Below are 55,702 nucleotides of genomic sequence, written 5' to 3' on the forward strand. Positions count from 1 at the left end.
CGCTTCAGGCGCACAGCCACCTGAAGGCGCTGGCAGGTCTCTCGTTCGGTCATGTCGTCCATCGCTGTTGGTGATTGAGGGGAGGGGTGAGTGGAGGCCCGCGGGTAGACGCGCGGCCGGTCAGGCCAGGGCGTCGACACCCGTCCGGGCGACCAGGGCGTCCTCGTCGGGCTTCACGCCGGAGACGCCAACCGCGCCCACGACCTGGCCGTCGACGAGCAGCGGGATGCCGCCGGTGAGCGTGCCGGCGAGCACCGGGGCGGACAGGAAGGCGGTGCGGCCGCCGTTGATCATGTCCTCGTACTGCTTCGAGTCGCGCCGTCCGAGTGCCGCGGTGCGCGCCTTCTCGACCGCGATGTAGGCGCCGATCGGCGCGCAGTCGTCCATGCGCTCGAGGGCAAGCGGGTGGCCGCCGTCATCGACGACGGCAATGGTGACGGCCCAGCCACGGTCCTGCGCAATGGCGCGGGCGGCGGCGAGGATACGGGCGACGTCGTGCTGGCAAAGTACGGTTTTGGTCTTCAAGCGGGTTCTCCTGGTGAGACGGTGGCACGGCCGCGGTGGGCGCGTGCGTGGGGGGCTGGCGCGGCGCGGTTGCGGGCTCAGGCGATCGATTCGTCCACGATTTCGATCCAGTGACTGACTGGCGTGCGGCCGGCACCGTCGAGGTGGGTCTGGCAGCCGATGTTGGCGGTAACGATGAGGTCGGGCTTGCCGCTCTCGAGGGCGTCGAGCTTGTTGTCGCGCAAGCGGCGCGACAGCTCGGGCTGCGTGATCGAGTAGGTGCCGGCCGAGCCGCAGCACAGGTGGCTGTCGGGTACCGCGGTGAGGCTGAAGCCGAGGCGGCCGAGCACGCTCTCCACCGTGCCGCCGAGCTTCTGCGCGTGCTGCAGCGTGCACGGGCAATGGAAGGCGAGGCGCTTGTCGGCACGCACGCCGAGCGACTCCAGGGGTTCCTGGCCCAGCACCTCGACCAGGTCCTTGGCGAGCTCGCTGATGCGTGCGGCTTTTGCCGCATAGGCCGGGTCGTCGCGCAGCACGAAGCCGTACTCCTTGACGAAGGCGCCGCAGCCGCTGGCGGTCTGCACGATGGCTTCGGCGCCGGCCTCCACCGCCGGCCACCAGGCGTCGATGTTGCGGCGCGCGCGCGCCAGGCCGGCGTCCTGGGCGTTGAGGTGGAAGTCGACCGCGCCGCAGCAGCCGGCCTCGCTGGCCGGCACCACGCTGATGTTGAGGCGGTCGAGCACGCGCGCGGTGGCGGCGTTGGTGTTGGGCGACAGGCCGGGCTGGGCGCAGCCTTCGAGCATCAGCACCGTGCGCGCATGGCGCGGTGCGGGGCGTGGCTTGGCGCTCTTGATGCGCCGCGGCAGCTTGCTGGCGAGGCCGGCTGGCAGCAGCGGACGCACCGCTTCGCCGGCCTGCACCAGGGTCTTGAACAGAGTCGGGCGGGGCACGACGGTACGCAGCAGCTTGCGCTGGATCACCTCGCCGAGCGGGCGCGGCGCCCAGGCCTCGATCGCGGCGCGGCCGAGGTCGAGCAGCTTGTGGTACTGCACGCCCGAGGGACAGGTGGTCTCGCAGTTGCGGCAGGTGAGGCAGCGGTCGAGGTGCAGGCGGGTGCTGGCGCTGACTTCGCCGCCCTCGAACATCTGCTTCATCAGGTAGATGCGGCCGCGCGGGCCATCCAGTTCATCGCCGAGCAACTGGTAGGTGGGGCAGGTGGCGTTGCAGAAGCCGCAGTGCACGCAGGTTCGCAGCACGCTTTCGGCGATGTCGGCACCGGGCAGGGCGCGGGCCCTTTCGCTCAGATTGGTTTGCATGAGTCGGTCTGTCCTGGCTGGGAGGGGGCTCGGAGCCTGCGGGCTCAGAGCCCGGCGTACATGCGCCCGGGGTTGAAGAGGCCTTGCGGGTCGAGTTGGGCCTTGAGCTGGCGGTGATAACGCAGCAGCACCTCGGGCAGCGGGTGCAGCGGACTGTCGGTGACGTCGGGCGTGAAGCAGCTGGCGTGACCGCCGGCCGCGCTGGCAGCGGCACGGATGGCGTCGGCGTCGGCCTCGGTCTTGAGCCAGCGCTGGGCGCCGCCCCAGTCGATGAGCTGGCTGCCGGTGGGCAGGGCGGGCCGGCTGTCGTTGGCGACCGAAATCCGCCACAGCGGGCGCGGGTCCTGGAAGAAGGCGAGTTCGTGTTCGCGCTGGGCCTGCCAGAACGCGGGCGAGACCGCCTCGCCGCCGAGGCGCTCGCGCGCGGCGGCGACCGAGCCTTCACCCCCCTCCAGGCGCAGCATCAGCGCCTCGCCGTCATGGCAGGCGGCGGTGATCGGCAGCGGTTGCTGACCCCACTCGGCGAAGCGCTCGAGTGCGGTGTCGGTGTCCATCTCCAGGCGCAGGCTGACGCTGTTGCGCGGCTTGGGCAGGACCTTGAACGAGACCTCGGTGATCAGGCCGAGGCTGCCGAGGCTGCCGACCATCAGGCGCGACACGTCGTAACCGGCGACGTTCTTCATGACCTCGCCACCGAAGCGCAGATGCTTCGCGCCGCCGCTGATGACGCGGCAGCCGAGCACGAAGTCGCGCACCGATCCCACCCAGGGCCGACGCGGCCCGGACAGTCCGGTGGCCACCATGCCGCCGACGGTGGCGCCAGCGCCAAAGTGGGGCGGTTCGCAGGGCAGCATCTGGCCGGCGGCGTCGAGCGCGGCCTCGACCTCGACGAGCGGCGTGCCGGCGCGCGCGGTGATCACGAGCTCGGTCGGGTCGTAGCTGACGATGCCGCGATGGCCGCGGGTGTCGAGCAGGCCGCCATCGACCGGGCGGCCGTAGAAGGCCTTGGTGTTGCCGCCCTGGATGCGCAGCGGCGCCTTGTCGGCGAGGGCGCGTTCGACGTGGGCGATGAGCGCTGCACTCAGGTCGGCACCGGGGGTCTTGGCAGAGGGGGCATTGATGGCGTTTGCGGGCATCAGAAACGCTCCAGTTCGGGGAAGGGCAGCTTGCCGTGGTGGACGTGCATGGCACCGAACTCGGCGCAGCGGTGCAGGGTGGGAATGTTCTTGCCCGGGTTGAGCAGGCCGTGGGCGTCGAAAGCCGCCTTCACCGCGTGGAAGAAGTTGATCTCGTCGGTGTTGAACTGCACGCACATCTGGTTGATCTTCTCGCGCCCGACGCCATGCTCGCCGGTGATCGTGCCGCCGACGGCGACGCACAGCTCGAGGATCTTGCCGCCCAGCTCCTCGGCGCGTTGCAGCGCGCCGGGCTGGTTGGCATCGAACAGGATCAGCGGGTGCATGTTGCCGTCGCCGGCATGGAAGACGTTGGCGACGAGCAGGCCGTAGCGCTCGGCCAGCTCGGCCGTGCCCTTGAGCACGGTCGGCAGGTGGCGGCGCGGGATGGTGCCGTCCATGCAGTAGTAGTCGGGCGACATGCGGCCGACGGCGGGAAAGGCGTTCTTGCGCCCGGCCCAGAAGCGGGCGCGCTCGGCTTCGTCGCGGGCGAGGCTGACCTCGGTGGCGCCGGCACGGTCGAGCACCGCGCGCACGCGCTCGATGTCCTCGGCCACGTCGGACTCGACGCCGTCGAGTTCGCACAGCAGGATCGCCTCGGCCTCGACCGGGTAGCCGGCGTGGATGAAGTCCTCGGCGGCCTGGATCGCGAGCTTGTCCATCATCTCCAGTCCGCCGGGCACGATGCCGGCGGCGATGATGTCGCCCACCGCGCGGCCGGCCTTGTCGACCGAGTCGAAGCTCGCCATCAACACGCGGGCGACGCGGGGTTTGGGCAGCAACTTCACCGTGACCTCGGTGACGATGCCGAGCAGGCCCTCGGAGCCGGTGATCAGCGCCAGCAGGTCGAAGCCGGGCGCATCGAGGGCATCGGCGCCCAGCGTCATGCGCTCGCCCTCGATGGTCAGGATCTCGACCTTGAGCAGGTTATGCACCGTGAGGCCGTACTTGAGGCAATGCACGCCGCCGGCATTCTCGGCGACGTTGCCGCCGATGGAGCAGGCGATCTGTGAGGACGGGTCGGGTGCGTAGTAGAGCTCGTAGGGCGCGGCGGCCTGCGAGATGGCGAGGTTGCGCACGCCCGGCTGGACGCGCGCGTAGCGGCCCTTGGGGTTGATCTCGAGGATGCGGTTGAAGCGTGCCATGACCAGCAGCACGCCTTGTTCCAGCGGCAGTGCACCGCCCGACAGACCGGTGCCGGCGCCACGCGCCACCACCGGCACCTTGCGCGCGTGGCACAGGCGCAGCACGGCCTGCACCTGCTCGATGCGCTCGGGCAGCACCACCAGCAGGGGCGTGCTGCGGTAGGCCGCGAGGCCGTCGCACTCGTAGGGGCGCAGGTCTTCCTGACTGTGGAGGATGGCGAGATCCGGGATCGCGGCCCGCATTTCGGCATAGAAATGCGCGCGGTCGACCTGAGTCAGCGCGCCGTCGATGCGTTCGTCGTAGAGGATGTTCATCGCGGTTCTCCGCTCCCGGACTCGGGTATGGCTGGGGGCTCGTTGGGCTTCAGGGGCAGGCGCAAGGGGGCCTGCCGGTTGAATGCTAGAAGTCCCGCGCGTTACCGACCAGTGGTTTTTTACTGGTCTGACCAGTTTTTTTGATCAGGTCTAACCCTTATAGCCCATAGAGCGCAATATAATCAAAGCCGTACATGAGCTCATCGATTCAATTCGTGCCCCTATTTCCTACTGGTCCGACCACCGTGGCAGAACAACTTCAGTCCGCATCAGGAGTGCCCGAGCGGCGTCAGATCGCCGACGTCGTCGCCGAGCGCATCGAGCGGCTCATCACCGATGGGGTGCTCAAGGTCGGGCAGGCGCTGCCTTCCGAGCGCCGCTTGTGCGAGAAGCTGGGCTGCTCGCGCTCGGCCTTGCGCGAGGGTCTGCGCGTGCTGCGCGGACTGGGTGTGATCGAAACGCGCCATGGCAAGGGCTCCTTCGTCGCCCGCCTGTCCGCCGAGCGCGACACCAGCCCGCTGCTGCACCTGTTCAGCTCGCAGCCGCGCACCCTCTACGACCTGCTCGAGGTGCGCGCCCTGCTCGAGAGCGAGGCGGCCCGCCTCGCGGCGCTGCGCGGTACCGTGGCCGACTTCGTGATGATCCGCCGCCGCTACGAGGACCTGGCCGCCCGCAGCGGTGTTGGGGCGGAGGCCTCGCCGGAAGAGCATGCCCGCGTCGATCACGCGTTTCACCGCGCGATCAGCGAGGCTTCGCACAACTCGGTGCTGGTGCACACGCTGCAGTCGCTGTCAGACCTGATGCTGAACAGCGTGTTCGCCTCGGTGAACAACCTCTACCACCGCCCCGCGCACAAGAACGTGATCGATCGCCAGCACCAGCGCCTCTACCAGGCGGTGGTCGAGCGCCAGCCGGAGCGTGCGGGCCTGATCGCGCGCGAGCACATCAACAGCGTGCGCGAGAGCTTTGTCGAGATCGAGCAGGAGGAGCAGCGTCTGGTGCGGGCGACGATGCGACTCGAAGGCTGGAACTAGCGGAGGACCGCGGGCGCACCCCGGGCCTTACCGAGGAGCCCGCCGCGGGGCGCGACGCGCAGCCCTCGCACAAGCGGCTAGAATGCAGGTCCGTTTCCTTTGACGCCTCTATACGGCGAGGACGATGGACGAGACCGACGCACCGTCTGTTGCGCTGCAGGACCTGATCGACTGGCTCGGGCGCGAGCCGGTCGACGATCCGGCCGTCGACCTGGCGGCCCTCAAGGCCCGCCTGCCGGTGCTGGCCGGGCACGAGCTGCCGGTCGACAAGCGCGAGGCGGTGCTGCAGGCGGCCGCCGCACGCGTGTCGGACATCACCGGGCGCCTGCGGCCGCAGTTGCTGGCGGCGCATCTGCCCTTGCCGCTGTCGCTGTACGAGACCACCGAACAGGCCTGCAGCGCGCTGCTCGATGTGGCTGGGGCCTACGCCGATCTCGTCGACATCAGCCTGCGCCACTGGCCGCGGCGCAGCGGCGACCTGGCGGCGCTCAGTGCCCAGGGCCTGGCGCTGGTCGGCGAGGTTTTTGCGCTGGCCGGCCTGGCCGCAGCCAATACGCCGTTTGGCGCCTGGCGGCTCGCGCATCGCCTGGCGCAGGCGAGCGGGGCCGCCTTCGGTGATGCCGGGGGTGCGGCGCGCATCGCCTATCTGCGCATCCTCGCCGTGGCGGTGTCGCAGCCCGATGGCCTGACCGCGCGTGAGCTGGCCTGGCTGTTCGACTTTCTCGACAAGCGCATCCTCGAGGCCGCCACGCTGGCATCCGGGGCGCCCTCCGAGGGGGGCGCCGCGTGGTGGATCGACCCGGCGGCGGATGCGGCCCCGGTGGCGCTCTCCAGGAGTCCGGTGCCTGCCGAACTCCAGGGTGAGGGCAGGGTGTGGGCGTTCAACCCGCGCACCATGGCGCAGAAACTGAGCGAGTGCATCGATTGGGTGACCGCACACATGACTGCAGCCGAGCTGGCAGGCATGCAGTGCGAGATCGAGCCGCTGGCGGCCGACGAGGGCGGCTTTCCGCCCGGCCTGGCGCCGCTGGAGACGCTCGCCCTGCTGCGACGCCTGCGCATGCACTGGATGGCGACGCCGGTGCGCGAGCAGCCGCGACGCCAGCACCAGTACATGGTCCAGGTTTGCGTGGGGCTGAAGTCGGTGTGGGAGCTCGGCTGCGGACGCCGGGAGCAGGGGCAGGTGCTGGAGTGGGTGGTGCTCAACGAGAGCCCGGGCGGCTACGCGATCATGAGCGTGGCCGGCGTCGCAGGCGAGGTCGAGGCCGGCATTGCGATTGCGCTGCGGCGCGACCCCGAGCAGCCCTGGTCGGTGTGCGTCGTGCGCTGGGTGCGCAGCGAGAACCCGGGCCAGGTCGAGCTCGGCCTGCAGCTTATCGGCTCGTCCTTCCAGTCGGTGCGGGTCGGCTTTCGCGGTGCGAGCAGCCCGCATCCTTCGCCGGCGCTGGCGCTGCCAGTCATGGAGCCCGTGCGCCGCCACCCCGCCATGCTCGCCCTGTCCGGCACCTATGCCTCGCGCCGCTTCGTCTTCGTGCGTGATCTGGGCCACGTCTATGTCGCTCAGGCCCGCGCCCTCGGGCTGGACATGCAGACGCCGAGCATCGAGCTGTTCCAGTACGAGATCGACCCTTATCCGATCTGAGCGGGCGACCCACCGGTGGCGGGGAACCCTGCGGCCGGGTGCCGGACGAAGGGTATAATCCGCGGCCCCGTATCGGATCGCCCTGCTCATGCCCGAAATCCTCGTCCTCTATTACAGCCATCGCGGTTCGGTGCGCGCACTCGCCGAAGAGATCGTCACCGGCATCCATCAAGTGCCAGGGGCGGTCGCGCGCGTGCGCACGGTGCCGCGGGTGTCCACCGTGTGCGAGGCGGTCGAGGACGACATCCCGGCCGACGGGCCGCCCTATGTCGAGGTGCAGGATCTGGAGCAGTGCGCCGGCCTGGCGCTCGGCAGCCCGACCCGCTTCGGCAACATGGCGGCACCGATGAAGTACTTCGTCGATGGGCTCGGCGCGGCGTGGGCGAACGGCGTGCTGGCGGGCAAGCCGGCCTGCGTATTCACGTCGAGCGGCAGCCAGCATGGCGGCCAGGAGAGCACGCTGCTGAGCATGATGCTGCCCTTGCTGCACCACGGCATGCTGCTGATGGGCATTCCCTACACCGAGCCGGCGCTCCACCAGACCCGCAGTGGCGGCACGCCCTACGGGGCGAGCCACGTCGCCGGGGCGGACGGCCTGGCGGTGCTGACGGCGGACGAGGTCGTCCTCGCCCGCGCCCAGGGGCGCCGGCTCGCCGAGCTGGCACTGCGACTGGGAGCGCGCGCATGAACCCGCAGATCTTCGTGCGCGTATCGAGTGTGGCGCTGCTCAGCCTGATCGTGCTGTGCGTGCTGTGGGAGGGCTGGCTGGCGCCGCTGCGACCGGGCGGCTCGTGGATGATCCTGAAGGCGCTGCCGCTGCTGCCGGCCGTGTTCGGCATCCTGCGCGGCAAGCGCTACACCTCGCAGTGGGTGTCGATGCTGTCGCTGCTGTATTTCACCGAAGGCGTGCTGCGTGCCGCCGATCCCGGGCTGATGGGCGTGTTTGCGATCCTCGAGGCTGCGCTGGCGGTGGTCCTGTTCCTGAGCACCATGTTTCACGCCCGCTACAGCGCGCCTTCGCGCCAGAGCTGAGCGCGCACCGCAAGAAAAGCAAGGGCCCGTCGCTGACGGGCCCTTGTGCTTCATGGCGTGCAGCCGTTGGCGCCGATCCCGTCAGGGGCCGACCTGGGGGTTGAGGCGTGCGGCACCGGCATGCAGCTTGTTGAGGGCGTTCAGGTAGGCCTTCGCCGAGGCGACGATGATGTCGGTGTCGGCACCCTGGCCGTCCATGACGCGGCCGGCCTTCGACAGTCGCACCGTGACCTCGCCCTGGGCGTCGGTGCCGGTGGTGATCGCATTGACCGAGTACAGCAGCAGTTCGCTGCCACTGGCGACGATCGACTCGATGGCCTTGAAGGCGGCATCGACCGGGCCAGAGCCCTCGGCTTCGGAGCGCTTCTCGCGGCCGCCGACCGACAGCGTGATCGCCGCCAGCGGCGTCTCGCCGGTCTCGGAGTGGAAGCGGCTCGCCAGCAGGCGGTAGTGCTCGAGTTCGGGCGTGACCGCCTCGTCGCGCATGAGCGCGGTCAGGTCCTCGTCGAAGATCTCGTGCTTCTTGTCGGCCAGCTCCTTGAAGCGCGCGAAGGCGTGGTTGAGGTGTTCCTCGCTCTCGATCTCGATGCCGAGCTCGACCAGGCGGGCGCGGAAGGCGTTGCGCCCGGACAGCTTGCCGAGCACCAGCTTGTTGGCGCCCCAGCCCACGTCCTCGGCGCGCATGATCTCGTAGGTCTCGCGGTGCTTGAGCACGCCATCCTGGTGGATGCCCGACTCGTGGGCGAAGGCGTTGGCGCCGACGATGGCCTTGTTCGGCTGCACCGGGTAGCCGGTGATCTGCGACACGAGCTTGGAGGCGGGGACGATCTGCGTGGTGTCGACGCCGGTCTCGACCGGGAAGATGTCGGCGCGGGTGCGCACCGCCATCACGATCTCCTCGAGCGAGGCGTTGCCCGCGCGCTCGCCGAGGCCGTTGATGGTGCATTCGACCTGGCGCGCGCCCGCTCGCACGGCTGCGAGCGAGTTCGCCACCGCGAGGCCGAGGTCGTTGTGGCAATGCACCGACCACACCACCTTGTCGGCGTTGGGCACGCGCTCGATCAGGCTGCGCAGGGTGGTGGCGAACTGCTCGGGCACGTTGTAGCCGACGGTGTCGGGCACGTTGATGGTTTTCGCGCCGGCCTTGATCACCGCCTCGAAGATGCGCACGAGGAAGTCGAGTTCGGAGCGGCCGGCATCTTCGGCGGAGAACTCGACGTCGTCGGTGAACTGGCGCGCCCAGCCGATCGCCTTCACCGCCTGCTCGACGACCTGGTCGGGCGTCATGCGCAGCTTCTTCTCCATGTGGATCGGGCTGGTGGCGATGAAGGTGTGGATGCGGCCGCGCACGGCCGGGGCGATGGCCTCGCCCGAGCGCCGGATGTCGGCCTCGCTGGCGCGCGCCAGCGAGCACACGGTGGAGTCCTTGATCGCCTCGGCGATCGCGCGCACCGATTCGAAGTCGCCATTGGAGGCGGCGGCGAAGCCGGCCTCGATGACGTCGACCCGCATGCGCTCGAGCTGGCGGGCGATGCGCAGCTTCTCGTCGCGGGTCATGGAGGCGCCCGGGCTCTGCTCGCCGTCGCGCAAGGTGGTGTCGAAGATGATCAGCTTGTCTTTCATGGTTTGCTCCCGGGGTCGGATGGGGCGTCCTCCGCGGACGCGACGGGCTGGTCGGACTGTGTGCTGGCGGCGTCCTCGGCGGCCGTGGACGGGTTTGACTGCGTGCCGGCGGCGTCGCCTGCCGCGGCGATCTCCTGGCGCTGCAGCTTGCGCTTGCGCCAGCGCAGCGCCCAGACGATGTAGCCGGATGCGGCATAGCCGAGGAAGAGTGCGAACAGGATGCCAGGCGGGTAACTGGAGATGAGCGCGAAGGCCAGCACAAGCGCGATCAGCACGATGAAGGGCACGCTCTTGCGCAGGTTGATGTCCTTGCCGCTCCAGAACAACACGTTGCTGACCATGGACACGCCGGCGAAGATGGTGAGCACGCAGGCATACCACTGCAGCTCGGTGCCGGTGAAGCCGTTGTCCAGGCCCACCCACACCATGCCGGCAATCAGCGCCGCGGCCGCCGGGCTCGGCAAGCCCTGGAAGAAGCGCTTGTCGACGACGTCGATGTTGGTGTTGAAGCGGGCCAGGCGCAGCGCCGCGCCGGCGCAATAGATGAAGGCGGCGATCCAGCCCAGCTTGCCCAGATCCTGCAGCGCCCATTCGTACATGACCAGTGCCGGCGCCGCGCCGAAGGACACCATGTCGGACAGCGAGTCGTATTCGGCGCCGAATTCGCTCTGGGTGTGGGTGAGGCGGGCGATGCGGCCGTCGAGGCCGTCGAGCACCATGGCGACGAAGATCGCGACCGCGGCGTACTCGAAGCGGTCGTTCATCGCCTGCACGATGGCATAGAAGCCGGCGAACAGCGCCGCCGTGGTGAACAGGTTGGGGAGGATGTAGATGCCGCGGCGGCGCTTGTCGAGCATCGGCAGCGGGTGGCGGTCGGGATGGGTCACGTTGGACTGTCGCCTCCTTGGTTCTCGGACTGGGGATTCTAGCGCATGCGGCAGGCGGGCCGCGCTGCGATGGCGCCGTCAACGGAAAAGGCCGGAGCCGCATGCGCGTCCCCGGCCCTTGTCGTCACGGCGGGCAGAGCTGCCCGCGCACGATCAGTTCTTCGACTTGTCGACCAGCGCCTTGGCCTTGATCCACGGCATCATGTCGCGCAGCGTGGCGCCGACCTTCTCGATCTGGTGGTCGGCGTTCAGGCGTCGGTAGGCGGTCATGCTCGGGTAGTTGGTCTTGCCCTCGAGGATGAACATCTTGGCGTATTCGCCGGTCTGGATGCGCTTGAGCGCGTTGCGCATGGCGGCGCGCGACTGCTCGTTGATGACCTCGGGGCCGGTCACGTACTCGCCATACTCCGCATTGTTGGAGATGGAGTAGTTCATGTTGGCGATACCGCCCTCGTACATCAGGTCGACGATCAGCTTGAGCTCGTGCAGGCACTCGAAGTAGGCCATCTCGGGCGCGTAGCCGGCTTCCACCAGGGTCTCGAAGCCCATCTTGACCAGCTCCACGGCACCGCCGCACAGCACGGCCTGCTCGCCGAAGAGGTCGGTCTCGGTCTCTTCGCGGAAGTTGGTCTCGATCACGCCGCCCTTGGTGCCACCGTTGGCCGCGGAGTAGGACAGGGCGATGTCCTTGGCCTTGCCCGAGCGGTCCTGATACACGGCGATCAGGGTCGGCACGCCGCCCCCGCGCAGGTACTCGGAGCGCACGGTGTGGCCGGGGCCCTTGGGCGCGACCATGATCACGTCGAGGTCCTCACGCGGCACGATCTGGTTGTAGTGCACGTTGAAGCCGTGGGCGAAGGCTAGCACGGCGCCCTTCTTGATGTTCGGCTCGACGTCCTCGCGGTAGACCTGCGGAGCGGTCTCGTCCGGCAGCAGGATCATCACGACGTCGGCGCCCTTGACGGCCTTGCCGATCTCCTCGACCTTGATGCCGGCCGCTTCGGCCTTCGCCCAGGAAGCGCCGCCCTTGCGCAGGCCGACGGTGATCTTGCAGCCCGAATCCTTCAGGTTCTGTGCGTGGGCATGGCCCTGCGAGCCGTAGCCCACGATGGTGACCTTCTTGCCCTTGATGAGGGAGAGGTCGGCGTCCTTGTCGTAATAAACCTTCATGTCTTTCCTTTCTTGCTTAGCGGGTCGGGAGGTTGAGCGGGGTGGGGATGAATCGGTGCTGGCTCAGATCTTGAGCACGCGGTCGCCGCGACCGATGCCGCACACGCCCGAGCGCACCGTCTCGAGGATCAGTGCAGGGTCGATGGCACCGATGAAGGCATCGAGCTTGGTCTGATTGCCGGTGAGTTCGACGACATAGGAGGCGTCGGTGACGTCGATGATGCGGGCCCGGAAGATGTCGGTGGTGCGCTTGATCTCCTCGCGGTCCTTGCCGGTGGCGCGCACCTTGATGAGCATGAGTTCGCGCTCGATGTGCGCGGCCTCGGAGATGTCGACCACCTTGACCACCTCGACCAGCTTGTTCAGCTGCTTGGTGATCTGCTCGATGATGTCGTCCGAGCCGGTGGTGACGATCGACATGCGCGACATCGAGGCGTCTTCGGTGGGGGCCACGGTGAGCGACTCGATGTTGTAGCCGCGCGCCGAGAACAGGCCGGACACGCGCGACAGCGCGCCGGATTCGTTTTCGATCAGGAGGGAAATGACGTGACGCATGATGGGTTCGGTTCCGCGTTCTGCTGGAGGGCGATTAGAGGTCTTCGGCCGACAGGATCATCTCGGTGAGACCCTTGCCGCCCTGCACCATCGGATAGACGTTCTCGGTCTGGTCGACCTGGAAGTCGAGGAACACGAGTTCGTTGCGGTGCGTGGTGAAGGCCTCGCGCAGCGCACCCTCCACGTCGGCCGGACGATCGACGCGGATGCCGACATGGCCGTAGGACTCGGCCAGCTTGGCGAAGTCGGGCAGGGAGTCCATGTAGGACTCGGAGTAGCGGCCGCCGTGGAAGATCTCCTGCCACTGACGCACCATGCCCAGATAGCGGTTGTTGAGGTTGCAGATCTTGATCGGCAGGCGGAACTGCTTGCAGGTCGACAGCTCCTGGATGTTCATCTGGATCGAGGCTTCGCCGGTTACGCAGGCGACCTGCAGGTCCGGGTTGGCGAGCTTGGCGCCCATCGCGTAGGGCATGCCCACACCCATCGTGCCCAGGCCGCCCGAGTTGAGCCAGCGCCGCGGCTTGTCGAAGCCGTAATACTGCGCCGCCCACATCTGGTGCTGGCCGACATCGGAGGTGATGATGGCGTCGCCGCCGGTTACTTCCCACAGTTTTTGCACCACGAACTGCGGCTTGATGATCTCGTCCGAATTCGTATAGACCATGCACTTGCGGCTGCGCCATTCCTCGACCTGCTTCCACCAGGTGGCGAGCGCGTCGGGATTGGGGCGGGCCTCGCCGGACTCGAGCTGGCGGATCATCTCCTCGAGCACTTCCTTGACGTCGCCGACGATGGGAACGTCGACCTTGACGCGCTTGGAGATCGACGACGGGTCGATGTCGACGTGGATGATCTTGCGCGGCTCCTCGGCGAAGTGTGCCGGGTTGCCGATGACGCGATCGTCGAAGCGGGCGCCGACGGCGAGCAGCACGTCGCTGTAGTGCATCGCCATGTTGGCTTCGAAGGTGCCGTGCATGCCAGGCATGCCCAGATACTGGCGGTCACTGGACGGGTAGCCGCCCAGGCCCATCAGGGTATTGGTGATCGGGTAGCCGAGCAGGCGGGTGAGCTTGGTGAGCTGCGCCGCGGCGTTGGCGAGCACGACGCCGCCGCCGGTGTAGATCATCGGGCGCTTGGCTTCGAGCAGCAGTTGCACGGCCTTGCGGATCTGCCCGCTGTGGCCCTTGACCACCGGGTTGTACGAGCGCATCGAGATCTCCTTCGGATACTCGAACTCGCACTTGTGCATCGACACGTCCTTGGGGATGTCGACCAGCACCGGGCCGGGGCGGCCGGTGCGCGCCAGGTAGAAGGCCTTCTTCATCGTCGACGCGATGTCGCGCACGTCCTTGACGAGGAAGTTGTGCTTCACGCAGGGGCGGGTGATGCCGACGGTGTCAACTTCCTGGAAGGCGTCCTGGCCGATGGCGGCAGTGGGCACCTGTCCCGAGATGATCACCATCGGGATCGAGTCGCAGTAGGCGGTGGCGATGCCGGTGACGGCGTTGGTGGCGCCGGGGCCCGAGGTCACCAGCGCGACGCCGACCTTCTCGGTGCTGCGCGCGAAGCCGTCGGCGGCATGCACCGCAGCCTGCTCATGGCGCACGAGCACGTGGCGGACCTGATCCTGCTGGAAGAGCGCGTCGTAGATGAAGAGGACTGCGCCGCCCGGATAACCGAAGACGTACTCGACCTTTTCTTCCTGCAGGCACCTGATTACAATTTCGGCTCCGGACAGCACCATCGACAGCTCGCTTGTTGTTAGGGGTTTGAATAAACGCAGAACGTTACCGGCCGCCCGCAGTTTGGTCAAGGCTGGGGACGAGAGGCGGCGGGCTGTAAATGCGGGTTTTCCGACGGGCTTCGGCCTGCTGGTTTGCGGATGATTTCATGACACGCAGGAAAAGCAGGGCCGCCGATGCGCGCCCGGTGCAGGGCGGCGCAGGCAGCGCCGCTGCCGCCACGACGGCCGCCGTGAATCGGCAGATCGTCGAACTCGCAGGCCTCAGGCGTCGCCTTGCGTCGATGCTGTACGAATCGATGCTGCTGCTCGGCGTGCTCGCGCTCACCTTCCTCGTCCCCTACCTGATCCTCGGTGTGGTCTTCGGCGTCGCTCCCCCGGGCTGGCTGGCGTGGCTGCACATCTTTGGCGTGCTGGGCGTCTATTTCGTCTGGTACTGGCGGCGCCACGGCCAGACCCTGTCGATGCAGACCTGGCGGCTGAAGATCGTCAACGCCGACGATGGCCGCAGCGCCAGCCTGGGCCGCAGCTGGCTGCGCTATGCCCTGGCCTGGCCATCGGTCCTGCTGTGCGGTCTCGGCCTGCTGTGGGCGCTGGTCGATCGCGATCGGCAGTTCCTGCACGACCGCCTGGCAGGCACCTGCATCGTGCTGCTGCCACCGCCGCCGAAGGGCTGACCGGTTGCCGCCGCCCCGCGGCGCGGGGCGCTTTGGGTCGCGGCGATGTTAGGATTGCGCAACGCCGACGCCGCGCAATCATGAAGGTGGTGTTCGCTGCCGCGGGCCTCGTCCACGACGCACAGGAGCGACCCCCATGGAGCAAATGCTCGCCCACGGGCCGTATGCCGAGTTCGCCCTGCTGCTGATCATTTCGGCGGTGGCGGGCGCGATTGCCGTGCGCCTGCGCCAGCCGGTGCTGATCGCCTACATCGTGGTCGGCATCCTGGTCGGGCCGGCGGTGTTCGGCATCGTCCAGGCCCACGAGCAGATCGCGCTGCTGGCCGAGATCGGCGTCACGGTGCTGCTCTTCGTCGTCGGCCTCAAGCTCGACCTGCACCATATCCGCCACATCGGTCCCGTCGCCCTGGCAACCGGCCTCGGCCAGCTCGCCTTCACCATCGTGTTCGGCTTCGTGCTCATCCTGCTGATGGGCAAGGACGTCATGGAGGCGATCTACGTTGCCGTGGCGCTGACCTTCTCCAGCACCATCATCATCGTCAAGCTGCTGTCGGACAAGCGCGAACTCGACTCGCTGCACGGACGCATCGCGGTCGGCTTCCTGATCGTGCAGGACGTGGCGGTGGTGCTGGCGATGATGGCGATGAGCGCCTTGCGCGGGGCGGGCGATGCCGGCGTCGTCGATGTGGCGGGTTCGCTGGTGCTGCGCCTGGTGGCGGCCGCGGTGCTGATGTTCGTGCTGATGCGCTACGTGCTGCCCAGGCTGGTCGAGGCGATGGCGCGCTCACAGGAGCTGCTGCTGATTTTCGCGATCGCCTGGGGCACGGGCCTGGCGGCGATTGGCGAGTGGGCCGGTTTCAGCAAGGAGGCGGGCGCCTTCATGGCGGGCTTCTCGCTGGCATCGACCAGTTACCGCGAGGCGATGAACGCGCGCCTCACCGGCATCCGCGACTTCATGCTGCTGTTCTTCTTCATCGACCTCGGCTCCAAGCTCGATTTTTCCACGCTAGGCGGCGAGATCTGGCCGGCCGTGGTGCTGTCGGTGTTCGTCCTCATCGGCAACCCGCTGATCGTGATGGCGATCATGGGCTACATGGGCTACCGCAAGCGCACCGGCTTCCTCGCCGGGCTGACCGTGGCGCAGATCAGCGAGTTCTCCATCGTGTTCGTCGCCATGGGCATCACCCTCGGCCACGTCGGGGTGGAGGCGCTCGGCCTGACCACGCTGGTGGGCCTGGTGACGATCATGATGTCGACCTACATGATCCTGTTCTCGCATGCGCTCTACGACAAGCTCGCGCCCTGGCTCGGCGTGTTCGAGCGCAAGCGGCCGTTCCGTGAGCTCGCGGTCGAGCGCCCGGGACGGCCGGCGGGGCAGCCGGACATCATCATCTTCGGCCTCGGCCGCTATGGCTCGCGCCTGATGAGCCAGCTGCGCGCCGCGGGCATCGAGGTGCTCGGGGTCGACTTCGACCCGGAGACGGTGCGTGCGTTGCGCAAGCTGCGTCAGCCCGTGCGCTTCGGTGACGGCGAGGACCCGAGCTTTCTCGAGTCGCTGCCGCTCGAGCACGCGCGCTGGGCGATCACCACCTTTCCGCAGTGGGAGTCCAACCGTGCCTTCCTCAACGCGCTCAAGGAGGCCGGTTTCCGTGGTCGCATCGCCGGCGTGGTGCGGGACGATCTGCATGGCGAGGCGCTCGATGCAGCGGGCGTGGAGCGGGTGTTGAACCCGTTCACCGATGCCGCCGACTACGCGGCGCGCGCCTTCGCCGCCGAGATCGCCTTCGAGCAGGTGCATCGCCAGGACGGGCGGGCGCCTGATGCTCCCGCGCGTCCAGAGGCGGACGCGGCGGCGCTCGACCCCGCCGCAGCTGACGCCGCTGACGCCGCGGTGGCGGCCGCGCAGTCGAAACAAGGAGCCTGAACGATGAAGCCGCTACGGACCATCCTCGCCCCCACCGACCTTTCCGCACTGGCCCGCCACGCCGTCGTGCGCGCGGCGCTGATTGCGGCCGACTCGGGGGCGCGGCTCGCGCTGCAGCATGTGGTGAGCGTGGGGGCGCTCGACGTCCTGCGCCATCTCATCGATGGTGGCACCGGTGATCTCGAGCAACGCCTGCTCGACGCGGTGCGCGGGGAGGTGCAGGCGCTGGCGGCCGACATGGGCGCCGCGCATGGCGTCGTGCCCGACATCGAGCTCGTAGTCGGTTCGGTGCTGCCCGAAATTGCCAGTCACGCTGACGCCATCGACGCCGACCTGCTGGTGATGGGGGCGCGTGGGGCCGGCTTCATGCGCGAGTTGCTGATCGGCTCGACCACCGAGCGCGTGCTGCGCAAGACCACGCGGCCGTTGCTGGTGGTCAAGCAGATGGCGCACGAATCCTATCGCCGTGTGCTGGTGCCGGTGGATTTCTCGGCGCGCGCGTTGCATGCGCTGAACGTGGCGCAGCAGGTGGCGCCGCAGGCCGAGCTCGTGCTGCTGCACGCTTTCGAGGTGCCCTTCGAGGGCAAGCTGCGCTACGCGGGGGTGGAGGACAGCGCCCTCTCGGGCCTGCGTGCCAATGCCGGGCGCGAGGCGAGCGCGCGCATGAACGAACTGGTCGCCGCGGCCGGGCTCGATGCGCACAAGGTGCGACGTGTCGTGGTGCACGGTGAGGCCACCACCCGCATCCTGGAGCAGGAGCACGAACAGGACTGCGACCTGATCGTGATCGGCAAGCGCGGCCTCGGCGTGATCGAGGAGATGCTGCTCGGCAGCGTCACCCGGCACATCCTCGCCCAGTCTGCTGCCGACGTGCTCGTGGCGGACCGCGATATCGCCTGAATGGTGGTGCCTGCGTGGCCCTTGCTGTCCGGCATGCCCCTTGCGAGCGCGGGTGTCCCTCGCTGGCCTGTGCGCCGCCCGCCGCGCGGCGTACACTCCCGGGCGGCGATCCTGCCCGTATGTATTGCCCCTGCGCTTTGCCCGTGCCTGCCGCGGGCGCCGGAGAACGAATGAGAACCGAACACGCCCCGACGATTCAGCGCGCCGACTACCGGCCGCTGCCCTGGACGGTCGAGACCGTCGACCTGCATTTTCGCCTCGACGCCGAGGCCACGCTGGTCACCAACCGCATGGTCTGCGTGCGCCAGCCCGGTGCCGGAGACGGCCCGATCCAGCTCTGGGGCGAGGCCCTCGAACGCGTGGCCTTGAGCGTCGATGGGGCGCCGCCCGCCGGGCTGCGCGAGCATGACGGCCTGCTCGAGATCGATGCCGAGGGCGAGCGCGTCGTAATCGAGGTCCAGACGCGGATCAATCCGCGCGCCAACACCACGCTGTCAGGCCTCTACCTGTCGGCGGGGGGCTTCTTCACCCAGTGCGAGGCCGAGGGCTTTCGCCGCATCACCTGTTTCCCCGACCGGCCTGACGTGATGGCGCGCTACACGGTCACCCTCGAGGCCGAGCGCGCAAGCTGCCCGGTGCTGCTGTCGAACGGCAACCTGCTCGAGCAGGGCGAGCTGCCAAATGGCCGCCACTACGCGAAATGGGAAGATCCCTTCCCCAAGCCGTCATACCTGTTCGCCCTGGTGGCGGCGAAGCTGGTGGCGCTCGAGCGCAGCGTCACCACGATGTCCGGCCGCGAGGTGCTGCTGCAGGTGTGGGTGGAGGAGGGTAACCTCGATCGCTGCGAGCATGCGATGGATTCGCTGGTGCATTCGTTGCGCTGGGATGAGGAAACCTTCGGTCTCGAGCTCGACCTCGACCGCTTCATGATCGTCGCCGTGGCCGACTTCAACATGGGGGCGATGGAGAACAAGGGCCTGAACATCTTCAACACCAAGTTCGTGCTCGCCAAGCCCGACACCGCCACCGACGTCGATTACGAGCACGTCGAGAGCGTGGTCGCGCATGAGTACTTTCACAACTGGACCGGCAACCGCGTTACCTGCCGCGACTGGTTCCAGCTCACCTTGAAGGAAGGTCTCACCGTCTTCCGCGACCAGCAGTTCTCGGCCGACATGCTGGCGCGCGCGGCCGGTCCCGAGGGCGCGGCCTCCGCGCGTGCGGTCAAGCGCATCGACGACGTCCGCGTGCTGCGTGCGGCGCAGTTCCCCGAGGATGCGGGCCCGATGGCGCACCCGATCCGCCCGGACAGTTACCAGGAGATCAACAACTTCTACACTGCCACGGTGTATGAGAAGGGGGCCGAGGTCATCCGCATGCTGCATACCCTGCTCGGGCAGGAGGGCTTTCGCAACGGCATGGACCTCTACTTCAGCTATTTCGACGGCCAGGCGGTAACCTGCGACGACTTCGTCGAGGCCATGTCAGAGGCCAACAACGGCTTCGATCTCGACCAGTTTATGCGCTGGTACAGTCAGGCCGGCACGCCGCGGCTCAAGGCCAGCGGCTGCTGGGACGCCACCACGGGCAGCTACACCCTGACGCTCGCGCAGCACACGCCGCCCACGCCCGGCCAGCTCGACAAGGCGCCGCTGGTGATTCCGGTTGCGCTCGGGCTGGTCGGTCCGGACGGGCGCGATCGCCCGCTCCAGCTCGAAGGCGAGGCCCAGCCCGGTGCCACCAGTCGCGTACTGCGGCTGACGCAGGACGAACAGCGCTTCCGCTTCATCGGTCTCGACGCCGAGCCCGTGCCCTCGCTGCTGCGCGGCTTCTCTGCGCCGGTGATCCTCGAGCTCGACGAGGACGATGGCCGGCTGGCGTTTCGCATGGCCCACGACAGCGACCCCTTCAACCGCTGGGATGCCGCACAGCGCTACGCCGAGCGCGTGATCCTGGCGCGTGCAGCCGAACCCGCCGCGCGGCTGCCGGCGGATTTTCGCGCTGCGTTTCGCAGCCTGCTGACCGACGAGGCGCTCGACCCGGCCTTCCGCGCCCAGGCGCTGGCGCTTCCCGCCGAGCCCTACCTGCTCGAGCGCATGTCGCCGGCCGATCCGGCCGCGCTGCGCGCCGCCCTCATCGACGTGATGGGTACACTCGGGCGCGAGCTCTCCACCGACTGGCTGCAGGTACTCGAGCGCATGCAGGTCGCGGGGGCTTACCGCTACCACCCCGGCGACGCCGGTCGGCGGGCGCTGGCCAACCTGGCGCTGCGCTACCTGGCCGCCGGCGGCGACGCCGAGGGGCTGGCGCGGGCCGAAGCGCATCTTGCCCAGGCGACCGACATGACGCAGCGCTTCGGCGCCCTGGCCGCGCTGGTGCAGAGCGCCAGTCCGGCGCGCACCGCCGCGCTACGGGCCTTCCATGCCCGCTACCGCGACGATGCGCTGGTGCTCGACAAGTGGTTCGCGCTGCAGGCCGGAGCCTGGCGCTGGGATGCGGCGGCCGAGCCGACACTGGCCCGCGTGCGGGTGTTGCTGAGCGATCCGGCCTTCAGCCTGTCGAATCCGAACAAGGTGTACGCGCTGCTTGGGAGCTTCTTCCGCGCCAACCCGGGCGAGTTCCACCTCGCCGACGGCAGCGGCCACGCGTTCTGGGCCGATCAGGTGATCGCCCTCGATGCGCGCAATCCCCAGGTGGCGGCGCGCATGGCACGCGCGCTGGAGAACTGGCGCCATTTCACGCCGGCGCTGCAGGCCAGTATCCGGCCCCAGCTCGAGCGCGTGCTCGCAAGCAAGGGGCTGTCGGCTGACGTCGCCGAGATCGTCGGCAAGGCACTCGCACAGTAGGCGGGCGCTGCGGGTGTGGTAAACGCAGAACGCCGGGTTCATCACCCGGCGTTCTGCATTGCACCGTGACGCGAGCGCGTCAGGGCTGGCGTTCGGCCGGCGTCAATTCGGTAGCAAGATCGCCCGCGATGTAGCTCTCGAGATGCTTGATGGTTTCCTGCTGGTGGCTGACGATGGACTTCACCATGTCGCCGATGGTGACGATGCCGAGTACCTTGCCGTCCTCCACGACCGGCAGGTGGCGGAAGCGCTTCTCCGTCATCGTGGCCATGACCTCGTCGACCATGTGGCTCAGTGTCACGGTTTGCGGGTTGGCGGTCATCAGGTCGCCGACTTTCACGTCGCGCGAGATCAGGCCCTTGAGCACGACCTTGCGCGCATAGTCGCGCTCGGTGAAGATGCCCACGAGCCGCTCGTCCTGGGTGACGAGCACCGAGCCGATGTCGAACTGGGCCATCAGCGAAAGCGCATCGAACACCGAGTCGGTGGGGCGGACCGCATGGAAGGTGCTGCCCTTCTGTTCGAGGATCTGTCTTACGCTTGTCGTCATCTTCCTACTCCCCCAACGTCGTTGATGTGTGCGCCGCGACCTTCCGGCGTTCTTTGTACACGGTTTTTAACCACAACTGCGTGCCGATGCAAGGCCGGGCGAACCCTGACCCGGGCTCGCTTCTCAGATCTCGAGGTTGTCGATCAGGCGGGTCCTGCCAAGCTTGGCGGCGGCGAGCACCACCAGCGGGTCATCGAGCTGTGCCGGCGGCTGCAGGTCGGCGCGGCGACGCACGGCGACGTAGTCGGGTTGCCAGCCTGCCGCCGTGAGGGCGGCCATGGCGTCGGTCTCGAGCTTGAGCAGGTCGTGGTCGCCCGCGCGTACGGCATCGCGGATGCCGCACAGCAGACGGTGGAGCAGGGGCGCCCGGGCGCGCTCGTCGGCGCTCAGGTAGCCGTTGCGCGAAGACAGCGCCAAGCCGTCCTCGGCACGCACGGTGTCGCCGGGGATGACCTCCACCGGCATCGCCATCTCGCGCACCATGTTCGACAGCACCATGAGCTGCTGGTAATCCTTCTTGCCGAACAGGGCGAGGTCGGGCTGCACGATGTTGAGCAGCTTCATGACCACCGTGGCCACGCCGCGGAAGTGCCCGGGGCGGAATTCGCCCTCGAGGATCGACACCTGGGCGGGCGCCGGATCGACGTGGTAGCGCTGGGGCTCGGGGTACATGACGCCCTCGTCGGGGGCGAACAGGTGCTTCACGCCTGCGGCCTGGAGCTTCTCGCAGTCGGCGGCGAAGGTGCGCGGATAGCGGTCGAAGTCCTCGCCGGCGCCGAACTGCAGGCGGTTGACGAAGATGCTGGCGATGACGCAGTCGGCGCGCTCGCCGGCCTGGCGCATCAGTGTGATGTGGCCCTCATGCAGGTTGCCCATGGTCGGGACGAAGGCGACCTTGCCGGCAGCGGCGCGCGCGGCGCGCAGGCTTTCGATGGTTTCGTGGATCTGCATGATGGAGTGGCTGGGGCGTGTGGGCGTGGGGCGAAGGTTGGGGAGCGCTGGGCAAGGGGCTGGAGGCCTGGCGGGGGCCGCGTGGCGCCCGCGGTCTTGCCCGGGGCGACTCAGTAGCCGTGTTCAGGCGCAGGGAAGCTGCCGTCCTTGACCGCGGCGGCGTAGCGGGCAACCGCGTCCTCGATGCTGGTCGCGCCGTCCATGAAGTTGCGCACGAAGCGCGCCGTCTTGCCATGGAAGATGCCGAGCATGTCGTGCAGCACGAGCACCTGGCCGTCGCAACCGGCACCCGCGCCGATGCCGATGGTGGCCATGCTGTGCAGGCTCGCGGTGATGTCGGCGGCGAGCTGCGCGGGCACCATCTCCATCACCATCAGGGCGGCGCCGGCCTGCTCGAGCGCCAGCGCATCGGCCTTCAGCCGGGCCGCGCCTTCCTCGCTGCGGCCCTGCACGCGGTAGCCGCCGAGCTGGTGTACCGCCTGCGGCGTGAGGCCGATGTGGGCACAGACGGGCACGCCACGCTCGACCAGGAAGCGGATGGTGTCGGCCATGAAGGCGCCGCCTTCCAGCTTGACCATCTGCGCGCCGGCGGCCATCAGGCGTGCGGCACTACGCATCGCCTGCTCGCGGTTCTCGTGGTAGCTGCCGAAGGGCATGTCGGTCAGGATGAAGGGGCGGGCGTTGGCGCGCGCCACGCATTCGGTGTGGTAGGCCATGTGCTCGAGGGTGACCGGCAGCGTCGATTTCTGTCCCTGCAGCACGTTGCCGAGCGAGTCGCCGATCAGGATGCTGTCGACCCCGGCGCGGCCGAGCAGGGCGGCGAAGCTGGCGTCATAGCAGGTCAGCATCGCGATCTTGCGGCCTTCGGCGCGCATTTTGCCCAGTTCGAACAGGGTTACCGGCTTTTGATCCTGGAGGTAGCTCATTCATCACTCCTGAAGGGAGCCCGAAGTTTTCACCAAACTGGTGCATTGCACAAGTGCATTGCCCGGATTGCTTTGCCGCCGAGCGCCCAGGATGGGGCGCCTCAGCCGGCGTAGCCGAAGAACTCGCGATAGCTGCGCATCTCGCGCAGGCGCTCGAGCAGCAGCTCGAAGTCCTCGTCGCGGTCGACCGGGTTGAGCACCCCGGCGTCGACCACGAACAGCGGGGCGGCATCGTACTGGTAAAAATAGCGCGTGTAGCGGTTGGCGACCTGCTCGAGATAGAGCTCGGTGATGCGGCGCTCGGCATCGAGGCCGCGCCTGCGGATGCGTTCCATCAGCGTGTCCGGGCGCGCCTGCAGGTAGATCACGAGGTCGGGCCGGGGCGGCGCGCTGCGCTGCAGGTTGTCATGCACGCGCTGGTACAGGGCGAGCTCGTCCGCGGCGAGGTTCTGCTCGGCGAACAGGCGGTCCTTGTCGAGCAGGAAGTCCGACACCACGCGCCGCTCCTCGCCGATCGGGCCGAGGGCGGCGAGCTGGTCCAGGCGCTGGAACAGGAAGGAGATCTGGGTCGCCATCGCCCAGCGCTCGGGGTGCTGGTAGAAGCGCGCCAGGAAGGCGTTGTGCTCGGCCTGCTCGAGCAGGGTCTCGGCCTGCAGGCGTTCGGCCAGGCGGCGAGCGAGCGAGGTCTTGCCGGCGCCGATCGGGCCTTCGACGACGATGTAGCGGGCTTTGTCGAGCATGCTGGGCCGCCTTCGCTAACTGCGAAAGATGAAATAGACGGCACCGAGCATACACAGGGCGGCCCACAGATAGTCAAGCTTGATCGGCTGCTTCATGTACAGCACGACGAAGGGCACGAACACCACCAGGGTGATGACCTCCTGCATGATCTTGAGCTGCGGCAGGCTGAGGGCGGTGGCGCCGATTCGGTTGGCAGGCACCTGCAGCAGGTATTCGAACAGCGCGATGCCCCAGCTCACCAGCGCAGCGACGTACCACGCCTTGCTGTGCATGTTCTTCAGATGCCCATACCAGGCGAAGGTCATGAACACGTTGGAGGCCGTGAGCAGCAGGGCGGTCTGCAGCCAGACCGGGCTGGCTGTGGCGGCAGAGGTAGGGGACTGGAGCCAGGCGGGCATGATGGGCTTCGCGAGCGGATGAAGCGGAGCGGAAGGGGTGAGTGGCGTCGGTGGGCGGTCGGGCGAGCGGTCCGGGCTCAGGTGGCCTGCGATGCGCGTGACGGCAGGCGCTCGAGGGCCTGGTCGCGCACGCTCGGGAGCAACTCGGCGACGCTGCCGTGGCCGGGGATGCGGGCCGTGGGGGCGATCTCGGCCAGTGGCACCAGGGTGAAGGCGCGCTGGTGCATGCGCGGGTGCGGGACCTGCAGCGTGGGCAGGTCGATGACCTGCTCGCCGTACAGCAGCAGGTCGAGGTCCATGGTGCGCGGTGCCATGGGGTAGTCGCGCACGCGCCCGCCCTCGTGCTCGATGGCGAGCAGGGCCGCGAGCAGCGCAGGCGCAGCGAGCGCGGTGTCGACCGCGATCACGGCGTTGATGTAGTCGGGCTGCCCCTCGACACCGATCGGGGCGGTGCGATAGAGCGCCGAATGCGCTGCCACCCGGCTGCAGGGCAGGCGGCCGAGCCCCTCTAGCGCCAGCGTGAAGGCGGCCTCGGGCTCGCCCAGGTTGGCGCCGAAGGCGATGTACGCACGCACCGTTGGCAAGGACTTCATGCCGCTTCCGCTGCGCCGCTGGCGGCCTCTGTCGGCTTGCGCCGACGCCGGCGGCGCTTCTTCGCCGCCGGCGCCGCGTCGGCTGGTGCCTGGCGGATCAGGGCCTCGCGTTCGTCGTGGCCGGCGTGGGCGAAGCGGTCCCACCAGTCGACGACCTCCATTGGGATCTCGCCCGACTGCGCACGCAGTCGCAGGAAGTCCCAGCCGGCACGGTAGCGTGGCTGTTCGATGAGGCGGTAGGGCGTCTTGCCGGCGCGCTTGTCGAAGCGCGGTTGCAGGGCCCAGATGTCCTTGATGTCGCCGACGATGCGACGGGTGATGGCCAGCTTGCCGGCCTGGGCGTCGAGCACTTCGTCCATGGCCTCGAACAGTGCCGGCTGGCCGTGCTCCCCGGCGGCCTTCCTGCGCTCCCAGGCGGCCAGTACCTCGTGCCACAGCAGGGTGGCGAACAGGAAGCCGGGCGACACCGACTTGTCCTGGCGCACGCGCTCGTCGGTATTGTCCAGCGACAGCCAGACGAAGCGCTCGCCCATCGGCTGCTCGAGGATCACGTCGAGCAGCGGCAGCAGGCCGTGGTGCAGGCCTTCCTCACGCAACTGCTGCAGGCACTTCACCGCGTAGCCCGAGAACAGCAGCTTGAGCATTTCGTCGAACAGGCGGGCGGCGGGGACGTTCTCGAGCAGCGCCGCCATGTCGCGGATCGGGTGGCGCGCCGCGGGGTCGATGGTGAGGCCGAGTTTGGCCGCCAGGCGCACCGCGCGCAGCATGCGCACCGGGTCTTCGCGATAGCGGGTGCGCGGGTCGCCGATGATGCGCAGGGTCTTCTGCTGGATGTCGGCGACGCCGTGGTGATAGTCGACGATGGTTTCGGTGCCCGGATCGTAGTACAGGGCATTGACCGTGAAGTCGCGGCGGGTGGCGTCTTCCTGCTGGTTGCCGTACACGTTGTCGCGCAGCACGCGCCCGTGCTCGTCGGTCTCGGTCGATTCGGCGTCCTGGCCGGCGCGGAAGGTGGAGACTTCGATCGTCTCCGGGCCGCTCATCACATGGACGATCTTGAAGCGGCGGCCGATGATGCGCGAGCGGCGGAAGGCGGCGCGCACCTGCTCGGGCGTGGCGCTGGTGGCGACGTCGTAGTCCTTGGGCGGATGGCCGATGAGCAGGTCGCGCACTGCGCCGCCGACCACGAAGGCCTTGAAACCCTGCTCCTGCAGCACCGCGCACACCTTGCGCGCGGCCGGTGAGAGCTGGTCGCGTCGAATGCCGTGGCGTTCGACCGGGATGAGGGCGGGTTCGTGGCGTGCGGGTTGCGCCGGGCGCTTGAAAACCTTGCGCAGCAGCTTGCGGATCATCGGTAGGAGAGGCGTTCTTGCATAAGAGCGCAATGATAACCGATCGCCCGTGCGGCGCGTGGCGGCGTGTCCGCCGCGCGCCGGCGTGCAGGGCGGCGGCGCGCGCTCAGCGCAGCGAGATGATGGGCCAGCCCTGCGCCAGGGCGTGGGCGCGCAGGCTGTCGTCGGGGTCGACCGCCACCGGGTTGGAGACGCGCTTGAGCAGCGGCAGGTCGTTGTGCGAATCGCTGTAGAACCAGGCGCGCTCGAAACTGCCGAAGTGCAGGCCGAGCGACTCCAGCCAGGCATCCACGCGCTCGATCTTGCCGGCCTTGAAGGCGGGCACGCCGCGCGGCTTGCCGGTGAAGGTGCCGTCGTTCTGCGCTGGGATCGTGGCGACCAGATGCGGGATGCCGAACTCACGCACGATCGGGCCGGTGACGAAGGCGTTGGTGGCGGTCACCACCGCCACCAGGGCGCCGCTGTCGAGATGGCTTTCGACCAGCTCGCGCGCCCGCGCGGTGATCATCGGCCGCACCGAGATGTCCATGAACTCCGCGTGCCAGGCGTCGAGCTCGGCGCGCGGGTGGCGCGACAGCGGCGCGAGCTGGAAGTCGAGGAACTCGAAGATGTCCAGCGTGCCGGCCTTGTACTGTTCGAGGAACTCGACGTTCTTCGCTTCCTGCACCTCGCGGTCGAGGACGCCCTTGCCAATCAGGAATTGCGCCCAGGCGAAGTCCGAGTCGCCGGCGAGCAGGGTGTTGTCGAGATCGAAGAGGACGAGATTCAAGGCGGGGCTCCGTTGCGCAGGTTGAGGTGTTCGGGGTGTCGTGGCGGGCTCAGATCTCGAGCCCGTGCTGCATCATTTCACGCAGCAGGGGCAGGGTGATCGCGCGCTTGCGTTCGAGCGAGGCGGAATCCAGGGCGTCGAGCACATTGCGCAGGCTGGCGAGGTCGCGGCGGCCATGGCGCAGCAGGAAATCGACCACCTCGTCGGCCAGCCGCAGGCCACGGCGCTCGGCCAGCGAGGCCAGGATGGTGGCGCGCGCCGCGTCGTCCAGCGGCTGCACCTCGAAGATCAGGCTCTGGCCGATGCGCGTGCGCAGGTCTTCGCGCAGGTTCAGTCCGAGCGGCGCCGAGGGGCCCGCCAGCAGCAAGGACTGGCGGTTGCCGCGCGCGCGGTTGAAGGCATTGAAGAGCGCGATCTGGGCCTCGGCGCCGAGGCGGTTCACATCATCCACCGCGACCAGCGCGTTCGGGGTGTCGGGCAGGCTATCGTCGATCTGCGCGGCGGCGAAGAGGTGGGCTGGGCGGCCGCCGTCACGCGCGACCGCGACCGCGGCACGCAGCAGGTGGCTGCGGCCGCTGCCCGCCGCGCCCCACAGGTAGATGTGGCGGCCGGGCAATTGCTGCGCGGTGCCCGGCGCGGCGAGCAGCGACACCGTCGCCACCAGCTCGGCGTTGGCGCCGGCGACGAAGTTCTCCAGCGTCGGCGGCGTGTCGGGGCGGATGTCGAGCACCAGTTGCTTCATTGCGCGCGCTCGTCCGCCGGCGGCGCGGCGCCGTCCTTGCCCAGATAGACCGGGCTCGCGTACCAGGCGCAGCGCACCTCGCGCAGGCCGACCAGCAGCGCGGCGCTGACCGGCAGGGCGACGAGCACGCCGACGAAGCCGAACAACTGGCCGAAGGCCATCAGCGCGAAGATGACCGCGAGCGGGTGCAGGCCGATGCGCTCGCCAACCAGGTAGGGGGTGAGCAGGAAGCTCTCGAGTACCTGGCCGAGGCTGTAGACCACGGCGACGCCGATCAGCGGCGTGAGGCCCTCGCCCTGCAGCAGCGCCGCCATGATCGCCAGCACCAGGCCGCCGCCGAATCCGACGAAGGGAATGAACACCAGCAGCCCGGTCAGCACGCCGACCGGCAGCGCGAACTTGAGGCCCGCCAGCCACAGGCCGACGCTGTAGAACACGGCCAGCAGCAGCATCACCGACAGTTGGCCGCGCAGGAACTCGGACATCACCGAGTCGATCTCGCCGATGATGCGCATGGTGCGCTCGAGCATCGGCCGCGGCACGATGCGCTGCAGTTCGTCGAGAATGCGCGGCCACTCCTGCAGCAGGTAGAACATTACCAGCGGGATCAGGAACAGGTTGGCGACGAAGGCGATCAGGGCCATGCCGCCGGTCTTGAGGTGGCCGAGCATGATCGGCAGCAGGTCCTGGGCGCTGTCCCAGTTGTCGGCGATCAGCTTGCGGAACTGCTCGGCGTCGAGCTTGATCTCGGCGCCGAGCCGCGCCTGCAGCACGGGCGCGACCTCGGCGTTGAAGAGCTCGATCAGTTCGGGCAGGCGCTGCACCAGCAGCACGCCCTCGCGGTACACCATCGGCAGCAGGATCAGCGCCAGCGCCACCAGCAGCAGTCCGAGGCCGATGATCACCAGCAGCACGGCCAGCGCGCGCGGTACGCGGCGCGCCACCATCCAGTTGACCGCCGGGTCGCAGATGTAGGCGAACACCGCGGCGATCACGAAGGGGGTCAGGATCGGGCCCAGCAGCCAGAACAGGCCGACCAGCGCGATGCCTGTCGCGATCCAGACTCGGGTTTGCAGGCGATCGGCGCGGGCAGGGTTCATTTCAAGTAAAATCGCGGACTTGGCGCGGGCGTGAACCGCCCGCGGAACCCGTAAATGTAGCCACTTGGCAGGCCGGCCTCAAGCCGGAACCGTCACCAGGTGGCATCGGGCGAGCCTGCAGGTCCGTTCGTCGGACCTGTCTGCCTTGCCTTCTTCCCGTCTTTCTCCGAGCCCAGAGGACCGACCTTGAGCGCACCCACCCCTTCCAACCAAGCCTCCCTTTCCTACCGCGACGCCGGTGTGGACATCGAAGCCGGCGACGCCCTGGTCGACCGCATCAAGCCCTTCGCCAGGCGCACCATGCGCCCCGAGGTGCTGGGTGGCATCGGCGGCTTCGGTGCCCTGTTCGAGCTGTCGAAGAAGTATCGGGAGCCGGTGCTGGTGTCGGGCACCGATGGCGTCGGCACCAAGCTCAAGCTCGCCTTCCAGCTGAACAAGCACGACACCGTCGGCCAGGACCTGGTGGCGATGAGCGTCAACGACATCCTGGTGCAGGGCGCCGAGCCGCTGTTCTTCCTCGACTACTTCGCCTGCGGCAAGCTCGACGTCGACACCGCCGCCGACGTGGTCAAGGGCATCGCCCAGGGCTGCGAGCTCGCCGGCTGCGCGCTCATCGGCGGCGAGACCGCCGAGATGCCGGGCATGTACCCGGCGGGCGAGTACGACCTCGCCGGCTTCGCCGTCGGCGCGGTGGAGAAGGCCGACATCATCGACGGCAGCAGGATCGTGCCGGGCGACGTGGTGCTGGGCCTGGCCTCGAGCGGCGCGCACTCCAACGGCTACTCGCTGATCCGCAAGATCATCGAGGTCGCGAAGCCCGACCTCGACGCCGACTTCCACGGCCGCAAGCTGCGCGACGTGGTGATGGAGCCGACCCGCATCTACGTCAAGCCGCTGCTGGCGCTGATGCAGGCGCAGCCGGGCGTGGTCAAGGGCATGGCCCACATCACCGGCGGCGGCATCACCGAAAACGTGCCGCGCATCCTGCGCGACGAACTTACCGCCCGCATCGACGCCGCGAGCTGGACGCTGCCGCCGCTGTTCCAGTGGCTGCAGAAGCAAGGCAACGTCGACATGCAGGAGATGTACCGCGTGTTCAACTGCGGCATCGGCATGGCGGTGGTAGTGGCGGCCGAGGATGCCGACGTCGCCGCGGCCAGGCTCGAGGCGGCAGGCGAGACGGTGTATCGCATCGGCCGCATCGATGCGCGTGGCGACGGCGAGGCCCAGACCATCGTTGGCTGAGGCCATCGGAGCGGCCGGGGCCGGGGGCCTCCGCGCGCGCCGCTGAGGGGCCGGGGGTGCGGCCATCCTGGGCTCCCGCTCGGCGCGAGGAGGACTACACTGCTTCCGGGCCCAGGGTGTATGAGGCGGCGCTGGCGTCTGCGTCCTGCGCCGGGTCGCAGCAGGGGGGATTGTGATGGGCGTCAAGGCCATTCCCGTCGATCAGCGGGTCATCGACATCGATTCCCGGCGCTTCGCCTCGATCGAGAAGGCGCTGGTCGAACTGGTCACCAACAGCGACGACAGCTACGCGCGACTCGAGGCGGCGGGCGTGCCGGTGTCGGGCAGGATCCTGATCCAGTACGAGCGTCACCGGCGCGGGGCGCTGCTCACGGTGAGCGACGAGGCCGAGGGCATGGACTTCGCCCAGGCCTGCGCCATCCTGAGCTACGGCGGCGCGCACAGCCCGCTGGCGCGCGGGCAGGGCGGCGGGCGCGGCTTCTTCGGCCGCGGCCTCAAGCAGGCCATTTTCGGGCTGGGCTCGGGCTGGATCGAGACGATCCGCGCCGGGCGCCTGTCGCGCATCGAGCTCTTCCGCGGCGAGCAGGGCGAATACCTGTACGACGACGGTGGCCAGGACCGGGAGGCCAGCGCACGCGACCATGCGCGCCTGGCCATCGGCGAGCACGGCAGCCGCGTTGCGATCGTCATCGACGGCGCCCAGGTCAGCATCTCGCAGTTCGGCGCGCTGGCGCACGCGCTGGCCAACAACATCTACCTGCGCGACATCCTGGTGCGACGCCAGGTCGAGCTCGTGCACCTGCAGGACGGCGTCGAGATCGAGCGCAGCGGCCCGCTGCGCTTCGAGGAGCCGCCTGCGATCGTGCTGCTCGGGCCGGAGCTGGAAGGGCATTTCCAGCACGAGCGGCAGACCCATTCCTTCACCCTGACCCTCAAGCGGGCGCTCGATGCGGACCTGAGCCCGCGTGGCGACGAGCGCAGCAACGGCCTGCTGGTGCTGGCCGGGACCGCGGTGCTCGACTGCCAGCTGTTCGACTACGAGAACCAGGTCGGCACCGAATACCTGTTCGGCACCGTGCGCTGCGCGGCGCTGGGCGAGATGCTGGGCCAGGGCGTCGCCGTCATCAGCGACGAGCGTGCCGGGCTGAACCTCAAGGCGCCCTTCGTGGCGGCCTTCGCCCGCGCCGTCAGCCGCATGATCGCGCCCTGCGTGCTGGCCGAGCAGGACAAGCTCAGCCGACTCGAACGGGCGACCACCTCCGGCCGCACCGCCCACATGATCGAGCACCTGCTGCAGCGCATGAACCGCGCCGCGATCCACGACTTCGGCATCGTGCCGGCGGCGCCGCCGGCGACGGAGCCCCGCGTAAGCGCGCCGGGCGAAGCACCGGCGCCGCTGCGCTTCACCACGCCCTTCTACTATCGCCGCCCCGACCATCCCTTCCACGTCCGCCTGCTGGTCGATCCGCCGCAGTTCGACGCCGATTCGGTGCTGGAGCTGGCAGTCACCGCGAGCGCCGGCCTGACCATCGAACCCGCCCGCAGCCACATCCCGCTCGCGGCGCTTGAGGCAGCGGTCGTCGAATGGACCGTGACCGGCGCCGCGGCCGGCGATCGCGGCGAGATCCTGGCCCGCGTCGACAACTACCTGGCGTGGTGCGAGATCGTCATCGCCGAGCAGGCGTCCGCGCACAGCCACCATCCGCAGCCGCATGTCGTCCGCCCCCGCCCGCCGCGAGACCATGGCGAGGCCCTGTTCGCCGGGTATGAGTTCCGTTACCTCGGCAAGGATGCCGATCGCGCGGTGTATAGCCCCGAGGAGCGCCTGATCCTGATCAACACCGCCGCGCCCACCGTGCAGTTGTACGTGGATGGCCGCGGCAGCTTCCGCGATTCGGCCCGGCTGCTGCTGGCCGAGCTGTTCATGGACGTGATCGCGGACGAGCTGGCACGGCGCCGCCTCGCGCGCACCGGCCAGGCGGCCGATGTCGAGGCCTTCCACGCGGCCAAGCGCGACATCATCCGCCGTTACGGCAGCGACATCCACCTGTCGTTCATGGGAGGCTGATCGTCTTGTCGGCCAGGCATGCCAGCGTGAAGGAACAGGCGGCGCCAGCTGGTAGCGGCGGCGGGCCGGCGCGTGGTCTCGCTCAGCGGGCGCGCCGATGCCGCCCCATGGCGGTGTCGTGAGCCTCGGGTCCACGGTTCGCGGAGCCCGCGCGCTGTGGCTGTGCGCGGCGTTTGTCCTCATCCTGGCCGCGCTCACCGCATGGATCGTGGCGCCGCTGTCGCCAGGCGTGCTGATGCTGCAGTTCGCGTGGACGCCGCGCGCTTTCGGCGAGATCGTGCACGTGTGGCCGCCCGAGCATCTGGTCCGCTATCGGGCGCATCTGCCGGTCGATTGTGCCTTGCTGCTCGCCTACGGCGCCTTCGGATACCTGCTGTCCACCCGTACCCGGATCCTGTTCCCACTGGTGCGGCCAGTGCGTCGGTTTGCGCCTTTCATGCTGCCACTGGCGGCCGCCTTCGACGCCGCGGAGAACGCCTTCCACGCCTGGCTGACCGCGATGCCGCGCTTCGATGTGCCGCTGCTCTATCTCGCCAGCACCGCGAGCTCGGCCTTGAAATGGGTGCTGCTGTTCGCGTTTGCCGCAATCCTGCTGTGTGCGCTCGCCCGCGGCGAGGATTGAGGCCGGGATTGCTGCTACGCTAGGCGAAATCCATAAACCTGCGCGGCCATGCCCTCGACGTCCGATCAACGTGCCCTGTTGTTCCGCCTTGCCGAGGCCGGCCTGCTGACACCGCAGCAGCTTGCCGCTGCGTCCCGGCAGGCGTCGCTCCACCCCAGCGCGGACGAATGGCGGCAGGTGCTCGACCGCCTGCTCGCCTTCGGCGGCGTGCTGTTGCTGGGCGCGGCGCTGATCTTCTTCTTCGCCTTCAACTGGGACGAGCTGCACCGCTACGCGAAGTTTGGCCTTGCCTTTGCCGCCCTGGCCGCCTGTGCAGGCGCGGCGATATGGGTCGAGGCCTTCGGCACCGCCTACCGGGCGCTGCTGTTCGGCGCCTGCGTCGCCACCGGCGCGCTGCTGGCCCTGATCGGCCAGACCTACCAGACCGGCGCCGACGTCTGGGAGTTGTTCGCGGCGTGGGCTGCGCTGATGGCGCCGTTCGCCCTGCTGTCGCGCTCGGCGGCGAGCTGGGCGCTGTGGCTGGTGGTGGCGAATGCGGCGCTGATGCGGGCGCTGTCGCAGTCGGTATGGTGGGGTTTCGTCGATACCCTGTTCCATGCCCGTTCGCTGTTGCTGGTGGCGGCGCTCAACCTGGCGGTGCTGCTGGTGTTCGAGGCCTTCGAGCGCCGGCTGCTCTTGCGCCCCGCGCGGCGAATCCAGCGCCTGGCGGCGCTCGGCGTGCTGGCGCCCTTGTGCGTGGGGGCGGTGCTCGGCTGGTGGGAGGCGGCCTTTCGCCCGGCCCTGCTGGCCTTCGTGTGCGTGGCGGCAGTGGGTGCGATCGTCTATCTGCAGTTGCGGCGCGACCTGGCGATCGTGGGGCTGGTGGTATACGGCGCGATCGCGGTGTTCGCCGCGGGGCTGGCCAAGCTGCTGCCCGGCGAGAGCTTCCTGACCGTCAATCTGGTCGGGCTCGTCATCATCGGCGCCTCGGCCTGGGCCGGTGTGTGGTTGCTCAGCCTGCACCGCCAGGACGCAGCGCTGGGGGGCGCCCATGAGTGAGGCCGGACTGCGCCTGGAGGGGGGCGAGGCAGACGGCCTGCTGGCGCGGCTCGAGGCCCAGGGCGTGCTCGAGCCGGGACAGGCGGCGCGCCTGGCGCAGGATGCGATGGCGCCGGCCGTGCCCGCCTGGCTTCAGGTGCTGCAGACCCTGGCGGCCTGGTTTGCGTCGCTGCTGATCCTGTCCTCCTTCATGTTGCCGCTCGCCTTCGTCGGTGACAGCGCACTGGTGCGCGCCCTTGTCGGCGGCCTGCTGTGCGGCGGGGCCCTGTGGCTGTTCCGGCGCGGGCAGTTGTTCACCGACCAGATGGCGCTGGCGTTCTCGCTCGCCGGCCAGGCGCTGGTCGTGTCGGCCGTGGGCGAGGGCTGGAGCGCCTTCTCCGGGCGCAGCACGACCTGGGCGATGCTCGGCGCGCTGATCGCGGCGCTCATGATGGTACCGCGCACGGCACGGCTGCATCGCACGCTGTGCGGGCTGATCCTGGCGTTCGACGTCGCGGTCGTGCTCGGCGCGGGGGCGGGGATGGCCCTGTTCGCGGTCGCCCTGCTGGCCACGGCTTGCGCACTGTGGCTGACGCGCGCGCAGTGGGCTGCCGGGGCGGCAAGGGGCGCTGCGCTGCCGGACGGCCTCCTGGCCGCGGTGGCGCGCGCGGCGACGCTGGCGGCGCTGGCGATGCCGCTCGCTGTCTCGATCAGTGCCGGAACGGGCGGGCGTGTCTGGTTCTGGGCGCCCTTCGGCGGCGGCTATGGCGCCTCCCTGCTGTCGGTGGGCGCTACGCTGGTGCTCGCCGCGGTCGCGCTGCGCCTGCTGCGTGAGGCCTCGCCACGTGCGCGCGCGCACGCCCTCGGCGCGGGGTTGCTGCTGGCGCTGGCATCGCAGCCGGCGCCGGGGCTGATTGTGGCGGCGACGCTCTTCCTGGTCTGCTTTCACGGCGGCCAACGCCTGCTGGCCGCGCTGGCCGTCCTCGCGGCCGTGCTCTACGTTGGCGAGTATTACTATCGCCTGGATACCACGCTGCTCGACAAGTCGATGCTGCTTGCCGCCAGCGGACTGGTGCTGCTCGGCTTGCGCCAAGGGCTGGTCGGCAGCCGCAGGGGGGTGGGCGGATGAGCGCAGTCATGGGGCTGAGGCTGGCCATCGTGGGCGCGCTAGCGCTCGTGTGCGGCCTTGCGCTGCAGGCGATCCACAGCAAGGAGGCGATCATCGCGCAAGGCCAGGTCGTGCGGCTCGAACTCGCGCCGGTCGATCCGCGCTCGCTGATGCAGGGCGACTACATGGCGCTGCGCTTCGCGATCGACAACGCGCTGCCCGCGCCCCATGCGCGCGGCCGCGAGCCGCCGCGTTTCGCCGTCGTCGCGCTCGATGAGCAGGCGCGTGCGAGCCTTGCCGGCCTGGCGCAGCAAGGCGTGGTCGAGCCCGGACAGGTGGCGATGCGCATTCGCCGCCGTGATGGCGGCTTTAGTGTGGGGCCAAATGCCTTCTTCTTCCAGGAGGGGACGGCGGCCGATTTCGAGGCCGCGCGCTGGGGCGAGTTTCGCGTCGCGCCGGACGGTACGGCCTTGCTGACCCACCTGCTCGATGGCGAGCTGCATCGGCTGGGGGCTGTGCGCCGCTAGCACCGCAGCCCGCGACGGCGCGGATTCAGCGCGGCTGCCCCGAGTCGGGGCCGGCCGAGGCGTCGGCTGCGGCGCTGAGGAGTTCCGCGACCCGGCGCCGCATGCGCTGCCAGTGCGAGCCCTCCCAGAAGATGCGCTGGCAGCCCTCGCAGCTACTGAAGCGTTGCTGATGCTCGCGCACGTGCGGTGGCAGGCGGTGCGCGATCAAGGCCTTGTCGATCGGGTGCAGCGTCGCGTTGCACTGCAGGCAGCGGGTGAACGGGCGCGCGCTGCGGGCGAGATCGAGACGCTGGAAGAGCTCTGCGGCCTGCTGGGGCGGCTTGAGTGCGTGGACATAGCAGCCGTGGGTGATGCTGCGCCGCTTCAGCAGCTCGCGGTCGCGGGTCAGCACGATGCGGTGCTCGCGCGTGGCGATCGCCACGATCTCGTCGTCGGCATAGTGGTTGTCGTACAGGGTGTCGAAGCCGGTCAGCCGCAGCAGGCGGGCGAGGCCGCCGAGGTGGGCGTCGGCAATGAAGCGGGTGTCGCGCAGCGGGTGCGCGCGCACGCGCAGCAGCGGGCTGATGTCGAAGGTCTCGAAGCGCGGGTAGACGGACACGCGGTCGCCGTCGCGCAGCAGGCGCGCGAAGCCGCAGGACTCGCCATTGACGAGCACGAGCTCGACCTCGGTATGGGGGACGCCGAGGGCCTCGATCATGTGCTTGACGGTGGCGTCGCGCGCGCAGCGGGCGTCGAAGGCCTGGTAGCGCTGATGCGGGGCGAGTAAGTCGTTGAGCTCCTTATAGAAGCGGAAGCGGACGGTGACCGGCGGGACGCCGTCGGCGCTGGACAGGTCTGACATCGGTGCAAGGCGGGTCTGGCTGGACGGGAATTTTGCGCGCAGTGCAAACGGGAGCAGGATAGCGCGTGGCGGCGGCCTGCGTCGTCGCACCGCGTCCTCGTTCGCAACCGGCGTACGGCTGGCGCACCCCGTTCATGGAGCGTCGACAGATGAAGATCCGATCCATCCTGCTCAGCGTTGCGGGCGTTCTCGGCGTGGCCGTGGCGCTCCTTGTCCTCAGCGCCGCCCCCCTGGCGACCGACACCCAGGCGCAGGGCCTGCCCAGCCTCGAGCCGCCGGAGTGCATGTGCTCGCGGGGCGTGGAGCTCGGCACCTCGCGCAGCGCAGCATCCACCCTGCACAACTGCCAGTGCGGCGGCCTGCAGTGCGTCGTTCATGCGCAATCGGGCCAGCTGCAATGTCGATGACTGGCACAGCGGACTCCCCTGCGGCGGACGATGGCTTCGACCTCGATCGATTCGTGCGCGCCCAGCAAGGGGTGATCGACGAGGCCCTCGCCGAACTGCGCCGTGGGGAAAAGCGCACCCACTGGATGTGGTTCGTGTTCCCGCAGCTGGCGGGCCTCGGCCTCAGTCCGACCGCGCAGCACTATGCGATCCGCAGCCTCGACGAGGCACAGGCCTATCTGCGTCATCCGCTGCTGGGGGCGCGCCTGCGCGAGTGTGCGCGGGCCTTGCTGGCCTTGCAGGGCCGTAGTGCGGCACAGATCCTCGGTTACCCGGATGAACTCAAGCTACGCTCGTCGATGACGCTGTTTGCCGCGCTGCCGCAGGCCGATCCGCTGTTTGCGGCGGTGCTTGAGCGCTATTACGGTGGCGTCGCCGACGAGCGTACGCTGCGGCTGCTTGGACGCGATCGATAGGGGGCATGGCCATGAAACCACGCATCAGCGTCATCACTCTGGGCGTCGACGATCTCGAGCGGGCCGTCGGCTTCTATCGCGACGGACTCGGCTGGCCTACCGAGGGCATCGTCGGCGCGGAGTTCGAGCAAGGCGCCGTTGCCTTCTTCGATCTGCAGCCCGGGCTCAAGCTCGCGCTCTATCCGCGCGCGAGCCTCGCGCACGACGCGGGTGTGGGGCTCGAACGCGGTGCCGCGCCGGCGGGGGCGGTGGAATGTGCGCTCAGCCACAACGTCGCAAGCCGCGAGGAAGTCGATGCCGTGATGGCGCAGGCCGCGGCGGCGGGCGCCCGCCTCGCGATGCCGGCCCGAGTCGTCTTCTGGGGTGGCTACGCCGGTTACTTCCAGGACCCCGACGGCCACCTGTGGGAGGTGGTGTGGAATCCCAAGTGGCCGCTGCCGGATGACTGAGCGCGCGCCCTGGCTTGCCCGGACCGGCCGTCATGGCCGGAAACCATCGGCCGGCGTCCTTGTCCGTCACTAGCGCTTCATCCTCGCCGGCCGCGGCCTGTCGCCGCGCCCCCTACAATGGTTCGCCCTCGAGCCCTGAGCAAACACCAACCTCCATGTCGCTGCGTCGCACTCCCGTCATCGCCCTGAGCCTGGTCGGCCTCGCCGCCGTGGCCGCCTTCGCCTGGTATGCAAACCGTGGATTACCCGGTCAGTCTCCCGTCGCCGGATCGGCGCCCGCGCCGGCCGCCATCGCCGGGGCGGGGAGTGGTGCGGCGGCGCCGGTGCTGGTCGAGGCGCACACGGTGCGCACCCAGGTGCTGGCCGACGACGTGTCGGCCGTGGGCTCGCTGGTGTCGAACGAGTCGGTGGTGCTGCGGCCCGAAGTGCCGGGGCGGATCGCGGCGATCCGCTTTCGCGATGGCGCCGCCGTCCGGCGCGGGGACGTGCTGGTGGAGCTCGATGCCGCCGTGCAGCGGGCCGAACTGCAGCAGGCGCGTGCCAACCTGACGCTGGCCGAATCCAACTTCCGCCGCAGCCAGGATCTGTTCGCGCGCAAGTTCGTCAGCCAGAGCAGCCTGGACAATGCGCGCTCGCAGCTCGAGGTGGCGCGTGCCGGCGTCGCGCTGGCCCAGGCGCGGCTCGAGCGCATGCAGATTCGCGCACCCTTCGATGGCATCGTCGGCATCCGCAGCGTCAGTCCCGGGGACTACGTGAAGGACGGCGACGCGATGATCAACCTCGAGGACATCGCGACCCTGAAGCTCGACTTCCGCCTGCCCGAGCAGTACCTCGACCGCGTGCGCCGCGGCCAGGTGGTCGAGGTCTCCAGCGACGTCCTGCCGGGCGAGCGCTTCGAAGCCACCGTCGATGCGATCGATCCGCTGGTCGATGCCCAGGGGCGGGCGGTGCGCCTGCGCGCCAACCTGGCGAACCCGGACGGGCGGCTGCGCCCCGGGGTGTTTGCGCGGGTGCGCCTGATCCTCGATGAGCGCAGCGACGTGGTGGTGGTGCCCGAGGCCGCGCTGGTGCCGGCGCCGGGCAATGTGCAGTACGTGTATCGGGTGGTCGATGACAAGGCGCAGCGGGTCGAGGTGCGGACCGGCGTGCGCCGCAGTGCGATGGTGGAGATCGTCGACGGCCTGCCGGCCGGGGCGGTGGTGGTGACCGCCGGCCAGCTCAAGCTGCGCGACGGCGCGCCGGTGAGGCTGGCGACCGCGCCCGGCGGCGTGGCGCTGGCGACGGACTGAGGCGGACGCGATGCTTATCTCCGATATCTGCATCCGCCGTCCGGTGTTCGCCACCGTGTTGTCACTGCTCGTGCTGCTGGTGGGGATGATGTCCTACTCGCGCCTCACCGTGCGCGAGTACCCCAATATCGACGAGCCGGTGGTGACGGTCGACACCAATTACCGCGGCGCCAGCGCCGAGATCGTCGAGTCGCAGGTCACCAAGCCGCTGGAGGATTCGCTCGCCGGCATCGAGGGCGTGGACGTGCTGTCCTCGATCAGCCGCCAGGAGCGCAGCCAGATCACCGTGCGCTTTCGCATCGAGCGCGACGCCGACAGCGCCGCGGCCGACGTGCGCGACCGCGTGTCGCGCGTGCGCCAGCGCCTGCCCGACGACATCGACGAGCCGGTGATCGCCAAGGTCGAGGCCGATGCCAGCCCGATCATCTGGGTTGCGTTCTCGTCCGATCGGCACTCGCCGCTGGAGATGAGCGACTTCGCCAGCCGCGTCATCAAGCCGCGCCTGCAGACCCTGCCCGGGGCGGCCGATGCGCGCGTGTTCGGCGAGCGCCGCTATTCGATGCGGATCTGGCTCGACCGCGATCGCCTCGCCGCCTTCGGCCTCACCGTGCAGGATGTGGAGGACGCCATCCGGCGCCAGAACGTGGAGCTGCCGGCCGGCCGCATCGAGAGCCGCGAGCGCGAGTTCGCGGTGGTGGCGCAGACCGACCTGGTCGAGCCGGCGCAGTTCGAGGCGGTGGTGCTGCGCCAGGCCGGCACGCCCGACGCCTACCCGGTGCGCATCCGTGACGTCGGCCGCGTCGAGGTGGCGCCCGAGAGCGAGCGCACCTCGGTGCGCTTCATGGGGCGGCCGGCGATCTCGATCGGCCTCATCAAGCAGGCCACGGCCAACCCGCTCGATCTCAAGCGCGGCCTGGTGGACATGCTGCCGCGGCTGGAGGCGGAGCTGCCCGAGGGCATGTCGATGACGATCGCCAACGACACCACGGTGTTCATCGAGCGCTCGATCGACGCGGTGTTCACGACGATATGGGAGGCGGTGCTGCTGGTGGCCGGCGTGTGCCTGTTCTTCCTGCGCAACTGGCGCGCCATGCTGGTGCCGCTGGTGACGATCCCGGTGTCGCTGGTGGGAGCGTTCACGTTGATGTTCGCCTTCGGCTTCTCGATCAACACGCTGACCCTGCTCGCGCTGGTGCTGGCGATCGGGCTGGTGGTCGACGATGCGATCGTGGTGCTGGAGAACATCTACCGCCACATCGAGGAGGGCATGGAGCCGGTCGCGGCCGCCTTCAAGGGCGCCAGGGAGATCGGCTTCGCCATCGTGGCGATGACGATCACGCTGGCCGCGGTGTATGCGCCGGTCGCCTTCATGACCGGTCGCACCGGCAAGCTGTTCACCGAGTTCGCGCTGACGCTGGCGGGGGCGGTGCTGGTGTCGGGCTTCGTCGCCCTCACCCTGTCGCCGATGATGTGCGCCAAGCTGCTGCGCCACGAGCGCAAGCATGGGCCGGTGTACAACGCGATCGAGGGCTTCCTCGGCGGCCTCACTGCCGGCTACCGCAGCGTGCTGTCGGCTTCGCTCAAGCTGCGCTGGCTGGTGATGCTGGTGTTCGCCTGCGTGGCGGGCAGCTCGGTTTGGCTGATGGGCCAGCTCAAGAACGAGCTCGCGCCGCTGGAGGACCGTGGCCGCGTGATCGGCCTGTTCACCGGTCCGGAAGGGGCGACGCTGGAATACATGGCGCGCTATGCGCAAGAGCTCGAGGACATCTACAGCAGTCTGCCCGAGGTCGATCGCTACCTGGTGATCGCTGGCAACCCGACCCTGTCGCAGGGCATCTCCTTCGTCGGTTTCGAAGACTGGGACCTGCGTGAGCGCAAGTCGGCCGAGATCGCCGCCGAGCTGCAGCCGCGCATGCGCGCGGTGACCGGGGTGAATGCCTTCCCCAGCCTGCCGGCCTCCTTCGGCCAGAGCGCGCGCTCGCGGCCGGTGAGCTTCGTGGTGTCGACCTCGGAGAGCTATGAGGATCTGGCCCGGGTCGCCGATACCTTCCTCGATGCGATGCGCGACAACCCCGGCTTCGTGTCACCCGACACCGACCTCAAGCTGACCATGCCCGAGCTCGCGGTGGAGGTCGATCGCGACCGCGCGGCGGACCTTGGCGTGGCGGTCGACGTCATCGGTCGCACGCTCGAGACCATGCTCGGCGGTCGCCAGGTCACCCGCTACAAGCAGGACGCCGAGCAGTACGAGGTGATCGTGCAGGTGGCGGCCGACGACCGCCGCGATCCGCGCGATATCCGCGACATCTATGTGCGCGCGCGCAATGGCGACATGGTGCCGCTGGCGAGCGTGGTGAAGGTGAGCGAGCGCGTCGCGCCGCGCGAACTCAACCACTTCGGCCAGCGCCGTTCGGTGACGATCTCGGCCAACCTGACCCCCGACTACACTCTGGGCGAGGCCTTGCAGTGGATGGAGGCCACGGCCGAGCGCCTGCTGCCGCCGGGCTACGGCACCGACTACGACGGCCAGTCGCGCGAGTTCAAGTCGAGCTCGGCCAGCCTGGCCCTGGTCTTCGTGCTCGCGCTCGCCTTCATCTACCTGGTGCTGGCAGCGCAGTTCGAGAGCTTCCGCGATCCCTTCATCATCATGCTCACCGTGCCGCTGTCGATGACCGGCGCTCTCGGGGCGCTGTGGCTGACCGGCGGTACGCTCAACGTGTACAGCCAGATCGGCCTCGTGACCCTGGTCGGCCTCATCACCAAGCACGGCATCCTGATCGTGGAGTTCGCCAACCAGTTGCGCGAACAGGGTCAGGCGCTGCGCGAGGCGGTGGTGGAGGCGGCGGTGCTGCGACTGCGTCCGATCCTGATGACCACCGGGGCGATGGTGCTGGGCGCGATTCCGCTCGCGCTCGCCACCGGCGCAGGCGCCGAGAGCCGCCAGCAGATCGGCTGGGTGATCGTCGGCGGCCTGCTGATCGGCACCTTCTTCACCCTGTTCGTGGTGCCGACGGTCTACACCCTGCTGGCGCGCAAGGAGCGGGAGATGCCGCAGGCCGAACCGCAGGCCTCGACGGCGTGATCCGTTGGGGGGCGTGGCGCGTCGCGCCCCTGTTGCAGGTCGCCGTGCAGTTCAGCCGAACAGGTAGGGGAACAGGCGCTTGCGCGTCTCCTCGTCGAGCGCCTTCATGCGCGCCACATTGCGCTCGGGGATGGCGTCGACGTCCGGGTAGTGCTCGATGACCTGTTCGAGGCTGTCTTCGCGGATGATGTGCAGCAGCGGCCAGGGCGAGCGGTTGGTGAGGTTGCCCGGGTCGTCGGCCTCGGTGTCGGCGAACTGGTACTGCGGATGGAAGCTCGCCACCTGCAGCTCGCCTTCCCAGCCGAACTGCTCGACCCACAGGTCGACGGCGTCCAGGAAGTCGTTGTAGTCGGCGAAGTCCTCGAGCATGTCCGGAATCGCCAGCAGCGTGGTCTCCAGTTCCGCCGCCGGGGTGTCGGACAGGCGCTCGAGCTCGGCCTGCAGGTCGTTGAGCAGGGCCTCCTCGTCGCTGGCGTGGCTGACCGCGATGCGCACGCGCTTCTCGCGTCGCGGCCTGGCGGCAAAGGGACAGAGTTCGAGGCCGATGACGACCTCGTCGAGCCACTGCTCGACGTCGGCGATGATCTGTTCGTCCATGGGATGGGCTCCGGCAGGTTGGAAAGGATTGAGCAGCCAGGCGAGGCTCAGGCGTGCAGCAGGCGCAGTGCGGCCTGAAGCACGGCGCCGGCGAGATCGGGGCGCAGGCAGTCGAGCTCGACGAAACCCGGCCAGGTGTCGCGGAACTGGCGCTGCCAGGTGAGCTGGCGCTTGGCAAGCTGGCGCGTGGCGGCGATGCCCTTGAAGCGCAGTTCATCGTAGCCGATGTCGCCGTCGAGGTACTCCCAGGCCTGGCGATAGCCCACGCAGCGGATCGAGGGCATCGCCGGATCGAGCTGGTAGCGACGACGCAGCTGGCGGACCTCGTCAACGAAGCCCGCGTGCAGCATGGCGTCGAAGCGCTGTTCGATGCGCGCGTGCAGCGCGCTGCGGTCTGCAGGGGCCAGCGCGATGGGTAGCAGGCGGCAGGGCAGGGGCGCGTCTTCCTTCTTCGCGTAGCTCTCGGCCAGCGGCCGGCCGGTGAGGCGGACGATCTCGAGCGCGCGCTGGATGCGCTGCGCGTCACCCGGTTCCAGGCGTGCCGCGGCGTCGGGGTCGAGGCGGGCGAGCTCGGCATGCAGGGCCGGCCAGCCACGCAGTGCCGCCACCTCGTCGATGGCGCGGCGCAGTCCGGCGTCGGCGGCCGGCAGGTCGGACAGACCGTCGCGCAAGGCCTTGAAGTAGAGCATGGTGCCGCCGGCGAGCAGCGGGATCTTGCCGCGGGCGTGGATCTGCGTCATCAGCTCGATGGCGTCGGCGCGAAAGCGCGCGGCGGAGTAGGCGTCCTCCGGCGATACGATGTCGATCAGGTGATGCGGGCAGGCCGCCTGTTCTTCCACGCTTGGCTTTGCGGTGCCGATGTCCATGTCGCGATACACCAGCGCGGAGTCGACGCTGATGATCTCGACCGGCAAGGCCTTCGCCAGCGCCAGCGCGCACGCGGTCTTGCCGCTGGCGGTGGGGCCGAGCAGCAGCAAGGCGGGCGGGAGAGGGGCTGAGAGGGCTTCGTTCAAGTGGCGTGGGGCAAACCAGGGCGCGGTCGGCAGGGCAAAGGTCGGGATTATCGCGTAGCGGACCCATCGGCTGCTGCACAAAATTCGAGCAAGGCGTGATTGGTCAGCGCCGACAGATACTTGCGGTGCTTATCCACAGCTTGTCCCAAGCTCTTCTCACGGTCGCTGGGGAAAACGCAGCACGGCCGACGGGGCGGTGCCGCAGGTGCTGAGCTTGTTGGCGTACATCGCGTGATCGGCGTGGCGCAGCAGGCTCTCGGGGCTGTCGCCATCGTCAGGGAAGAGGGCGCTGCCGATGGCGCCACCGGCGCTGTGCGCACCCTCGGCGCCGGCGAGTGCCGCGAGCGGTTCGTCGAGCACGCGCGCGATGTGCAGCCGCACCTGTTCCAGGGCTTCGCGGCCGGCGACCGGGTCGGTGAGGATCACGAACTCGTCACCGGCGTAGCGCGCGACGAAGTCACTGGCGCGCACATTGTCGGCGAGGCGGCTGGCGATCTCCTGCAGGACGCGGTCGCCCGCCTCGTGACCGAAGCTGTCGTTGATCTCCTTGAAGCGGTTGAGGTCGATGAAGAGCACGCCGACGTGCGGATTGCGACGGTCGCCGCGCGCCCGCGCAAGCCGGTGCTCGAGCTGCTGCAGCAAGGCCTCGCGGTTGGCAATGCCGGTGAGGCGGTCGGTACGCAGGCGGTCCTGCATGCGCTCGAAGCTGCGCGCGAGCTCGCCGAGTTCGTCGCGGCGAGTGATGCCGACCGGCGTCTCGAGGTCGCCATCGCCGATGCGACTGGCGACGGCGGCGAGCCGGCGCAGGTCGCGCGACACCCAGTTGAGGATGCCGAAGCCGATCGCGACGGCGACCAGCACGGCGATCGATGCGAGCAGCACGGTACGGCGCACGTTGTCGATCACGCCGCCAAGGAAGTCGCTGGCGGGCATCGCCACCACCATCACCCAGTCGAGCCCGGCCTCGTCACGGATGCGGTCGATGGCGGCATGGACCAGGCTGCCTTCGGCGTCGTGGAACTCGAACACACGCGGCAGGCTTTCGTCCCCGCGTGCGGCGATCCGCTCGCGCACGATCTGATAGGACGCGCGCAGCAAGGCATGCTCGCTGCTGCCCGCCTGTAGCCGGCCGTAGCCGCCGCCGGGCAGGCTGACGACATTGGGGCTGGCCGAGGACGCGATCAGGTTGCCGTCGGGCTCGACGATGTAGGCGACGCCATTGGGCGAGACCTTGAGGCGGCCAACGAAATCGTTGAGGGCCTTGAGCGCGACGTCGGTGGCGACCACGCCCTCGAACAGCCCGGCCGGGCCGAGCACGCGTCGGGCACGGGTGGCGACAAGTTGCAGGGTGCCGAAGTCGATGTAGACCGAAGTCCAGGTGTGGCCGTCGGCCGTCTTGCCGTCGGCGTACCAGGGGCGGCTGCGCGGGTCGAACAGGCTGCTCTCGCGGCGCACGAACTGCAGGTGGCCGTCGAGCCCGCTGAAGCGATAGATGGCCCGGTGCTCGTCGGCGCGCAGTTTCATGCGCAGCTCGACCTCCTCGGCGCCGTGCCGATACAGGCCCAGGCCCTGGCCGGCCTCGTTGCCGTAGTACACGTAATTGTTGGGGTCGGTATGGATCGAGGTGGCGACCCAGAAGCGGTTGCGGATGTCGTGGAAGTCCTGCTCGATCGTCGGCGGGGCAGGCATGCCGTCCGGAAACGCGGACTCGAGAACCGCACTCGAGCCGACGATGTGCCGGTCCACCGCCTGCGAGATGCGGCTCACGGTCTCGAGCAGCAGCTGTTCGGACACCGTCGATACCGCCCTGCTGCCCGCGGAGTAGGACAGTACGCCAAGCGCCACGGCAAGGCCGACGACGAGCACGACGTACGGCACGATCAGCACGAGCCGCAGCGAGACGGACTGGAGGAGGCGGGTCGGCATGGCGCGCGGGGTCCGTTGGTCAGGTTGAGGGGCGATCACGGAGGACCTTGATTCTCGGGCCTTCGCGCATGGCCTGCAATACGCATACGTACGCGACGGTCCTCGCGTCTGGCACGCCTGCGGTTATGATTGCGCCTCGCTTTGATCCTGCTCTAATCCTGAACTCCCCGGAGGGTCGTCTTGAAGATCTTTTCGCCGCTGTACGCGCGGGCGATGGCGTGGTCGCGGCATCGGCGCGCGCCGTGGTTCCTGGGCTGGCTGAGCTTTGCCGAGTCGTCCTTCTTTCCCATTCCGCCCGACGTGATGCTGGCGCCGATGAGCCTGGCCAATCCGCGTCGCGCGCTGTGGTTTGCCTTGCTGACGACCTTGACCTCGGTGGCGGGCGGGCTGTTCGGATACCTGATCGGCTACTACGCCTTCGATGCGATCGAGCCCTGGTTGCGCGACAGTCGCTACTGGCCGGCCTATCTGCGTGCGGTGGAATGGTTCGAAGCCTGGGGTTTCTGGGCGATCTTCGTCGCCGGCTTCTCGCCCATCCCCTACAAGGTGTTCACGATTGCGGCCGGCGTGGCCTCGATGGCCTTGCTGCCGTTTACCATCGCCTCGCTGATCGGCCGTGGGGCGCGCTTCTTCATCGTCGCGGCGCTGATGGCCTGGGGCGGTGCGAGCATGGAGGCGGTGCTGCACAAGTACGTCGATCGCCTCGGCTGGGCAACGGTCGGCGTGGTGCTGATCGGGGTGCTGGCGTACCGGATGTGAGGCCGGGCCCCGGTGCGGCCCTGTGCCGCCGGGCCAGTGCCGCCTATTGGCCGCGCATGAAGAGGCGATCGAGCTCGGCCATGCTGAACTGGGTCCAGGTCGGCCGGCCGTGGTTGCACTGATCGGCACGCTCGGTGGCTTCCATGTCGCGCAGCAGGGCGTTCATTTCCGGAATCGTCAGCTGGCGGTTGGCGCGCACTGCGCCGTGGCAGGCCATGGTGGCGAGCAGTTCGTTGCGCCGCGCGGTGACGACCTCGGTCGCGGGGAAGTCGCGCAGCTCCTGCAGCAGCTGACGCATCAGCTCGGCGACGGGCGCGTTGGCGAGCAGCGCCGGCACGCTGCGCACGGCGAGCTCCTGCGGACCGGCGGCGCTGACGTCGAAGCCCATGCCTTCGAGCACGTCGGCACACTCCTCGGCGGCGGCCATGTCCTTGGCGCTGACCGAGAACACCGCAGGGATCAGCAGGCGCTGGATCGACGGGCGGCCGTCGAGCACGGTCTTGAGCTTCTCGTAGAGGATGCGCTCGTGCGCGGCGTGCATGTCCACCAGCACGAGGCCGTTCGCGTTCTGCGCCAGGATATAGACGCCGTGCAGCTGGGCGAGCGCGAAGCCGAGCGGCGGCGCGCTGCCGCCACCGGCCGCGAAGGTGGCGGCCGGCCCGGAAGGCGTGGCCGGCGTCTGCGCGTCCTGGTCCGCCGTGGGCGGGCGTGCGCTGGCGGCAAAGTCGAAATACGAGCGGCTCGCCGCCTCCATTGCCAGCCGGCCCTGCTGCGCAGCCTGCGGCCAGCTGCGCAGCCCGCTCTGCGCGCCGCTGGCGGTCGGATTGGGGGGCGATGTGGCGGCGCCTGCCGCCCAGTGCGCCGCAAGGCTGGAGTCCGCCGCCTGCGGCGCGCCCGCCTCGCCGCGGCCGGCGCCGGATTCAGCCAGCACGCGCTTGAGCGCGTGATAGACGAACTGGTGCACCGCCCGCGCCTCGCGGAAGCGGACCTCGATCTTGGCCGGATGCACGTTGACGTCGACCCCGGCCGGGTCGATCTCCAGGAACAGCGCGTAGGCCGGGTGTCGGCTGCCATGCAGGATGTCGGCGTAGGCTTCGCGCACCGCATGGGTGAGCAGCTTGTCGCGCACGAAGCGGCCATTGACGAAGAAGTACTGGGCGTCGCGGCTGGCGCGCGAGTAGGCCGGCAGGGACACGAAGCCGCCCACACGCAACGCGCCGCCCGCGGCCTGCACCTCGCGCGCCTGCTGCACGAAGTCGTCGCCCATCAGCGCGGCCACGCGTGCCGCCGCCGGGCCGGGCGGCAGGCGGTGGATGACGCGGCCATTGTGCGCGAGCTGCAGGCCGATATCGGGGCGCGCCAGCGCCACGCGACGGAACATGTCGTCGCAGTGGGCGTACTCGGTGGCCTCGGTCTTGAGGAACTTGCGCCGTGCCGGGGTGTTGAAATAGAGGTCGGCGACCTCGACCACGGTGCCGTGGTTGAGCGCGGCCGGGCTCAGGCTGCGGTCGCTCGCATCGATGCGCCAGGCGTGGCTGGCGCCTTCGGCACGGCTGGTGATCGTCGTGCGCGCGACCGCGGCGATCGCTGCCAGGGCCTCGCCGCGAAAGCCCATGGTGCCGACGCGCTCGAGGTCGTCGAGGCTGGCGATCTTGCTCGTGGCGTGGCGTTCGAGTGCGAGCGCGAGTTCGTCGCGCTCGATGCCGCAGCCGTCATCGGCGACCCGGATGCGGCGCACACCGCCTTGCTCGAGCTGGATCTCGATCGCGCGCGCGCCGGCGTCGACCGCGTTTTCCAGGACTTCCTTGAGGACCGAGGCCGGACGCTCGACGACCTCGCCAGCGGCGATCTGATTGACCAGCAGGTCGGGCAGGCGGTGGATGCGGGACATGTGGGGGCGTGCAGGAGGAGAGCGCGCATTATATCGGGCGGCCGGGGCTGCCGCCGGCCCTGCGATCGTCGGGTATGATCGGGCCCGGATTCACAGCGGGGATGGCTGCCGATGAGCGAGGCGGACGACGGCGGCGCGGCGTGTCCGCGCCGCGCGCAGGCGGGGGGTGGCAAGCTGGGCCTGGCGCTGCTCCTGGCGCTGCTGATGACGCAGGCTGGCTGCTCCTCGCCGGGTACCGCGCCGTCCGAGCAGCGGGCGCGCGGCTTCGACCTGCGACAACTGATCAAGACCGACATCAATCGTGTCGCCGAGCGCCACCAGCAGCATGTCTTCGCCAGCCTGCGTCGGCTGGCCGACAAGCTCTACAAGCGCAACCCGGCCGAGTGGCGCAAGACCGGCGCGGCGAGTGCGGAGGTCGCGATCTCGCGCATCTTCGATGAGAAGCACCGCTGGCGCTTTGCCGAACTCGGCAACCGGCGCGATCTGCAGTCCATGCAGATCGCGCTGCACCCGGATTTTCGCGGCGACCGCGTGCAGGCGCTGATCGTCGGCCTCGCCAGCATGGTGCAGGCGGCGCTCGGCGATCGCGAAGTTTTTTACATGCTGGATGATCTGGAGCCCCAGCACCTCTACAATGCGGCCCGCAACGTCGAAATCGTGGCCTGGAAGCTGGCCACGGCACGCGATGCGAGCGGCAATCCGCTGCTGTTGGCGAACGAGATCGGCGAAGTCACCAATCTCAGCTTCGAACGCGAGTTCGGCCGCATCATCGGTCTGCTCGACGTGCTTGCCGACGTGGTGGAGGATGAGACCGAACGTACGGTGACGCGCGTGGTCCAGAACCTCACCACCGCGGTCTTCCTGCCGGTGTATTGAGCCGGTGGCGCTCGTGTCCGCGCGGCCCCGCGTGTTCTCCCTCAGTTCCTTGGTTTTTCAATGAAGTCCATCGTCATCCTGATTTCCGGTCGCGGCAGCAACATGGAAGCGATCGTCCAGGCGCGCATTCCCGGCGCACGTATCGCCGCGGTGATCAGCAACCGGCCCGAGGCCGAAGGCCTGGCCTTTGCGCGCGCCCACGGCATCGCCACCGCCGTGGTCGATCACCGGGCGCATGCCGACCGCGCGGCTTTCGACGCCGCGCTGGCCGCCTGCATCGACAGCCACGCACCCGACCTGGTCGTGCTCGCCGGCTTCATGCGCCTGCTCACGCCGGGCTTCGTGCGCCACTACGAGGGCCGCCTGCTCAACATCCATCCCTCGCTGCTGCCGGCCTTCACCGGTCTCCACACCCACCGCCGAGCGCTCGAGGCCGGGGTGCGCGTGCATGGCGCAACGGTGCATTTCGTCACTGCCGAGCTCGATTGCGGCCCGATCGTGATCCAGGCCGTCGTGCCCGTGCTGCCCGACGACGACGAGCCGGCGCTGGCGGCGCGCGTGCTGGCGCAGGAGCATCGCGTCTACCCGCAGGCCGTGCGCTGGTTCGTCGAGGATCGCCTGGCGTGCGATGCCGGCGGGCGGGTCGTGGTGCACGCGCCGCCGGCCGCCGCTGCGCTGGCGTGGGCGGTTCCGCCGCTCGAGGCGGAGACGGGGGGCGCGGCGTGATCCGGCGCGTATTCCTCGGGCTGCTCGTGGTGTGCGCCGCGGCGCTGCCTTTGCGGCTGCAGGCCGGATCCGGCGAGCCGCCGCCTGCGGGCAGCATCCGCTTCGACGTGCATTATGGTTCGCAGGGCTTCAAGGTGGGCGAGGCCAGCCACCAATGGACGCTCGCCGACGGGCGCTACGAGCTGCAGTTGACGCTGGAGGCGCGCGGCCTGGCCGGGCTGTTCGGCCTGCAGTACGCTCAACGCAGCGTCGGCACCCTGGATCGCAGCGGCCTGCGCCCCGAGCTATTCACCGTCGATCAACGCGGGCGCAAGACGGAGTCGGCGCACTTCGACTGGAAGGCCGCGCGCGTGAGCATTCGTCGCGATGGCGTCGAGCGGCGCGCGGGCGAGATCGGCGCGGGTGCGCAGGACTTGCTCAGCCTGTGGCATCAGGCGCGCCGCATCGCGGTGGGCCAGGAGCCCGCGCGGCTGACGGTGGTGACCAGCAAGAGCGTGAAGAAGGCGGTGCTCGAACCGCTGGGCAAGGAAACGCTGAGCCTGCCGATCGGCCGTGTCGAGGCTTTGCGTGTGCGGGCCTATGCCGAGGAAGGCGGGCTGGATATCGATATCTGGCTGTCGGAGCAGCACGGCTTGTTGCCGGTGCGTATCCGTATCGAGGATGAAAAGGGCGGGGTGCTCGACCAGCGTGCGGCGCAGGTCGATGTGGGCAGCCCCGGAACCGCGGCAGAAACGAAGACGAAATGACATGAACAAGAACAGCAATTCCCGCCGCTCCGCGCGGCCGAGCAAGCCGGCCAGCACGGCCCGAGCCGCGGCTGCCGAGGTGCCCGAGGGCGCCGTCTCGCGTGTGCTCTTCATCCAGGCGACCCAGGCCCTGGGGGCGGTGCTCGCCTTCGACTACCCGGCCGATGCGGTGTTGTCGCGCCACTTTCGCGACAACCGCGAACTGGGCCATCGCGACCGCGGCTTCATCGCCGAGGCGGTGTACGGCGTGCTGCGCCGGCTGCGCTGGCTGCGCCGGCTGGCGGGGGCCGAGGCGACGCCGCGCATGCTGCTGCTGGCCTGGTTTGCACGTGGCGAGGGCTGGCCGATGCGTAACTTCGAGGGCCTGGTGAGCGCCACCGAGCGCGACTGGGTGGCCAGCGTGAAGGCCGCCGAGGCGGGCGAGATGTCGCTCGCCGAGCGGGTGGATCTGCCCGACTGGCTGGCCGATCGCCTGCTGGCGCAGATGGACGAGGGCGAACTGGTGGCGCTTGCGCACGGGCTCAATCGCCCGGCTCCGCTCGATCTGCGTGTCAACCTGATGAAGAGCGACCGCGATGCGCTGCTCGTCCGCCTGCAGGCCGACGGCATCGCCGCCACGGCCGGCCGCCTTTCGCCGCAGGCCATCCGCCTGGCGGGCAAGCCGGCGCTGCAGAAGCACCCCCTGTTCCTCGACGGAAGCTTCGAGGTTCAGGACGAAGGCAGCCAGTTGCTCGGCCTGCTGGTGCAGCCGCGGCGCGGCGAGCTGGTGGTGGATTTCTGTGCCGGCGCGGGCGGCAAGACCCTGCAGCTGGGCGCCATGATGCGCTCCACCGGGCGGCTGTACGCCTTCGACGTGTCGGACAAGCGTCTGGCAAAGCTCAAGCCGCGCATGGCGCGGGCGGGCTTGTCCAACGTGCATCCGGTGCTGATCGCGCATGAGTCCGATGCCAAGGTGAAGCGCCTGGCGGGCAAGGCCGATCGCGTGCTGGTCGATGCGCCGTGCACCGGCCTGGGCACGCTGCGCCGCAACCCCGACCTGAAGTGGCGCCAGTCGCCGGCCGCGGTCGACGAGATGGTGGCCAAGCAGGGCGCCATTCTTGCCGCCGCGGCGCGTCTCGTCCGTCCCGGCGGACGCCTGGTGTACGCCACCTGCAGCCTGCTGGCGGAGGAGAACGACCAGATCGTCGACGCCTTCCTCGCCGCCCATCCCGAGTTTCGCCCGCTGTCGGCCGAGTCCATCCTGGCGCAGCAGCACGTGAGCCTGGAGACGGGCGAGCGCCTGCGCCTGCTGCCGCACCGGCACGATACCGACGGCTTCTTTGCCGCGGTGATGGAGCGCGCGGCCGCAGTCCAGACCGCTGCCGGCGAGGCCGCGGGTGAGTGAACGGCGCCGCTGGCGCGGCGCGCTGGCGGTGCTCGCCGTGCTGGGCCTGAGCGCGGTCGGCAACGCCCACGCCAGCCAGCGCTTTGCTGCCGAAGGCGAGATCGAGATCGCTTTTTCGCCGCGCGACAACACCGAGAAGGTGCTGATCGACCTGATTGGCAACGCGCGGCGCAGCCTGAAGGTGCAGGCCTACGTCTTCACCAGCCGTGCCATCGCCGACGCGATGGTGGCGGCGCATCGGCGGGGGGTGAAGGTGGAGGTGCTGGCCGATGCGAAGATGAACCGGCGCGAGAAGGGCAACGCCATCCCGCGTCTGCTGGCGGGGGGCGTGCCGGTCGCGTTCGAGACGCGCTACAACGCCGCCCACAACAAGGTCCTGATCGTGGACGCCGAAGGCCCGGGCTGCGCGGTGCTGACCGGCTCCTACAACTTCACCTGGTCGGCCCACAATCGCAATGCCGAGAACCTGCTGATCGTGCGCGGCCACTGCGCACTGGTACGGGCCTACCGCGACAACTGGCAGCGCCACCGCGCCGAGGCGACGCCGGTGCGCTCGCTGCCGTGGCGGCCCTGAGGCCCGGCAGCGGGCCTCAGGGCGCGTCGGCAGTGGAACGTGGCGGCGCACAAGGAGTCAGAGTCAGGTCGCGGCGCGCCCGTCCCCACCGGGTGTGCCGCGCGGGCTGTCGATGCGGCGCGTGGCGCGTCGCGCCTGGCGTAGAATCTTGATGCTGTCTTTCTGAAGGATATTCATCCGCATGATTAACGGGTTGTTCGATCTTCCCTGGTGGGGCTACGTCATCGTGGCCCTCGTGCTCACCCACATCACGATTGCCGCCGTCACAATCTTCCTGCATCGCCATCAGGCGCATCGGGCGCTGGACCTGCACCCGATCCCGAGCCATTTCTTCCGCCTCTGGCTATGGCTGACCACCGGCATGGTCACGCGCGAATGGGCCGCCATCCACCGCAAGCACCACGCCAAGTGCGAGACGCCCGAGGATCCGCACAGCCCGCAGACGCGCGGCCTGCGCAAGGTGCTGTGGGAGGGCGCGGAACTGTATCGTGCCGAAGCGAAGAACGAGGACACCCTCAAGCGCTACGGCCACGGCACGCCCGACGACTGGCTGGAGCGCAACGTGTATCGCCATTCGGTGCTGGGGGTGTCGATCATGCTGGTGATCGACGTCATCGCCTTCGGTGCCATCGGGCTGACGATCTGGGCCGTGCAGATGGTGTGGATCCCGTTCTGGGCGGCAGGCGTGGTCAATGGCGTCGCCCACTTCTGGGGCTACCGCAACTACGACTGCAGCGACGCCTCGCGCAACATCCTGCCGTGGGGCATCCTCATCGGTGGCGAGGAGCTGCACAACAACCACCACAGCTTCGCCACCTCGGCCAAGCTGTCGGCCAAGTGGTACGAGTTCGACATCGGCTGGATGTACATCCGCATGCTGGAGATGCTGGGCCTGGCGAGGGTCAAGAAGACCATCCCGAAGCCGCGCCTCGGCGAACTGAAGCCCGTGCCGGATCTCGATACTTTGCAGGCGATCGTCACCCATCGCTACGACGTCATGACCAACTACATGCGTTCCCTGAAGAAGGTCTGCGCCCAGGAGCTCAAGCGCCTGCAGCGTGCCGGGGCGGAGGGGCTCGATGTGCGTGCCGCCCGGCGCTGGGTGCTGTCCGGCGAGGCGCGCCACCTGCGCGAGGAGCAGCGCCAGCAACTGCAGGCGGTGGTGGGGCAGAGCCCCGCGCTGGCGACCCTGGTGTCGATGCGCGAGGAGCTCGCTGCCATCTGGGCGCGCTCGAACGCCAGCCGCGAGCAGTTGCTCGCCCAACTGCAGGCCTGGATCGCGCGCGCGGAGCAGAGCGGTATCGCCCAGTTGCAGGAGTTCTCGCTGCGCCTGCGCCGCTACGCGGCCTGAGCCCGGTCAGGGCGCCAGATAGCGCGCGAACAGCTTCGCCATCGGCTTGGCGGCGCTGGAAAGCGGCATCCCGCGCAGGCGCAGGATGCCGAAGCACATCGGCGGCGGCAGGGGCGTGACGTGCATGCACTGAATGCCGTGGCCGACCAGCCTGTCCTCGAACAGGCGTGCCGGGCCGATGCCGATGCAGTCGGTGCGCTGCATCAGTTCGAGCATCAGCATCGTGGATGCGCAGCGGATCATGTGCCTGGGTGGCGGCAGGCCTTGTTCGCCGAGCCAGGCCAGCAGGCTGCGGCCGAGGCTGCCGGGGCTCAGGTTCATGACCCATTTCGCGTCCTTCAGCTCCGCCCAAGTGGTGGCGCCAGCGAGCGGATGGCCCTCGCGCGCCGCCAGCACGGCCTCTGAAGGGCCGAGCGGCTCGAAATCGATCTCGTAGGGCAGGTCGGCCGGGTCCGCGACGGCGATCGCAAAATCGAGCCGGCCTTCGATCAGATCGGGCAGCACCTGGGTCAGCAGCCCTTCGGTCAGATGCACCTCGACCTCGGGCTGCAGCTGTTCGTATTCGCGCAGCACCCGCGGCAGTACCAGTGCGCCTGCCATCGGGGTGACCGCAATCACCACCCTTGAACCGGCGCCGCCATGCAGCAGGCGGACCTCTTCGACCGCCTTGTCCAGGATAGACAGTGCCAGCCGGGCACGAGTGAGCAGCACCATTCCCGCCGCGGTGAACTCGATGCCCTTGTAGCTGCGGGTCAGCAACGGCGCGCCGACGTCTTCCTCGAGCTCGCGCAAGGCCTTGGTCAGGGCGCTCTGGCTCAGGTTCATCGCCCGCGCGGCAGCGCGGATCGAACTCGATTCCGCCACATGCACCAGTGCTCGAAGTTGATGGTCTTTCATCGGCTGGTTCCGTGTTCGCGTTGGGCTGCTGCTGGCGCAACGTATCGCCTTCCGGGGACGGTTTCAACCGATTCGCGCGGCCTTGGGGGGTGATTCCGGATGGTGGTCATCGCGGACAATGAAATGCCTTATTTTTTGTAGGGGAATCTCTAGGATGAGGGCGTTGCAATTGTTCAACCCGCTTCCATCAGGAGATCGCCATGACAGCCATTGCGGGTACGGCCCCCAGTACCACCTACCAAGGTACGGACAAGCTTCTTTACGGCATCATTCTCGGTGTCATCACCTTCTGGCTATTTGCCCAGACCACGCTGAACATCGCACCGGACATGCAGCGGGACCTCGGTCTCGATGCCAGCATGATGAACATCGCCGTCGCCATCACGGCCCTGTTCTCTGGAATCTTCATCGTCGTCATCGGTGGTCTCGCCGACCGCGTCGGTCGCGTCAAGACCGTCATGATCGGCTTCTATCTCAGCATCATCGGGTCACTGCTGATCGCGATCGCGCCCACCGGCGACCTGGCGACGGCCTTCCTGCTGGTCGGCCGTGCGCTGCAGGGCGTGTCGGCGGCGTGCATCATGCCGGCCAGTCTCGCGCTGGTGAAGGCCTACTGGGATGGCTCGGCCCGTCAGCGCGCGGTGAGCCTGTGGTCAATCGGTTCCTGGGGTGGCTCGGGCGTGTGCTCGCTGTTCGGTGGCCTGGTCACGCAGAACTTCGGCTGGCGCTACATCTTCTTCGCCTCGATCGTCGTCGCCGTCATCGGCCTGCTGATGATGAAGGGCACGCCGGAAAGCAAGGCCGAGACCAAGGGCGCCTACAAGTTCGACCTGGCCGGCGTGCTCACCTTCCTGATCGCCATGGTGGCCCTGCAGATCGTCGTGACCCAGGGTAACAAGATGGGCTGGACCAGCCCGACCATTCTTGGCCTGATTGCCGCGGTGATCGTTTTCGGTGGGCTCTTCTTCCGCATCGAGAACACGATCGGTCAGCCCTTCGTCGATTTCAAGCTGTTCCGCAATCCGACCTACACCGGCGCTACGATTTCGAACTTCCTGCTCAACGGCGTTGCCGGCACCCTGCTGGTCTCGCTACAGCTGGTTCAAATCGGCGGCGACATGACCGCGCAGCAAGCCGGTACGCTGACGCTGGGCTACGCCGTTGCGATCATCGCCTTCATCCGTGTCGGCGAGAAGCTGCTGCAGCGCTTCGGTGCCCGTAAGCCGATGATCTGGGGCTGC

General features: G+C 68.9%; 52 protein-coding genes (1 of these 52 cut by a window edge). 27 read left to right on the forward strand and 25 right to left on the reverse strand.

Going from position 1 to position 55,702, the window contains the following annotated elements; all coding sequences use genetic code 11:
• Positions 1-120 precede the first annotated feature (120 nt).
• From PLC66_RS12805 to glcD, 4 genes are all read right to left on the reverse strand, one after another.
• On the reverse strand, positions 121-525 hold the full coding sequence (locus tag PLC66_RS12805) for a heme-binding protein (RefSeq protein WP_324540985.1): 405 nt from the start codon (positions 523-525) through the stop codon (positions 121-123).
• Between the two features lie 77 nt (positions 526-602).
• Complete coding sequence (gene glcF / locus PLC66_RS12810; RefSeq protein WP_324540988.1) at positions 603-1,820, reverse strand: glycolate oxidase subunit GlcF; 1,218 nt, start codon at positions 1,818-1,820, stop codon at positions 603-605.
• A gap of 44 nt (positions 1,821-1,864) precedes the next feature.
• Positions 1,865-2,956: a glycolate oxidase subunit GlcE gene (glcE, locus tag PLC66_RS12815; RefSeq protein WP_324540990.1), complete on the reverse strand. Its 1,092-nt coding sequence runs from the start codon at positions 2,954-2,956 to the stop codon at positions 1,865-1,867.
• Positions 2,956-4,455, reverse strand: a complete 1,500-nt coding sequence (gene glcD, locus PLC66_RS12820; protein WP_324540991.1) for a glycolate oxidase subunit GlcD — start codon at positions 4,453-4,455, stop codon at positions 2,956-2,958. The genes glcE and glcD overlap by 1 nt, the downstream gene beginning before the upstream one ends.
• A 245-nt stretch (positions 4,456-4,700) precedes the next feature.
• On the opposite strand from glcD, the gene glcC reads away from it, so the two are divergent.
• The 4 genes from glcC (at position 4,701) to PLC66_RS12840 (ending at position 8,163) form a co-directional block, all read left to right on the forward strand.
• A complete protein-coding gene (glcC, locus tag PLC66_RS12825; RefSeq protein WP_324540993.1) occupies positions 4,701-5,489 on the forward strand; it encodes a transcriptional regulator GlcC in 789 nt (262 codons plus the stop codon).
• A 124-nt stretch (positions 5,490-5,613) separates the two neighbouring features.
• Positions 5,614-7,131, forward strand: coding sequence for a cyclic-di-GMP receptor FimW-related protein (locus tag PLC66_RS12830; RefSeq protein ID WP_324540995.1), 1,518 nt, complete (start codon positions 5,614-5,616; stop codon positions 7,129-7,131).
• A gap of 88 nt (positions 7,132-7,219) precedes the next feature.
• Positions 7,220-7,819, forward strand: a complete 600-nt coding sequence (gene wrbA, locus PLC66_RS12835) for an NAD(P)H:quinone oxidoreductase (protein WP_324540997.1) — start codon at positions 7,220-7,222, stop codon at positions 7,817-7,819.
• Positions 7,816-8,163 carry a DUF2069 domain-containing protein gene (locus PLC66_RS12840; RefSeq protein ID WP_324540999.1) on the forward strand — a complete coding sequence of 116 codons (348 nt, stop codon included), beginning with the start codon at positions 7,816-7,818 and terminating at the stop codon, positions 8,161-8,163. The genes wrbA and PLC66_RS12840 overlap by 4 nt, the downstream gene beginning before the upstream one ends.
• A gap of 81 nt (positions 8,164-8,244) precedes the next feature.
• Here PLC66_RS12840 and PLC66_RS12845 read toward each other — a convergent pair whose 3' ends face one another.
• From PLC66_RS12845 to PLC66_RS12865, 5 genes are all read right to left on the reverse strand, one after another.
• Positions 8,245-9,786, reverse strand: a complete 1,542-nt coding sequence (locus PLC66_RS12845; protein ID WP_324541001.1) for a 2-isopropylmalate synthase — start codon at positions 9,784-9,786, stop codon at positions 8,245-8,247.
• Positions 9,783-10,643: a CDP-diacylglycerol--serine O-phosphatidyltransferase gene (gene pssA / locus PLC66_RS12850; protein ID WP_324541092.1), complete on the reverse strand. Its 861-nt coding sequence runs from the start codon at positions 10,641-10,643 to the stop codon at positions 9,783-9,785. The genes PLC66_RS12845 and pssA overlap by 4 nt, the downstream gene beginning before the upstream one ends.
• A 183-nt stretch (positions 10,644-10,826) precedes the next feature.
• Positions 10,827-11,843, reverse strand: a complete 1,017-nt coding sequence (gene ilvC, locus PLC66_RS12855; protein WP_324541003.1) for a ketol-acid reductoisomerase — start codon at positions 11,841-11,843, stop codon at positions 10,827-10,829.
• Between the two features lie 63 nt (positions 11,844-11,906).
• Positions 11,907-12,398 carry an acetolactate synthase small subunit gene (gene ilvN / locus PLC66_RS12860; protein ID WP_324541005.1) on the reverse strand — a complete coding sequence of 164 codons (492 nt, stop codon included), beginning with the start codon at positions 12,396-12,398 and terminating at the stop codon, positions 11,907-11,909.
• 34 nt (positions 12,399-12,432) lie between these two features.
• Positions 12,433-14,145: an acetolactate synthase 3 catalytic subunit gene (locus PLC66_RS12865; RefSeq protein WP_324541007.1), complete on the reverse strand. Its 1,713-nt coding sequence runs from the start codon at positions 14,143-14,145 to the stop codon at positions 12,433-12,435.
• A gap of 146 nt (positions 14,146-14,291) precedes the next feature.
• Here PLC66_RS12865 and PLC66_RS12870 point away from each other — a divergent pair, with 146 nt between their 5' ends.
• From PLC66_RS12870 to pepN, 4 genes are all read left to right on the forward strand, one after another.
• On the forward strand, positions 14,292-14,819 hold the full coding sequence (locus tag PLC66_RS12870) for an RDD family protein (protein ID WP_324541010.1): 528 nt from the start codon (positions 14,292-14,294) through the stop codon (positions 14,817-14,819).
• Between the two features lie 136 nt (positions 14,820-14,955).
• Complete coding sequence (locus tag PLC66_RS12875) at positions 14,956-16,743, forward strand: cation:proton antiporter (RefSeq protein ID WP_324541011.1); 1,788 nt, start codon at positions 14,956-14,958, stop codon at positions 16,741-16,743.
• Positions 16,744-16,746: 3 nt separating this feature from the next.
• Complete coding sequence (locus tag PLC66_RS12880; protein WP_324541013.1) at positions 16,747-17,643, forward strand: universal stress protein; 897 nt, start codon at positions 16,747-16,749, stop codon at positions 17,641-17,643.
• 170 nt (positions 17,644-17,813) lie between these two features.
• Positions 17,814-20,489 carry an aminopeptidase N gene (gene pepN, locus PLC66_RS12885; RefSeq protein WP_324541015.1) on the forward strand — a complete coding sequence of 892 codons (2,676 nt, stop codon included), beginning with the start codon at positions 17,814-17,816 and terminating at the stop codon, positions 20,487-20,489.
• A gap of 79 nt (positions 20,490-20,568) precedes the next feature.
• Here pepN and PLC66_RS12890 read toward each other — a convergent pair whose 3' ends face one another.
• The 10 genes from PLC66_RS12890 to PLC66_RS12935 all read right to left on the reverse strand — a co-directional run bounded on the left by PLC66_RS12890 (position 20,569) and on the right by PLC66_RS12935 (position 28,611).
• Entirely contained in the window at positions 20,569-21,039 is a 471-nt protein-coding gene (locus PLC66_RS12890) for a CBS domain-containing protein (protein ID WP_324541017.1), read from the reverse strand.
• A 123-nt stretch (positions 21,040-21,162) separates the two neighbouring features.
• Positions 21,163-21,990, reverse strand: coding sequence for a pantoate--beta-alanine ligase (panC, locus tag PLC66_RS12895; RefSeq protein WP_324541019.1), 828 nt, complete (start codon positions 21,988-21,990; stop codon positions 21,163-21,165).
• A gap of 110 nt (positions 21,991-22,100) precedes the next feature.
• Entirely contained in the window at positions 22,101-22,916 is an 816-nt protein-coding gene (panB, locus tag PLC66_RS12900) for a 3-methyl-2-oxobutanoate hydroxymethyltransferase (protein ID WP_324541021.1), read from the reverse strand.
• A 101-nt stretch (positions 22,917-23,017) separates the two neighbouring features.
• A complete protein-coding gene (locus PLC66_RS12905) occupies positions 23,018-23,656 on the reverse strand; it encodes a deoxynucleoside kinase (RefSeq protein WP_324541023.1) in 639 nt (212 codons plus the stop codon).
• 15 nt (positions 23,657-23,671) lie between these two features.
• Positions 23,672-24,055, reverse strand: a complete 384-nt coding sequence (locus PLC66_RS12910; RefSeq protein ID WP_324541025.1) for a DMT family protein — start codon at positions 24,053-24,055, stop codon at positions 23,672-23,674.
• A 77-nt stretch (positions 24,056-24,132) separates the two neighbouring features.
• Complete coding sequence (gene folK, locus PLC66_RS12915; protein WP_324541027.1) at positions 24,133-24,648, reverse strand: 2-amino-4-hydroxy-6-hydroxymethyldihydropteridine diphosphokinase; 516 nt, start codon at positions 24,646-24,648, stop codon at positions 24,133-24,135.
• Positions 24,645-26,000, reverse strand: a complete 1,356-nt coding sequence (gene pcnB, locus PLC66_RS12920; protein WP_324541029.1) for a polynucleotide adenylyltransferase PcnB — start codon at positions 25,998-26,000, stop codon at positions 24,645-24,647. Before pcnB ends, folK begins: the two co-directional genes overlap by 4 nt.
• 106 nt (positions 26,001-26,106) lie before the next feature.
• Complete coding sequence (locus PLC66_RS12925) at positions 26,107-26,769, reverse strand: histidinol-phosphatase (protein WP_324541031.1); 663 nt, start codon at positions 26,767-26,769, stop codon at positions 26,107-26,109.
• 49 nt (positions 26,770-26,818) lie between these two features.
• Positions 26,819-27,511 carry a DnaA regulatory inactivator Hda gene (gene hda, locus PLC66_RS12930; protein ID WP_324541032.1) on the reverse strand — a complete coding sequence of 231 codons (693 nt, stop codon included), beginning with the start codon at positions 27,509-27,511 and terminating at the stop codon, positions 26,819-26,821.
• Positions 27,508-28,611: an AI-2E family transporter gene (locus PLC66_RS12935; protein ID WP_324541034.1), complete on the reverse strand. Its 1,104-nt coding sequence runs from the start codon at positions 28,609-28,611 to the stop codon at positions 27,508-27,510. The genes hda and PLC66_RS12935 overlap by 4 nt, the downstream gene beginning before the upstream one ends.
• A 186-nt stretch (positions 28,612-28,797) precedes the next feature.
• On the opposite strand from PLC66_RS12935, the gene purM reads away from it, so the two are divergent.
• The 6 genes from purM (at position 28,798) to PLC66_RS12965 (ending at position 35,198) form a co-directional block, all read left to right on the forward strand.
• On the forward strand, positions 28,798-29,856 hold the full coding sequence (gene purM / locus PLC66_RS12940) for a phosphoribosylformylglycinamidine cyclo-ligase (RefSeq protein ID WP_324541037.1): 1,059 nt from the start codon (positions 28,798-28,800) through the stop codon (positions 29,854-29,856).
• 175 nt (positions 29,857-30,031) lie between these two features.
• Positions 30,032-31,924 (forward strand): ATP-binding protein, encoded by a 1,893-nt coding sequence (locus PLC66_RS12945; RefSeq protein ID WP_324541039.1) that lies wholly within the window; start codon positions 30,032-30,034, stop codon positions 31,922-31,924.
• Between the two features lie 118 nt (positions 31,925-32,042).
• Complete coding sequence (locus PLC66_RS12950; RefSeq protein ID WP_324541041.1) at positions 32,043-32,546, forward strand: hypothetical protein; 504 nt, start codon at positions 32,043-32,045, stop codon at positions 32,544-32,546.
• Between the two features lie 48 nt (positions 32,547-32,594).
• On the forward strand, positions 32,595-33,584 hold the full coding sequence (locus PLC66_RS12955) for a DUF2157 domain-containing protein (protein WP_324541043.1): 990 nt from the start codon (positions 32,595-32,597) through the stop codon (positions 33,582-33,584).
• Complete coding sequence (locus PLC66_RS12960) at positions 33,577-34,692, forward strand: DUF4401 domain-containing protein (protein ID WP_324541045.1); 1,116 nt, start codon at positions 33,577-33,579, stop codon at positions 34,690-34,692. The genes PLC66_RS12955 and PLC66_RS12960 overlap by 8 nt, the downstream gene beginning before the upstream one ends.
• Entirely contained in the window at positions 34,689-35,198 is a 510-nt protein-coding gene (locus tag PLC66_RS12965) for a GDYXXLXY domain-containing protein (protein ID WP_324541047.1), read from the forward strand. Before PLC66_RS12960 ends, PLC66_RS12965 begins: the two co-directional genes overlap by 4 nt.
• A gap of 25 nt (positions 35,199-35,223) precedes the next feature.
• On the opposite strand, the gene PLC66_RS12970 is transcribed toward PLC66_RS12965, so the two are convergent.
• Complete coding sequence (locus PLC66_RS12970) at positions 35,224-36,039, reverse strand: Mut7-C RNAse domain-containing protein (RefSeq protein WP_324541049.1); 816 nt, start codon at positions 36,037-36,039, stop codon at positions 35,224-35,226.
• Between the two features lie 149 nt (positions 36,040-36,188).
• On the opposite strand from PLC66_RS12970, the gene PLC66_RS12975 reads away from it, so the two are divergent.
• The 5 genes from PLC66_RS12975 (at position 36,189) to PLC66_RS12995 (ending at position 41,721) form a co-directional block, all read left to right on the forward strand.
• Positions 36,189-36,446: a hypothetical protein gene (locus PLC66_RS12975; RefSeq protein WP_324541051.1), complete on the forward strand. Its 258-nt coding sequence runs from the start codon at positions 36,189-36,191 to the stop codon at positions 36,444-36,446.
• Positions 36,443-36,901 (forward strand): DUF1810 domain-containing protein, encoded by a 459-nt coding sequence (locus PLC66_RS12980; protein WP_324541053.1) that lies wholly within the window; start codon positions 36,443-36,445, stop codon positions 36,899-36,901. Before PLC66_RS12975 ends, PLC66_RS12980 begins: the two co-directional genes overlap by 4 nt.
• An 11-nt stretch (positions 36,902-36,912) precedes the next feature.
• Positions 36,913-37,350, forward strand: coding sequence for a VOC family protein (locus tag PLC66_RS12985; protein WP_324541055.1), 438 nt, complete (start codon positions 36,913-36,915; stop codon positions 37,348-37,350).
• A 155-nt stretch (positions 37,351-37,505) separates the two neighbouring features.
• Positions 37,506-38,639: an efflux RND transporter periplasmic adaptor subunit gene (locus tag PLC66_RS12990; protein WP_324541057.1), complete on the forward strand. Its 1,134-nt coding sequence runs from the start codon at positions 37,506-37,508 to the stop codon at positions 38,637-38,639.
• 10 nt (positions 38,640-38,649) lie between these two features.
• A complete protein-coding gene (locus PLC66_RS12995; RefSeq protein ID WP_324541059.1) occupies positions 38,650-41,721 on the forward strand; it encodes an efflux RND transporter permease subunit in 3,072 nt (1,023 codons plus the stop codon).
• 51 nt (positions 41,722-41,772) lie between these two features.
• Here PLC66_RS12995 and PLC66_RS13000 read toward each other — a convergent pair whose 3' ends face one another.
• From PLC66_RS13000 to PLC66_RS13010, 3 genes are all read right to left on the reverse strand, one after another.
• Positions 41,773-42,318: a DUF1415 domain-containing protein gene (locus PLC66_RS13000; RefSeq protein WP_324541061.1), complete on the reverse strand. Its 546-nt coding sequence runs from the start codon at positions 42,316-42,318 to the stop codon at positions 41,773-41,775.
• Between the two features lie 47 nt (positions 42,319-42,365).
• Positions 42,366-43,331, reverse strand: a complete 966-nt coding sequence (gene miaA / locus PLC66_RS13005; protein WP_324541063.1) for a tRNA (adenosine(37)-N6)-dimethylallyltransferase MiaA — start codon at positions 43,329-43,331, stop codon at positions 42,366-42,368.
• Positions 43,332-43,487: 156 nt separating this feature from the next.
• Positions 43,488-45,257, reverse strand: a complete 1,770-nt coding sequence (locus PLC66_RS13010) for a diguanylate cyclase domain-containing protein (protein ID WP_324541065.1) — start codon at positions 45,255-45,257, stop codon at positions 43,488-43,490.
• Between the two features lie 180 nt (positions 45,258-45,437).
• Here PLC66_RS13010 and PLC66_RS13015 point away from each other — a divergent pair, with 180 nt between their 5' ends.
• Positions 45,438-46,016, forward strand: a complete 579-nt coding sequence (locus PLC66_RS13015) for a YqaA family protein (protein ID WP_324541067.1) — start codon at positions 45,438-45,440, stop codon at positions 46,014-46,016.
• 43 nt (positions 46,017-46,059) lie between these two features.
• On the opposite strand, the gene mutL is transcribed toward PLC66_RS13015, so the two are convergent.
• Positions 46,060-47,907: a DNA mismatch repair endonuclease MutL gene (mutL, locus tag PLC66_RS13020; protein ID WP_324541069.1), complete on the reverse strand. Its 1,848-nt coding sequence runs from the start codon at positions 47,905-47,907 to the stop codon at positions 46,060-46,062.
• Between the two features lie 204 nt (positions 47,908-48,111).
• On the opposite strand from mutL, the gene PLC66_RS13025 reads away from it, so the two are divergent.
• The 6 genes from PLC66_RS13025 (at position 48,112) to PLC66_RS13050 (ending at position 53,564) form a co-directional block, all read left to right on the forward strand.
• Positions 48,112-48,783: a hypothetical protein gene (locus PLC66_RS13025; protein WP_324541093.1), complete on the forward strand. Its 672-nt coding sequence runs from the start codon at positions 48,112-48,114 to the stop codon at positions 48,781-48,783.
• A 60-nt stretch (positions 48,784-48,843) separates the two neighbouring features.
• A complete protein-coding gene (gene purN / locus PLC66_RS13030; RefSeq protein WP_324541071.1) occupies positions 48,844-49,509 on the forward strand; it encodes a phosphoribosylglycinamide formyltransferase in 666 nt (221 codons plus the stop codon).
• Positions 49,506-50,255 (forward strand): DUF3108 domain-containing protein, encoded by a 750-nt coding sequence (locus PLC66_RS13035; RefSeq protein ID WP_324541073.1) that lies wholly within the window; start codon positions 49,506-49,508, stop codon positions 50,253-50,255. The genes purN and PLC66_RS13035 overlap by 4 nt, the downstream gene beginning before the upstream one ends.
• A gap of 1 nt (position 50,256) precedes the next feature.
• A complete protein-coding gene (locus PLC66_RS13040) occupies positions 50,257-51,639 on the forward strand; it encodes an RsmB/NOP family class I SAM-dependent RNA methyltransferase (RefSeq protein ID WP_324541075.1) in 1,383 nt (460 codons plus the stop codon).
• A complete protein-coding gene (locus PLC66_RS13045; protein WP_503012204.1) occupies positions 51,632-52,213 on the forward strand; it encodes a phospholipase D family nuclease in 582 nt (193 codons plus the stop codon). Before PLC66_RS13040 ends, PLC66_RS13045 begins: the two co-directional genes overlap by 8 nt.
• 181 nt (positions 52,214-52,394) lie before the next feature.
• A complete protein-coding gene (locus PLC66_RS13050; RefSeq protein ID WP_324541077.1) occupies positions 52,395-53,564 on the forward strand; it encodes a DesA family fatty acid desaturase in 1,170 nt (389 codons plus the stop codon).
• A gap of 6 nt (positions 53,565-53,570) precedes the next feature.
• On the opposite strand, the gene PLC66_RS13055 is transcribed toward PLC66_RS13050, so the two are convergent.
• Positions 53,571-54,461 carry a LysR substrate-binding domain-containing protein gene (locus PLC66_RS13055; RefSeq protein ID WP_324541079.1) on the reverse strand — a complete coding sequence of 297 codons (891 nt, stop codon included), beginning with the start codon at positions 54,459-54,461 and terminating at the stop codon, positions 53,571-53,573.
• Between the two features lie 200 nt (positions 54,462-54,661).
• Between PLC66_RS13055 and PLC66_RS13060 the strand changes: the two genes are divergently transcribed.
• Positions 54,662-55,702: the 5' portion of an MFS transporter gene (locus tag PLC66_RS13060; protein ID WP_324541081.1), read on the forward strand. 432 nt of this gene lie beyond the right edge of the window; only the first 1,041 of its 1,473 coding nucleotides appear in the window; it begins with the start codon at positions 54,662-54,664; the stop codon falls past the right edge of the window.

This window comes from Thauera sp. (assembly GCF_035444905.1).
Classification (GTDB): Bacteria; Pseudomonadota; Gammaproteobacteria; order Burkholderiales; family Rhodocyclaceae; genus Thauera.

Bases quoted from the DNA above. Each gene is read 5' to 3' on its own strand.
- glcF (WP_324540988.1), bottom strand. From the start codon at position 1,820: ATGCAAACCAATCTGAGCGAAAGGGCCCGCGCCCTGCCCGGTGCCGAC.
- glcE (WP_324540990.1), bottom strand. From the start codon at position 2,956: ATGCCCGCAAACGCCATCAATGCCCCCTCTGCCAAGACCCCCGGTGCC.
- glcD (WP_324540991.1), bottom strand. From the start codon at position 4,455: ATGAACATCCTCTACGACGAACGCATCGACGGCGCGCTGACTCAGGTC.
- PLC66_RS12830 (WP_324540995.1), top strand. From the start codon at position 5,614: ATGGACGAGACCGACGCACCGTCTGTTGCGCTGCAGGACCTGATCGAC.
- wrbA (WP_324540997.1), top strand. From the start codon at position 7,220: ATGCCCGAAATCCTCGTCCTCTATTACAGCCATCGCGGTTCGGTGCGC.
- PLC66_RS12840 (WP_324540999.1), top strand. From the start codon at position 7,816: ATGAACCCGCAGATCTTCGTGCGCGTATCGAGTGTGGCGCTGCTCAGC.
- PLC66_RS12845 (WP_324541001.1), bottom strand. From the start codon at position 9,786: ATGAAAGACAAGCTGATCATCTTCGACACCACCTTGCGCGACGGCGAG.
- pssA (WP_324541092.1), bottom strand. From the start codon at position 10,643: ATGCTCGACAAGCGCCGCCGCGGCATCTACATCCTCCCCAACCTGTTC.
- ilvC (WP_324541003.1), bottom strand. From the start codon at position 11,843: ATGAAGGTTTATTACGACAAGGACGCCGACCTCTCCCTCATCAAGGGC.
- ilvN (WP_324541005.1), bottom strand. From the start codon at position 12,398: ATGCGTCACGTCATTTCCCTCCTGATCGAAAACGAATCCGGCGCGCTG.
- PLC66_RS12865 (WP_324541007.1), bottom strand. From the start codon at position 14,145: ATGGTGCTGTCCGGAGCCGAAATTGTAATCAGGTGCCTGCAGGAAGAA.
- PLC66_RS12870 (WP_324541010.1), top strand. From the start codon at position 14,292: ATGACACGCAGGAAAAGCAGGGCCGCCGATGCGCGCCCGGTGCAGGGC.
- PLC66_RS12875 (WP_324541011.1), top strand. From the start codon at position 14,956: ATGGAGCAAATGCTCGCCCACGGGCCGTATGCCGAGTTCGCCCTGCTG.
- PLC66_RS12880 (WP_324541013.1), top strand. From the start codon at position 16,747: ATGAAGCCGCTACGGACCATCCTCGCCCCCACCGACCTTTCCGCACTG.
- pepN (WP_324541015.1), top strand. From the start codon at position 17,814: ATGAGAACCGAACACGCCCCGACGATTCAGCGCGCCGACTACCGGCCG.
- PLC66_RS12890 (WP_324541017.1), bottom strand. From the start codon at position 21,039: ATGACGACAAGCGTAAGACAGATCCTCGAACAGAAGGGCAGCACCTTC.
- panC (WP_324541019.1), bottom strand. From the start codon at position 21,990: ATGCAGATCCACGAAACCATCGAAAGCCTGCGCGCCGCGCGCGCCGCT.
- panB (WP_324541021.1), bottom strand. From the start codon at position 22,916: ATGAGCTACCTCCAGGATCAAAAGCCGGTAACCCTGTTCGAACTGGGC.
- PLC66_RS12905 (WP_324541023.1), bottom strand. From the start codon at position 23,656: ATGCTCGACAAAGCCCGCTACATCGTCGTCGAAGGCCCGATCGGCGCC.
- PLC66_RS12910 (WP_324541025.1), bottom strand. From the start codon at position 24,055: ATGCCCGCCTGGCTCCAGTCCCCTACCTCTGCCGCCACAGCCAGCCCG.
- folK (WP_324541027.1), bottom strand. From the start codon at position 24,648: ATGAAGTCCTTGCCAACGGTGCGTGCGTACATCGCCTTCGGCGCCAAC.
- pcnB (WP_324541029.1), bottom strand. From the start codon at position 26,000: ATGATCCGCAAGCTGCTGCGCAAGGTTTTCAAGCGCCCGGCGCAACCC.
- hda (WP_324541032.1), bottom strand. From the start codon at position 27,511: ATGAAGCAACTGGTGCTCGACATCCGCCCCGACACGCCGCCGACGCTG.
- PLC66_RS12935 (WP_324541034.1), bottom strand. From the start codon at position 28,611: ATGAACCCTGCCCGCGCCGATCGCCTGCAAACCCGAGTCTGGATCGCG.
- PLC66_RS12945 (WP_324541039.1), top strand. From the start codon at position 30,032: ATGGGCGTCAAGGCCATTCCCGTCGATCAGCGGGTCATCGACATCGAT.
- PLC66_RS12955 (WP_324541043.1), top strand. From the start codon at position 32,595: ATGCCCTCGACGTCCGATCAACGTGCCCTGTTGTTCCGCCTTGCCGAG.
- PLC66_RS12960 (WP_324541045.1), top strand. From the start codon at position 33,577: ATGAGTGAGGCCGGACTGCGCCTGGAGGGGGGCGAGGCAGACGGCCTG.
- PLC66_RS12965 (WP_324541047.1), top strand. From the start codon at position 34,689: ATGAGCGCAGTCATGGGGCTGAGGCTGGCCATCGTGGGCGCGCTAGCG.
- PLC66_RS12970 (WP_324541049.1), bottom strand. From the start codon at position 36,039: ATGTCAGACCTGTCCAGCGCCGACGGCGTCCCGCCGGTCACCGTCCGC.
- PLC66_RS12975 (WP_324541051.1), top strand. From the start codon at position 36,189: ATGAAGATCCGATCCATCCTGCTCAGCGTTGCGGGCGTTCTCGGCGTG.
- PLC66_RS12980 (WP_324541053.1), top strand. From the start codon at position 36,443: ATGACTGGCACAGCGGACTCCCCTGCGGCGGACGATGGCTTCGACCTC.
- PLC66_RS12985 (WP_324541055.1), top strand. From the start codon at position 36,913: ATGAAACCACGCATCAGCGTCATCACTCTGGGCGTCGACGATCTCGAG.
- PLC66_RS12990 (WP_324541057.1), top strand. From the start codon at position 37,506: ATGTCGCTGCGTCGCACTCCCGTCATCGCCCTGAGCCTGGTCGGCCTC.
- PLC66_RS12995 (WP_324541059.1), top strand. From the start codon at position 38,650: ATGCTTATCTCCGATATCTGCATCCGCCGTCCGGTGTTCGCCACCGTG.
- PLC66_RS13000 (WP_324541061.1), bottom strand. From the start codon at position 42,318: ATGGACGAACAGATCATCGCCGACGTCGAGCAGTGGCTCGACGAGGTC.
- PLC66_RS13010 (WP_324541065.1), bottom strand. From the start codon at position 45,257: ATGCCGACCCGCCTCCTCCAGTCCGTCTCGCTGCGGCTCGTGCTGATC.
- mutL (WP_324541069.1), bottom strand. From the start codon at position 47,907: ATGTCCCGCATCCACCGCCTGCCCGACCTGCTGGTCAATCAGATCGCC.
- PLC66_RS13025 (WP_324541093.1), top strand. From the start codon at position 48,112: ATGACGCAGGCTGGCTGCTCCTCGCCGGGTACCGCGCCGTCCGAGCAG.
- purN (WP_324541071.1), top strand. From the start codon at position 48,844: ATGAAGTCCATCGTCATCCTGATTTCCGGTCGCGGCAGCAACATGGAA.
- PLC66_RS13040 (WP_324541075.1), top strand. From the start codon at position 50,257: ATGAACAAGAACAGCAATTCCCGCCGCTCCGCGCGGCCGAGCAAGCCG.
- PLC66_RS13050 (WP_324541077.1), top strand. From the start codon at position 52,395: ATGATTAACGGGTTGTTCGATCTTCCCTGGTGGGGCTACGTCATCGTG.
- PLC66_RS13055 (WP_324541079.1), bottom strand. From the start codon at position 54,461: ATGAAAGACCATCAACTTCGAGCACTGGTGCATGTGGCGGAATCGAGT.